The sequence below is a fragment of the Paraflavitalea sp. CAU 1676 genome, from assembly GCF_029223285.1.
Lineage (GTDB): Bacteria > Bacteroidota > Bacteroidia > Chitinophagales > Chitinophagaceae > Paraflavitalea.
Map to the genome: position 1 here is coordinate 115,344 of NZ_JARHUJ010000007.1, position 57,671 is coordinate 173,014.

The window sequence follows — 57,671 nt, forward strand, 5'->3', positions numbered from 1 at the left end:
TTACAAAATGCCACAAATGACAACAGTTTAAGGGAGGTCCTTTTCAGGGGTCCTGAAACATTCGTCCTACTTAAATCTGTGGTTATAAAGATAATATTTGAGCAGGTTCGATTCCTGGCGAAGCCACAGAGAGCCCTTTTCTTAGGGTATTGAAAAAGCGCCAGTTAGGCGCTTTTTTCTTTGCAAACCCGCTTCCAGCCTGGGTTTCAAGGCGAATTCCGGAATCAACCTGTTTCAAGTCGTTTCAAAGAAAATGAGTGTTCGAGGGGGCTTTTCGAGGGGACCTTACCTTCATTTTAAAATTAGGCCCCCTCGGAAAATGCTCGAATAGGGTGGCATTGTGAAAGAGCAAGTTTAATCACTATTAAACTTATGCGCAATGCAGGAGTATCAAGAAATGTCGGTGCTGATCTACCGAAAACTCAAAAAGATCAACAAACAGGGACGAGTTCCCCTTTATTGCCGGATAACCATCTCCGATGCAGGGAAAGATGAATTTTCAACAGGTATTCAGATTGACCCTGATAACTGGAACCAGGAATTCCAGCAGGTCAGTAAAGTCGAACCTCGGTTCAAGATCATCAACAAAAGCCTCGAACAATTTAAAACAACCCTCGACGGCCATTTTGAAAAACTTGCTGGAACACACGAATTAATTACCCCCCAACTTGTGATCGAAGCGTATAGGCGCCCGGCACCTGAATCCCCCAAGGCAAAGGCAGAACGTCTTTCCGCAGAAAAGAAAGTATACTTGCTGTTCAGTTCCGATCTCGACGACCTTCTTAAAAAATGCATCAATCTTTTACTTAGCGAAGAAAAGCTCGATAACACAACCGCCAATACAGTTGTTACCCGGCTAAAACTCGACCGACTAAGGGCAGAACTTGAAATAACTTTAGCGGAAATGGTAGAGAAGGCAAAAACTATCCTTCTGGAGCCTGCCCGCCACAAAACCCTGATGATGGCAATTGACGAATTCCTGCTTGACTTCCTTGAAAAAACAATGGCCGGGGCACTGAATGTAAACACGCTTAAGAAACGCCGCTGTGCCAAGTCGAGGGTTCTTGACTTCCTGAACCGTGAACGAGGTGTAACCGACGTACTAATTGAAACAGTGAACCACACCTTTATAGTAGATTTTGTAAAGCAGGAACAAGTATTCCACAAAAACAACCACAACACGATATGGAAGTATGTTCAGATGCTCAAAGAAATTCTGGAACGTGCTGTCACTGTCCGCGAATGGATACCCAAAAATCCATTTGAAAAATTCCAATGGGCTTATTGTGAGCCTGAAGAAAAGGAATGGTTGACAATGGAGCAAATGAGATATCTCATTGCTTTCAACATTGAGGACGAAGAGCTATCGACTATTCGGGACATTTTCGTTTACCAAAGCTTTGCAGGGCCATCCTTTTCAGAACTTTTCAAATTAAAGCTACAGCACCTAAAGGTTATCGGCGGCAAAACCTGGGTAAACCAAAACAGAAAGAAAACGAGTTCCAAAGAGACACTTCCACTTCTTCCTATATGTCTTGAGATTATCGAAAAATACAAAAATCATCCCCGTTGCCTACGCACAGGAAAATTGCTACCGGTACCTACTGACCAACATTATAACCGGTGTTTAAAAACACTAAGTGAACTCACAGGTATTGAAGTTCTCAACAACTGCCATCAGGCCCGGTATTTTTTTGCCAATGAGGTAGCCCACGCAGCCGAAAGCGATCTACTGGTTATCGGACTCATGATGGGCCAACGAAACCCCAAATCAATTCATACTTACATTAAGCCAGGTCGTAAGAAGATCGGGAAAAGTATGGAGAAAATTGAAGAGCATCTATATGGAGAAGGAGGAGCACTCGCAACCACCAAGCCAGCCGAAACTGGCGCTCGGATCATCTCGATCAACTTTTCAAAACGATCTCAAAAATCATAACTTCTCAAAATCATCCAGATGAAACCACTACAGAAAGACTATCAAACCTGGTTAGATACGCTAAAAAATAGGGTCAAAGACTCGCAAATCAAAGCAGCCATACAGGTTAACCGCGAACTATTACTGTTATACTGGGAGATTGGCCAACAAATCATTGAAAAACAACAAACTGCGGGCTGGGGAGATTCAATTATCGACCAACTATCTTTCGATCTTTTAACGGCCTTCCCCGGTATGAAAGGCTTTTCCCGCACCAACCTGTTCTATATTAAGAAATGGGTCACGTTTTATAAAGCGGCGGAAACTGCCGGCGTGCCGGCTACAAAAGTCCCACAACTTGTGGGATCAATTCCCTGGGGACACAACCGGGAGATCATTACTAAGTGCTCGACCGTACAGGAAGCAATATTTTATGTACGGGAAACCATAAGTCAAAACTGGTCCCGATCCGTATTATTGGCACAGCTCGCCGGGAAACTTCATGAACGAAAAGGTGCTGCCATCCATAATTTTCAGGAGACACTTCCATTGCCACAAGCGGATCTTGCTCATGAAACACTTAAAAATCCATACAGTTTTGATTTCCTGCAAATGAGCGCCGAATACTCCGAAAGAGAACTCGAGACTGCCCTCATAGACAAAATCCAAAAGTTTCTACTGGAGCTTGGACAGGGTTTTGCCTTTGTCGGACGGCAGTATCTTCTTAAGGCGGGTATATCTGACTTCTTCCTGGACCTGCTGTTTTATCACATAAAACTGAAATGTTATGTTGTTGTTGAACTAAAGACTAGCGATTTTCAGCCCGAATTTGCGGGAAAGCTAAACTTCTACCTGAATGTTGTCGATGACAAATTAAGAGACAAAACCGACAACCCAACAATAGGACTGCTCCTATGCAGAGCGCCGGACAAAATTGTCGTAGAGTACTCCCTGAAAAACCTGAATACACCTCTTGGTGTTGCGGAATATCTACCGACAGTACAGGCAATTCAAGATAAACTATCAAAAACATTCTCGCCGTGACTTTCTAATAATCAGAAGTTCCTGGATTCGAATCCCAAGGACAGGAGCACCTAAAACACACAATTAAAGTGCTTTTTCTTTTGGGCCTAACTTCGGCTGGTTCTCCAATTTGAATCTCGTTTTTCCTATATTATCGTTTTTAAAGGTCGCGACAACCCACGTGCGAGAAGAATTGACAATCCAATTCCCAAGTTTCCTGCCGCTGTAAATAATCAATAAATCGTGCAGCTTTCATTTTTGAAATTTGTCGCTGAATCGCAGTTGCAGTATTTGGTTAAATTGATACAAAAAGAATGGAAGGGCTTCACTCAACCAACGAGAAATACTTCAATAAACCCTGGCACTTCGTCACAACAATCCTGCTTCAATATAATGCTCACATTCAGAGAGTTACAGAGATACCCAAAATCTATTCAATAATTATATTGAATAGATTGTATCTTTGCAAAAAATTGGCAAATGAGGTTCTATATCCTGTCCCTACTTGTATTATTGTCGTATCATACTGTTGCTCAGTCATCACCTGAACCATGGCGTCCTGCTCAATTGATGCCAACGAAAACGTTGGCGGAAAGAATACAAAAGGAAGAGCTCGGAAAGACTATCATAATGTCGGTGGGTCCTGATGCGATCATCAAAGGCTCTGTAGATATTGGTCCCGGCCGCGAATATCAAAATATAGCCAAGTTGAAAAATCACCTAAGGTCTATATCAAAAGAACAGGAAGTGGTGATCTACTGTGGCTGTTGCCCGTTCAGCAAGTGCCCTAATATCAGACCTGCCTTTTCAGCTTTGGTAGAAATGGGATTCAAAAACGCTAAACTGCTGGATATACCTAAGAATATCAAAGTAGATTGGCTCGATAAAAACTATCCTACACAAGCACAACCATGAAAAGAGTACTCATCACAATAGGACTGATAACAACTGGGTTTTCGCTGGCTGCACAAGACAGCGGTTTGATTCTTAACAAGCAGGCACCGCCCATTGAGTTGCTGCAGCCTGATGGGAAATTGCTCAAACTCACCGATTATGAGGGAGGATTGGTTCTCCTAGATTTTTGGGCAACATGGTGTGAGCCATGCGTGCAGGAGCAACCGGTATTAAAAAAGATCTATGAGAAGCATCAGCAATCGGTCCGGCAGGGTAAATTCCAGGTGATCGGTGTGTCACTCGACCGCAGCAAAATGAACTGGACCACCGGAATTTCAAATCTTGCCATTACCTGGCCACAAGCCAGCGATCTGAAATATTGGAACAGTCCTGTCGCCCGGCAATACCATATTGAAGAGCTACCCTATAATGTGCTCATTGATGAGCGTGGAAAGGTTATTGCTGTCAATTTGCACGGCAGGGAGCTGGAATCATTTATAGACAGCCATCTAAATAAAGCCAGCTAATGCTTTGGCTGTATTTTCGGATATTTTTTTTACGCATGAACAAGAGAGAATTCAAAGACAAGGTATATGGAGAACTGGCAAAGGTCTCTAAAGCCATGAGTAATCCTCATCGTCTCGAAATTATCGACCTGCTTGCACAAGGTCCTTTCACCGTTGAAGATATCGCCAGCTACACGGGGTTGTCAGTGGCGAACGCTTCTCAGCACCTTCAAACCTTGAAGAGCTCAAAACTGGTAAAAATATCACGGAACGGTAATTATATTAATTATTCACTGGCCGGAGAGAATGTGTTCAATGCCTGGACAGCATTGCGCGAATTAGGATTGGTATATAATGCGGAGGTCGGGAAGACAGTAAATGAGTTTCGCGCTGGATTCGGCGACATGGATTGCATCGATGCAGATCAATTATCGAAACTTGTTGAAGAAGACAAAGTTATTTTACTGGATGTGAGACCGGAAGAAGAATACAACCGTGGCCATGTACATAGGGCCATATCAATGCCTATCGAACAGTTAGGTGCAAAACTTAAAAATCTGTCCAAAAGCAAAACCATTGTAGCATATTGTCGCGGCCCTTTTTGTGTTTACGCTGACGATGCAGTAGCCTTGCTGAAGAAACATGGGTACAAGGCACAGAGAATGAAAGAAGGTTTTCCTGATTGGGCACTGAAAGGCTATCCCGTTGATCAATGAATTGGATTAATCCACACATTTTTCATGCAGGAGGCACATTAGTGATGTGTATGTGTGTGTTTACTAACAAACACAAACCTATTCAATAAACCTATTGAATAGCTAATTTTAATTTTTTTTTCCCCTAAATGAATTGATGTATGAAAAAGCAGGAGATCAGCGTTGCTGAACTGCAGCAACTTCTCAATGAAGGAACACAAGTTCAAATACTTGATATCAGACCCCAGCAACAAAGAGACGAATGGATGATTGCCGGTAGCATTCACAAAGATGTCTACGAGGAGATTATAGCAGGCAATCAGAATGCACTCGATGATGTTACACTGTCCGCGGATGTACCGGTTGTGACAGTATGTGGAGGTGGAAGGTCAAGCCTGATCGCTGCCGATATCCTGAACCAAAAGGGCTATCACGCATATTCATTGCAAGGAGGCATGAAAGCCTGGAATTATGCATGGAGCACGGCGGAAATCAAAACACTAGATGTTACTATTATTCAGGTGAAGAGAGTAGCAAAAGGTTGCCTTTCTTATATTATAGGTTCTGGTGAACAAGCAATTGTCATTGATGCAGCACTTGACCCCGCCACCTATACTCAACTGGCAGAAAATTATGGCTGGAAGATTGTGTATATAATGGATACCCATTTACATGCGGATTATATATCACGTTCGCTGGACCTGGCTGGTGAACTAGGTGCAGAGCTTTTGTTCAATAAAAGTGCAGAGACCGATTTTCCTTTCACCGGCATACACGATGGACAAATCATTCCATTCGGTCAAAGCATATTTGAAGTAATTTTTACGCCCGGCCACACTGCCGAAAGCACATCCTTCCTGGTCAATAATCAATTCCTGTTCACAGGAGACACGCTTTTCACCAATGGTGTGGGCAGGCCCGACCTGAAAGCAAATGAAAGCAAAGCATTGTTGAAGGCAGAACAACTCTATAATTCTATACAACATATCAAGAGTTTTCCTGGTGAAACTTTTATTCTGCCTGCACACACTTCCCAATCCCTTGGATTCGATAACACAGTCATCACTTCCCGGTTATTTCAAATTGTTGCACAGGTAGATCTGTTGTCATTGTCGAAAGAAGACTTTGTAAAGCAGACATTAGAACGGATTTCGCCAACACCACCAAACTATGAACAGATTGCATTAATTAATAAAACGGGCAATCATGAAGGTATTACTCCTTCGGATTTGGAAGCAGGAGCCAATAGATGTGCTGTATCGTGATCACTTTCTTCAACTACTAATTCTCAACAGTGGAAGTTAACTTAGGCTTAAAAGATAACTGGAAACAATTCTTATTACTGGTACTGGTCAATATGTTGGTCGGTGGCATGGTGGGGTTGGAAAGAACCGTTGTGCCATTAGTCGGATCAGAAGAGTTTAAAATAGATTCCGATCTGGTGATCTTCTCCTTCATTATTGCATTTGGTATTGTGAAAGCCTTCACCAATTTAATATCTGGAGTTCTCGCCGATAAATATACTCGTAAGAAGATTCTGATATTGGGTTGGTTGATTGGCGTGCCGGTACCATTTTGCTTGGCATGGGGGCCAACCTGGAATTGGATCATCGCTGCTAATATCCTGCTCGGTATCAGTCAGGGCCTTGCATGGTCAATGACTGTCAATATGAAGATTGACCTCGTAGGACCTAAAAAAAGAGGTCTTGCCATGGGATTGAATGAAGCAGCAGGTTATGGAGCTGTTGGGTTGACCGCGCTGCTGACCGGTTATTGGGCTTCTGAGTATGGGCTTAGGCCTTATCCCTTCTACATTGGCATAATCTATACCGTTGCCGGGTTGCTGCTGTCTATCATTGTGATCACAGACACGCGCAAGCATGCACAATTGGAGGCGGCACAGCGGAAGGTGACCAGAGCAGGTGAACAAGCGCATAAACCCAGCTTCTCATGGGTTTTCCGGGAAACGACCGTAAAAAATACAAATCTATTAACCGTATCGCAGGCAGGACTCATCAACAATTTGAATGATGGGATGTCTTGGGGGGTATTCCCGCTGCTGTTTATTTCTGCAGGCGTTGGCCTGGAAGGCGTGGGATGGATCAAAGCAGTGTATCCGGTTGTGTGGGGAGTAGGTCAAATCATTACCGGACCACTGGCCGACCGGATAGGACGCAAACCGCTCATTGTTTGGGGCATGTTTGTGCAGGTGCTCGGCCATATAGTAATTGGCTTACAGATCCTGCCTCCGCTACAGTCTGGCCTCACCGGTTCCATTTTATTGGGGGCGGGTACGGCCATGGTCTATCCGGCCTTATTAGCTGCTGTTAGTGACGCCGCACATCCAACCTGGCGGGCGTCTGCTTTGGGCGTGTATCGCTTTTGGCGCGATATAGGATATGGTGTAGGAGCTATCATGGCTGGTATTATCGCCGGTTGGCTGGGAATAATGTGGGCTGTGCATGTCGCAGGAGGACTCACTTTCCTCTCAGGCGTATTTGTTTGGTGGAAGATGAAAGAATCCCTTGAGGTGAGTACCCAAAAAGATCAAGCTGGTATAAAAACGGTTTCAACAACCCGGTAACTACAAACACACTCACTATTGAAGCTAATCAATTAATGAGGTGTAGTCTTACATATTTGCTATCAAAGAATAAGCTATGATGAAATATACCTGTTATTGACTTTCCTGCTACCTTTTGTCAGCTCGGCCCAACTTTCAAAAAAAGACTGTCTTTGGCTTCCCTTTGCAGGGTTTATTGGTGTTGGGAAGGAACCGGAGATGGAGCCGACGGTGCAGACACTTACGAAAGAAGCTATCGCCAGATACTAAACAAAACTTTTATTAAAATCAAAAACAAGACGAACTACCTACCCAATGACAAGTCACAAAATTCTTACGTACGTGAACATGTGGGGTACATCAGCTAATTAGATGCAAATAGTGTAGATAATAATCACAGCAATTATTTGCCAATTAAAATCACACGTGCTTCCGTGGCCAGTCTGAATAATCCGAACATTGATTAAATCGATATTATACGGAACTCCTTTTTCCGATCCTTTTCTGAATGATTTTTCTGAAGAATTTGTTTTGGAAAGTTTCAACCTTATAACGGCAAAAGCCTAAAGGTTAAGGAAATCTTTAAGTATAATGCATTAGTTAATAAGATACTGATAGAGAAAGTTTGTATGTAAATTAACCTAACAAAAGATCATCACTAAAATTTAACCCGTGGCTATAGCAGATGTTGCAAGATTCGCCTGAATGCAAAAATGACTGAATAAATGGGGATTCAGGGGGATCTGATCTGCTAGATCATGACGCCTAAAAAAGGGACTAAAGCCGTCCTATCCACTACCGGGCAACGGCCTATTAGACAAATCCTGTAAGCAGCCCCAAGAGTTTTCTTTTAATCCATACCCTGGGGTATCATATCGTCGCAGGCAGTTACGTGAAGTGGCGAGTGTCCAAAGGAGAAGTAGTTATACTAAGCTAACTTTTCCTGTTCTTGTAGTTTTACAATTCCATTTCAGTATCTATAAAAATTTTCGCGCCTTCTGGGCCAACAATTGTAAGCCACGCTTCTGTACCGTCGCCAGCTACATCTAATTTGAAATCGAAGAAATCGCAGCACAACCTTTCCGTTTTGATAAAGGATAAAAGCTCATCCAAGGTGTTATCACTACCCTCAAATTTGTACATGTAACCGTTCGCCAATTCCTGTCTGGACAATACTTTCTTTTTGAGCGACGCCATTACCTGCTCCTTTCTTTTCCTTAATTCCAGGCTTGTGAGTTTGCAGGAGACTTCCTTTGTTTTAACCTGGGTGTCCATTTTTACTGATTTTATTAACGTCTTTTTGACGCTGCTATCTTTTGAGCAGCAATCATCGGTACATGTTACTTCTTTTGTTTGCGAAGTGCCAGCGACGGAGCATAGAAGGAAAAATACCACTACACCAATTTTGGAAACGTTCATGGATGCTTTTTTTTTAGGTGCATTACGAAATTACATAGTGGAGTATAGTCCATGGTAGCCTACGACAATAAAAAAAATTTGAAATATTGAATTTCAACCTATTTCCTCGGTGCAAAAAATATTATATATGCTCCTATCAGGCAGATTATGGTTCCGATAATATCATAGGAATCAGGCTTTATCTTATCAATTTTCCATCCCCAGATCACTGCCATGATGATAAACACACCCCCATAAGCTGCATATACCCGCCCAAAACTTGCAGGTTGCCAAGTTGCCACCACTCCATACAACACAAGGATAATGAACCCTAAAATACCCATCCATAGCGGTTTGCTTTCTCTTAACCAAAGCCATACTAAATAGCCTCCGCCAATTTCACAAAGACCAGCCAGCACGAAAATGAACAATGATTTTATGATCAGCATTGTAAATATTTTTCCTTAATTTATTGAATATTAGTTAACTAACAGCTTACTTCTGATTTTCAGGCCTACATGAGCAATCTGTACTGCAAGATCTACGATTTTTATACTTTCTAATAAAATCAATACCATAAAGTACCATCGCCAGGCTTAAAAGTAGTATTGCAATTTTCTCTATTTTTCCGAAAAAGGATATAATACCCGTTAATCCTACCCCAGCACCTATTATTGGCAAAAGGCAGCAAAGGGCACAAGCAGAAAGGCCAATGATGGCGAGTATCTTACGTTTTCGTTCCGTATTCTTAAATTGAATTTTCATTTTTTGTTAAGTTTAAGGATACAAACTTAAACCGAGGAGTATAGTCTATGGTGTAACTTTGTAGGGATATAAATTTAAGATTTATGCTTATTGGTGAATTAGCAAAAAAGAGTGGTTTAACCCGCGATACTATCCGCTTTTATGAAAAACAGGGACTGATTAAAGTAGGATGGCGGGAGAGACGGGAAAATAACTACAAAGAATACTCAGCGGGTGTTTTACGACGCCTATTGCTTTTTAAGAAGATAAAGTCCTACGGCTTTACCTTACAGGAATGTGCGGAGATCATATCGTTAATAGATGCTAACCTGGCATCTTGTGACAGGGTGAGTAAGGCGGCAGATGATAAGATCATAGCTATAGAATCGAAGATACAGGAATTACAGGCGCTAAAGAACTTGCTGAGAACGAGTGTTGATGCTTGTTTAAGCGGTTGTTGTGCAAACAAGGAGGATGATAATTGCCAGCTTTTTGATCTGGAAGATGCAGCAAAGGGTCAATAGGATTGTGTTTTAAAAGTTGCAATGCTGTATCTTCACCCTTTATTGGTTACCAGGTTAATGCTATAATATTAAAAAATCTACTAAATATGGCCATATCATACGTATTGCGGCTGTAATGCGGGCAATAGTGATTATACTATCATGTTTTTGCATTGTGGTTTCTCAATCATTCGTTAAGCCTGTAATTAAAAAGTCCTCAACTTGCTGTTCAAAGAAAAAAGGAACAAAGAAAACGCTACCTTCCTCGTGTAAGGACAAAAAAAACTGTACCCTCCTTAAATCAGGTGCTGATTATACTACAGAAATTGTATCAAAAGATCAGCCTATACATTATTTCACAAGAACAGCTAAGTTCGACTGTACTACTGCCTCATTAGCGCAGTTCTCAGGTAAGCCCTGGAAACCTCCTAAGCACAATTTTTTATTTCCCGCCTAATTGTACACAGTTGATTAATCAATAGCAATAAAGTGAAAAAGTATTTATTCGCTTTGGCTTTGCTGTGCTCTATTCACGTGTTTGGCCAGCAAGTAAGTTTGGTAACCTTAGACCAGGTTTGCCAAAGGATTCAACTTGGGAAAGATACCACCTATGTTATCAATTTTTGGGCAACATGGTGCTCACCTTGCGTTGAAGAATTGCCTTTTTTTGAAAAGTTGGCCGTGCAGTATAAAAGCCAAAAGCTAAAGGTTCTATTAATAAGCGTGGATTTTAAGTCAAAGCTGAAAACTTCCGTCGTTCCCTTTGTCAAAAAACATGGATTAAAAAACCAGATTTTTGTCTTGAATGAGCAGGATCAGCAAGAGTATATTAACCGGATTGATTCAACCTGGTCCGGTGCATTACCCGCGACGCTTATAATTAAAAATCAAACACGTAAGTTCTTTGAAAAAGAATTTACGTATTCAGAATTAGTAGAAGAATATCAAAAAGTAAAATAATTATGAAGCAATTAATAGTTGTATTATTATTGGGGTTAAGCACCATTACCAATGCTCAAACCGCCACCATTACTCCGGGAACTAAAGCTCCGGAATTTGAACTAAAAAATGTAGACGGTAAAACTGTTTCATTTAAAAAGTTTGGAAATGTAAAAGGATATATTGTAGTATTCACTTGTAATACCTGTCCCTATGCAAAAGCCTATGAGCAGCGGATTATTGAGTTGAACACAAAATATACGCCGTTAGGATTCCCGGTGATTGCCATAAATCCAAACGATCCGGAAGTATCACCTGGTGACAGTTATGAGAAGATGGCGGAGCGGGCAAAATCCAATAAATATGAATTCCCCTATTTATTCGATGAAGGGCAGAAAATTACAGCTGCCTATGGAGCCAAAAATACCCCTCATATCTTCCTTGTAAAGCATACCAAGGATGGCAACATTATCAGCTATACCGGTTCAATTGATAACGATCCTGAAAATAATAAAGCTGATAAGACTAATTATCTGGAACACGCTATTGCAGCGGTCACGAGCGGAAAAGATCCAGAACTTGCGATAACCAAAGCAATTGGATGTACTGTTCGGAGAAAAAAACAATAGTCTGAGGGATAATAAATCCCGGTTTTGCCGGGATTTATTATTTACCAGTTGCGGTATAATAATAACTCATTTGTTTTTCCTTCCTTTCATAGGGAGTCAGAATGGAACAATAACGAACAATCCGGCTAATACTTTTAGATCTTCCTAATTTCCCTTCCAGCTTTTGATAGCTAACCAAATTTACCACCCAACTTAACCTGAAAAACTATTCAGAGCGGCCTGGGCAGCCTGTTGGGAGTGAGCCGCAGAATGTCATTCATATCAAGGATAAATTCCATTTTGTCTTTCCAAAAACTTAGCGGTAACTATTGCGGAACTAATGAACAACACAAATTTGGGTAGAAGATTTCGGGAATACGGTCCGAATGGCCTGGGTAAAGCCTATGCCATCCATCCGATCAGATAAATGAGTTACAAAGGGCGGTTTTGCAAGGCTAAAATGCTCTCTGTAACCCGGTCTCGATTCTACCCGCTCCTACAGCTCAGAATTATTGATTCTTCTACGCCCAAAAGCTGTTTAGGCCATTGCAGCGGCAGAAAAGATGGCCTAGATGAGCACATATATGAGCTGACGATTTGAATACAATCCCCTGTTTTTGCGGGTATTAACATCTTAACCGTTGCAATTATTGCCGTAATTCAAGCGAGAATGGTAGCTTCCAGTATTCTTACTGAATTCAAATAACTGACAAGAGCAACAAATTTATTCATCCCTATAAGCCAATAATCTTAAACCATTGAAGACCACTACCAATGTAGAACCTTCATGAGCAATTACTGCCGGGCCGATAGTGGCCACACCTGATATAGTCAATGGAATAAGCAATACCACAACCCCAAGGCTAATAACAAGATTTTGTTTAATAATTTTTCTTGCCTTTCTGCTTAACCCAATAGCAAAGGGCAGGAGATTCAATTTATCGCCCATTAAAGCTATATCTGCCGTTTCTAATGCAACATCACTTCCTGCTGCCCCCATGGAAATACCGACAGTACTTTTTGCCATAGCCGGGGCATCATTAACCCCATCTCCCACCATAGCCACTTTATTTTCCTGTTGCGCCAGCTTTATGATGGCAGCTACCTTTTGTTCCGGCAAAAGGCCTCCCCACGCTTCTGTTATACCAGTTTGGGCGGCAATCGCTTCGGCCACTTTTTGGTTGTCACCAGTAAGCATAACCATTTTTTTTATTCCTTCCTGTTTTAGTTGTAGCAACGCCTCCTTTGCTTCCGGTCTTGGCGTGTCCATAACGGCAATCATTCCTATATATTCCTTGTTCTTTCTGATTAACATGGAGGTATTGCCTTCTTCCTCTGCCTTCCTGACTGTGTTTATTATGTCTTCTGAAGGCTTTGAGTCGTCCAGAGAATCGTATAAGGCAAGGTTACCAGCAAAAATTTCGTCACTTCCCAGAGCAGCTTTGATGCCTTTACCTAAAACTGCCTCCAAATCATGGGCCTCGGGAATAAGTTCGCCATCTAGTTTCGCTTTACCATCTCGCACAATGGCCTTAGCAAGGGGATGATCACTCAACGCTTCCACAGCAACTACGATTTTCAATAGTTGAACTTCGGTAATGCCATTTGAAAGCGGAACAACTTTGGTGAGCTTTGGTTTTCCTTCGGTCAATGTTCCAGTTTTATCGAAAGCCATTGCTGTTAGAGTACCCAAGTCTTCCAGCGGCCTGCCACCTTTTATCAATACGCCCGCCCTAGCGGCTCTTGCTACACCGCTTAAAACGGCGCTGGGAGTGGAAATCGCCAACGCACAGGGGCTGGCTGCAACCAATACAGACATTGCCCGGTAGAAGCTCTTGCTAAAAGGCTCATCAATTACAAGGAACGCAAAGCACAAGAGAACAACCAAAATCAACACAGAAGGAACAAAGTATTTTTCAAACTTATCCGTAAACTGCTGAGTGGGCGACTTTTGTGTTTGTGCTTCATTCACCATTTTTACCAGCCTGGAGAGCGTGGAATCGTTCGCCTCTTTACTTACTTTCACCTCCAGCAACTCATTTCCATTGATCGTGCCCGCAAATACTCTGTATTTAGGATCAAGTTTATCCGCTTTAGCTAGGTCAAAACTTGTATCTCCAATTGATTCTTTATCCGCCGGGATGCTCTCTCCTGTAATAGGCGCCTGATTAACGCTTCCATTACCTTTAACCACGATTCCATCTGCAGATACTTTAGTATTTGGCTTCACTACAATTACATCGCCTTGTTTCAAATCTTCGATCTTTACTTCTTTTGATATCCCTCCTGTTTTTAGCAATGCTGTTTTGGGTGCAAGCTCTGTCAACGCAGCAATAGATTTCCGGGCTTTCTCCATAGCAAAATGTTCCAGTGCGTGGCCTAAACTAAATAGAAAAAGCAGTAATGCACCTTCAGCCCATTGTCCTAAAATGGCAGCACCGATGGCCGCTACCAACATTAGGAAATCGATTTCAAAATCTCCTTTTGATATAGCTTCGATAGCTTCTTTGGTTGTAAAAAAGCCCCCAAAAAAGTATGCAGCTATATAAAATGACAGCGGAACTATGGGAGCCATATCCCGCATAAAGGAAAGACCAAATCCACCACCCAGCATTGCTCCGCAAATAAAACTAAATATCAGTTCCGTATTTTTTCCAAAGATGCCGCCATGTGTATGCTCCTGGTCATCTTCTTTTTTTCCACCATGTCCATGCTCGTTTTTCTGCACACGCTCATGACCATGAGGCTCATCTACATTCGTAAACCGCAAACCATTTTTTTTAATGTTTTTGATGACATCTTCTCCATTTGTTTTTGAAAGATCAAATTCAATCCTTATGAAACCATTTCCGGAAACAGAAATATTCTCCAGACCAGGCATGCTACTGATCTTTTTTTCTAAAAGCCTTGCATGACGTGGATGCCTTATTCCTTCCACGTTTAATAAAAGATGACTGTATTGATTTGTAATTTCTGCACCTGCTTCTTTGGCTAACTGTTCTACTCTTTCAATAGAAATTTTATCCGGGTAATAATGAAAGCAAAGCTGTACTTCGTTATTCACTTTGCCGGGGACTAAATGTGCTTTCTCAATTCCTCTCTGTCTTTCCATTGATGAGATAAGGCGTTCAACACAAGCATCCTTTTCATCTGGAATCTTTGGCAAAACGATATCAAGATCAATCTTTACCTTTTCCATAAGAATATTTTACTGTATTAAATAAATACGACTAACACGCCAGTCAGTATCAGGCCAATGCCAAGCCGTTAATTATGCTCTAATTAGCAAAATTTAAATTTATCAATCCCTTTTAAAGCGAGATAGACAAGTTGAAATATCATGCTTACAGTTACTATTATGACTATTATTGATACGCTGTAGATTCTCTGCCAGCCAAACTTCCCGGCTTTTAAGTAAGACGATTCCAATTTAATCCAGGGAGGGAAAAACATCCTGACAGCAAGAGATATAATGAATGCCGTAACAGAAGTTCTGTTCATTCTTTCTACCTGGTTATCATGGTGATGGCGATTGACCATCTTCAAATGAATGATGATATAAACTATGCCTAAGGCAATAAGCACTAAAGGAGCCACAATTTCAAAAAGTGAATGATAGCGGATGGCTACTTGCAATCCCATCCAGCCTACGATTAGACCAACAAGAATAGTGCTGGCTATGTGTGCAAAGCCTATAATCAGCGTAGACCTTAAAGTCAGCAGCTGGCTCCATTTTTCACTTTTGCCAATCGTAACTAGTAGATGCCAGTGGTTGGAGATAACAACATAACCGACGCTTAGCAAAAATGCGCTGATCAGACGTTGTATCATTTGCCTGCATTTTGAAGTTGTCAGAATTACATTATTGTTGCGACGCTCTAGCAGCAGCAATTACAAATTCTCAAAATGGCGAATGAAAAATATTAGTCACTGAAACGAGTCGCCGAATCTTTAAAACCTATTCCCTAGTACTCATATCAGTTTTACTATATTTTATAATCAATGGTGTTCACCTTCTTCCTCACTATTCTTCATTTTGCTTAATAAGGAATAAGCACCTTTGACAACAATTTTTGCTTTGTCAACTCCCTCCGGCAATATCACTTCTGCATAACCAACATCACTGTTACCGAGTTGAATAGCAATCATTTCAAAGTGATATTCCGACTCACCGCCCTCTTTTCTATTAATGGTATCAGTTTTCTCTTTTCTATCTGAAGCAACGAATATATATTTCTGGCCCTGGTAGTCAACAATTGCCTCATCAGGTAGAGCCGGAACCTGCATTTGGCCTGTTTCCACAACAGCTTTCAGGTACATACCGGGCAACAAATGTATATCTTCCTTCTCAATATGACAATGAATACGGACGGTGCGATCGGCGCCTATTTCGCGGCCAATCAGGTAAACTTTAGCAATACGCTCCGTAGTTTCATTTGCGAGTGTGAAACGGACTTTTTGCCCAATCTCTAATTTTGGAACGTCTTTTTCAAATACTGTTAATTCAGCATGCAAATGTTCTGTATCTACAATTTCAAACAGCACATCTGTTGGATTTACAAACTTGCCGATATTGGCATTTATCTCTGTAACAAAGCCGTTGATAGGAGAATAAATGTTGATGGAAGACTGGATATTGCCATTTTCTACGGCAGTCAAACTAAGTCCAGAAACTTTTATCTTTTCTTTCAATCCATTCACTTTTGCACTCAATGTTTGAAAACTGGCTTTGGACTGTTGCAGCGTTTTTTGAGCGTTGATGTTCTCTTTTCCCAGTTCCTGCTGTCGCCCGTAGTCTGCTTTAGCATATTCCAACTGGCTTTTTGCTTCCAGATAATCCTGTTGCATCCCCACATATTCAGGATTTTCAATTACTGCGATCATTTCACCTTTTCTTACCCTCTTGCCTTCCAGCAAGCTCGTCTGTTTAAGAAAGCCTCCCATTGCTACTGAAATGCTGACCTTATTTTGCGGAGGAACATCCAATACACCATTGGCTTTAAACGTTCCGCTGATTTGTTTAGATTCTATAACACCAAAACTGATGCCTGCAGTTTTGAACTGAGCCTCTGTCAGTATTACTTCTGAACCTTCTTCTTCATATTTTTCTTCTTCCTTTGATTCTATGTTGGATGGCTTGCCGCTGCTTCCACAGGAAGCAAACAATGATATTGCTGCAAACACTATGATACTAAATTTCATTCCTTGTATTGTTTTCATTTTAAAGTCCATTTAATATCTTTTTACTGATTACCGGCCAGGTATTCTAACCGGATGACACTTTGATTTAACTGGTTAATTGTTTGCAGGTAATTTTCCTTTATCTGCAGGGCATTGCGGGTAGCAAGCAAATATTCTGCATAATCGGCATCTCCTTCCTGGTACCCCCTTCTTGCCTGATACAAAATTAAATTGGCATTAGGTATAGCAGATGTTTTGTAGTACTCAACGCTGCTTTTATATTTTTGATATTCTTCTGCAGCCTGCTTCCATTCACTTTTCAACAAGCCTTGATTATAGCTTAGTTGAGTTTCTGCTACGTGCGTGTTTATTTCTGCGGCTTTGACCTTTGCCCTCAACGGTTTATTGAAAATGGAAATGGCTATACCCGCATTAAAACCCATAAAACGATCTCCTGCGGTTGCCAATTTTGTTCCACTGCCATTCAGGGGATTTCCAATTAAGCTTTGATTAAAATATCCTAATGTAAAATCTGGCAGCTTTTGTGCGGCAAATACTTCCCTTTCTTTTGAGGCTACCTGTATCTGCTGTTTCAGGTAAGCCAAAAACGGATTATTGGAAACAGAAGCTGTGTCGTTTATTATGGTTAAGCCTCTTTCCCGCAGACTATCTTTTACAATGCTTACCGGCTCATCGCTTCCTGTCAATTGCTGCAAGGAATAGTAAGATGATTGTATATCGGCCCCGTTCTGTTTCAACAAATTCCTGATTTCATTCAACTGCGTTTCAGCAGTTGTCTTTTCCAGAAGTTTTGTTTCCCCTGTTTTGAAACGTAATTCTGCAGCTTTCAGAAACTCAGTATAAATACTGTCCTGCTGTTGTAAGAGTCTTTCTTTATTGTACAGGAAAAGCAATTCATAATATACCTGCTTTACATTCCAGGTCAGTTCATTCACCATCATTATTTTCCGGGCATCAGCCGAGCCAATCAGGGCATCTCCCAACGCTCTTTGCGTGGAAAAGGTTTTTGGATTGGGAATATTCTGCGAGACAGAAAAATTATTATCGCCCCATTTATAGCTATTGTACTGACCGATCATTGCGCTGAAATCAGTTTTGCCAATATAACCCACCGCTGACTTTAACTGACGCTGGTATTGCTTTTCCAGTTCGGCAGACTGTATCAGTTTATTTTGGGCTAATGCCTGCTGAACGGCCTGCTCCAGTGTAATGGGGTGTGATTGCTGTGCTTTAGTCGTTGCAACAAAAAGCATCAATAGCAAAATAAAAAAAAGTGAAAGCTTATTCGGGTTCACTCTTTTGAATTTTGTTTTTTCAAAATAGATATATAAACAGGGTAATACTATCAGGGTAAGAAACGTGGAAGTAATCAACCCGCCAATTACAACCGTAGCCAAAGGTTTTTGAACTTCTGCACCGGCGCTTGTAGCTAGTGCCATTGGCAAAAAACCGAGCGAAGCAACCGCAGCAGTCATCAGTACGGGTCTTAACCGGATTTTGGTCCCTTTAAGAATAATTTCGTTTAAGTCAGAAATACCTTCTTGTTTCAACCTGTTAAATTCGGCGATCAACACAATCCCGTTGAGTACAGCTACGCCAAACAACGCAATAAAGCCTACTCCTGCGGAAATACTAAACGGCATTTCGCGAATCAGCAAAGCCAACACGCCACCAATGGCTGCCATGGGGATGGCGGTAAATATCAATGCAGCTTGTTTGAGCGAATTGAAGGTAAAGAATAATAGCAGGAAAATGAGTAATAAAGCAACCGGAACTGCTATTGAGAGTCTTGCATTCGCCTGCTGCAGATTCTCAAATTGGCCGCCATAAGTAGCAAAATAACCTGGCGGCATTTTTACCTGTGTGGAAATTTTCTCTTTTAGCTCTTTTACAATACTGCTTACATCCCTGCCCCTCGTGTTAAAACCGACAATGATCCTCCGTTTGGCATCTTCCCGCTGTATCTGGTTGGGGCCAACCCTGAAATTAACATCGGCAATTTGTTGCAACGGCACCTGGTTGCCGTTAGGAGTAGTTATATACAAGTTCCGTACGTCATCTAATTTTTCACGGTTTTCCCGGTTTAACCTGAGCACTAATTCAAAACGTTTTTCTCCTTCAAATATCATTCCCGCCGATTGCCCAGCAAAAGCAGCATTGATTGTTTGATTAATACTTTTAATATCTAACCCATATTTGGCTATTTCGTCCCGGTTGATATTTATGACGATTTGAGGCAGGCCAGTGACCTGTTCTACATAAATATCTCTTGCACCCTGTACACCGGAAGATATTTTACCAACCTGGTTGGCTAAATCCGCCAATATTTCCAAATCTTCCCCGTATATTTTTACGGCCACATCTTGTCGTACCCCTGTCATCAGTTCATTAAACCGCATTTGTATCGGTTGCTGAAAACCAAATGTTACTCCCGGAATAGCTTCCAATGATTCTGTCATCATCTCTGCCAGTTCTTCCCGATTATGTGCCTTTTTCCATTCTTTTTTAGGTTTTAAAATCACCATCATATCCGCTGCTTCAATGGGCATGGGATCGGTAGGAATTTCTGATGACCCTATTTTGCCTACCACTTCTATCACCTCATCCGGGTATTCTCTTAATAAAATCGCTGCGCCTTTAGTAGTAGCTTCTACCGTTTGCGATAAACTGCTTCCTGTCAACACTCTTGTTTCAACCGCAAAATCACCTTCTTCCAGTGTGGGTAAAAACTCCCCTCCCATTCTCATAAATAGGAGCAGGCTTACAACAAACATCACCACTGAAATGAATACTATCAGGAATTTTTTCTTTAAAGCTCCTTTTATTAATGGGGTGTACATTCGCTGGAAGAATTCCATCATTCTATCAGAAAAATTTCTCTTGTGCTGCATTTTCTTATTAAGGAATGTGGCACACATCATGGGTACATAGGTAAGTGATAATAAAAAGGCGCCAAGAATAGCAAAGGCAACAGTTTGCGCCATTGGCTTAAACATTTTTCCTTCTACACCGACCAATGCCAGAATGGGCAGGTAAACAATAAGAATGATGATCTCACCAAATGCCGCTGAATTCCGGATCTTAGAGGCAGATTCAAAAACTTCGGCATCCATTTGGGCCTGCGATAATTGTTGTTTGTTTTTGCGTAACCCTAAATGATGCATGGTAGCTTCAACGATAATTACCGCACCATCTACGATCAAACCAAAATCTATTGCTCCGAGGCTCATTAGGTTACCGCTTACGCCAAATACCCGCATCATAGCAACAGCAAATAGCATAGCAAGCGGGATAACCGAGGCAACAATCAAACCTGCCCTGAAATTGCCAAGAAAAAGTACCAATACAAAAATTACAATTAATGCCCCTTCAATAAGGTTGGTTTCGACTGTGCCAATGGCCCTGCCTACTAATTCACTTCTGTCAAGGAAAGCATCTATTTCCACCCCTTCTGGCAAAGTCTTTTCAATTTGCTTCATTCGTTCTTTAACCCTGTTTACTACAGCACTTGAATTTTCACCTTTCAGCATCAGTGCTATTGCACCTACTACTTCACCTTTATCATTATACGTCATAGCGCCGTAACGTGTAGCATGGCCAAATCCAATAGTCGCTACATCCCTGATTAATACCGGAATTCCCTGAGGAGTATTTTTAATAACAATTTTACCAATGTCGGCAGTGGAGCCAATTAATCCTTCGCTACGGATAAAATAAGCATTCGGCTTTTTATCAATGTAGGCGCCCCCTGTATTTTGATTGTTTTTTTCCAGCGCAGCAAATAGGTCAGCTACACCCAAGTTGTAGCTGCGCAGCCTGTCAGGATCAATAGCAATTTCATACTGCTTCAGGTAACCTCCGAAGCTGGCGACATCGGCCACCCCCCCAACGCCCAACAATTGGCGACGCACAATCCAATCCTGCATAGTACGCAGATCTGCAGGGGTATATTTATTTTCAAACCCCTTTTTAGGGCGAATGATGTATTGATATATTTCACCCAAGCCTGTAGTTACAGGTGCAAGCGATGGTGCTCCGACACCTGGCGGTATCAGTTTTTGGGCCTCATTCAATCGTTCATTCGCCTGTTGCCGCGCCCAATACACATCAATATCATCCTTAAAAACAATAGTTACAACTGACAACCCAAAACGGGAAAAACTGCGCATTTCCTCGATGCCCGGAATAGTCGCCATTGTTTGTTCCACAGGAAAAGTAACCAGCCGTTCGATATCCAAAGCAGATTGTGAAGGTGCGACAGTAATCACCTGCACCTGGTTGTTCGTAATATCCGGAACTGCATCAATGGGCAACCGTGAGGCACTCCATAAACCCCACGCAATAAGGGCGATGGTGAGAATGCCAATGATGAGTTTGTTTTTTATAGAAAATGAAATGATTCTATTCAGCATATTCCTATTTATGGTTTGATATAAGACGATAGTATTTAATCATTACTCCTGCGGTAGCCATTAACATAAAAATGCTAAGCAGAATTATTGCAATGATTCTGACAACCCGCATCCATTTGGGCTTTACAGGATTCTTAATTTTCCCGTAAACTAGCTTTTTGCGGGTGGATGACTTCTTTCTAGCCATAACCCCATTTTACATGATGTGACAATAAAATAGTAAGTGCATGATCAATGCACAGAAGAAGATGAACTTCTTAAGAAACTAATTGCGGGGGTTGCCAGATAGGGAGAGAAATCTCGAGAACCTCGGACTGAGAAAAATCTGAATAATGAAAAGAAGAGTATCCACCTGGAGTTACTGACACAGAAAATACATATATGAATGTAACACCGGCGCAACAGGCACATTGACAAAAAGGAGAACAGGCATCAGTATGAACTTTGTCGTTTTGATGTGCGGCCGATTTTGTGGTGGCTATGCCTTTGTCGGCTTTCATGGAAAGAGCATCATCTGCGCATGGCATACAGCTAAGCGACAGAACAATAATAGACAATATGAAAGCCGCAAATCGCATGGCGCAAAAATATAGAATTTTATTGCAAAAATTCGAACTTAAAATTAGGCATTATGAGAATATGTTCAAATATTGGTCATTTTCATCGAGAATGTTCAATATTTACAGTGCTTACGTCAACATAATTCTATTGGTCCAAACTTCAATAAGTAGCGGATTATCAATAGAAACCTGAAAATTTATGCCGTTAAACGTTCATCGGACATTAGATCGTTACCGACAAGCAAATGGAAATAAGAGTGGACTTATTTAAGCAATTGCTTAAATAAATATCTTTCCTATATTTGGTCAATGGAAAAAAATACCTGTGTTCGCCTTTATGCTGATCAAGTCCAGATTGAGGCTTGCAAAGGCAGGCTCAAAACTGCCCAAAAAACATTTAGCAGCCTATCTAATGTGCTCACATTGGCTGGCAATGAGGTGCGTTTGAAAATCCTTTATTTACTGGAGGAAGAAAATGAGTTGTGTCCTTGTGATCTGTCAGATATTTTAGGCATGACCATTCCTGCCATATCTCAGCATTTAAGAAAACTCAAAGACGGCGGGATTGTTCATACCAGAAAGGAGGGACAGACTATCTACTACTCACTTACCCAGGAAAACCTGAAAATAGTAAAGCCCTTCTTTAAACATATCAACAAAGAAACCGAAAAATTGGAAACGCCATGAACAAAGCAAAGACATCCGGTGCTGTTATAGGAACCGGCCTGCTTTCAGCTATTGCCGCTTCACTCTGCTGCATTACCCCGGTGATAGCCATACTTGCCGGCAGCAGCAGCCTTGCAGCCAACTTCTCATGGTTGGAGCCGGCAAGACCTTACCTGATCGGCTTGTCAATTATCGTACTTGCCTTTGCCTGGTTTCAACAGTTAAGACCTGTCAAAACCTCACCAGCGGATTGCAATTGCGAAACGACAAAAAGAACATCCTTTTCACAGTCAAAAGGATTTTTAGGGATGATCACCCTTTTTGCTATCCTGATGATGACCTTTCCTCTGTATGCCAAAGTATTTTATCCCCAACCCAAAAGGCAAGCGATGGCCATTGCAGCAGTGGAAGATAAACAACAGGCCAAATTCACCATTCAGGGCATGACTTGCAAAGGGTGCGAAGATCATGTCAATAATGAACTTTCCAAAGTAGCCGGAGTAATAACTTACATAACCTCTTACGCCGCTAAAAGCAGCCTGGTAACTTTTGATCCCTCCAAAGTTGATATAAAGGTGATCGCAGCAGCTATCAGTAGAACTGGGTACAAAGTCAAAAATTATGAACTTATGGGTTCAACAAATACGGCCGTTTCATTTTATGAAGCGCCATTGGTTTGCCACGCAGCCCCATCTATTGGTTGTGGCAGCAAAGCCAAATTCCTGTTAGTTGATTTAGAAAAAAATAAGGCGGCAGTAGAAAGTGCTTGGCTGAACAGGAAGGGAACAGTAGTGGCTCTGAAATGGGCTACCAACATTGAAGAAAAGCAAAAAACAGACCTCATCAAAGCAGTCAGTGCCAGTCATAATATTGAACTTATTGCATTGACTACTACCGAAGCGGCTGATCATGCCAGGACCTTTCCGGATAACAAAAACTGGTTTAAAGGAAAAGAGGTGGATAAACTAAGTAAAGAAGAAGCCACTATTATTGCCCAAAATACTATTAAAGGTTATAAGAAGGATGGCCTTGTACAAGCATCTTTTGAAAAACAGTTCCAGGCTGATATTGAAAAGATATACGCCGACCTATTTCTTTCGATTGCTTCCTATCAGGATCTAACCACAGAAGCGTACAACAAAGTAGAGGAACAAATTCAAAAAGCTGGTGAGAAATATGTAGGAAAAGGCAAAATGCCGAGAGTGGAGCTTTGTGTTGCTGGCGAATCCTGCGAAAAAGAAAAGTCCTGCGCTAAAGGCGGAAAATCATGTTGCGAAACAAATTAATCCTTCCAATATGGACACCAAAGTAATACCCGTTTTGCGCATTTTTGATTACGACAAAACAGTCGAGTTTTATGTTGATTGGCTTGGCTTCAACATTGATTGGAAGCATCGTTTTAGTGATGATGCACCACTTTACATGCAGGTTTCAAAAGGGCCGATCCTATTCCACCTTACAGAACATCATGGTGACTGCTGCCCTGGTGCTAAGGTGTATATAGAAACTACTGGGGTACGCGATTATCACAAAGAGCTGCTTGGAAAAAAGTATAAATACAACCGGCCAGGTATCGAGCAGGCACCTTGGAATGCCCCCTGCATGACGGTTAATGATCCGTTTGGAAATACCATTATGTTCACTGAAGAAGGCAAAAATTAAATAGAAAAATGCAAACCACATTCGTACTTGAATCAACGATCACTTGTCCGCATTGCGGCTTTCAGAAAGAAGAAACCATGCCGGTAGATGCCTGCCAATATTTTTATACCTGCACTAACTGCCAAACCCTGTTAAAGCCCAAGCAAGGAGATTGCTGTGTATTTTGTAGCTACGGAACCGTAAAATGCCCGCCGATACAGATGAACAGATCTTGTTGTGCTTAGCGTGACCTATAACGAATTCTCTCCAGCTTATTATTACATTTTTGCCAGTACCATTTTATCCATGAACTTTAAAAAATGCCAAAGCAATTACAGGTAAAAGATAAAACGGAATCTGCCGAAACCATAAAGATCGTTCCATTCAGGAAGGAGATCAGGAAAACAGTCCCTCACAAACACAACAATTATTTTGAGATCATTTATCTCTCAGCGGGCAGTGGCTATCATTCTATTGATTCCCGTAAATATCCTGTAATACCTCCAATCATATTCTTTGTCCGGAAAGAACAGGTACACAACTTTGATCTGGAAGGCGAACCCGATGGCTTCGTGGCCATTATTAAGAAGGCATTTATTGATAAGAGTTTTGATAATGTATTAAAATCACTGTTAACCAAACTTAGCAGCCACAATTGCCTGAGCATAGCAGACAATAACACCATCCATCATTTGTTTGAATTGCTATGCAAAGAAAATAAAATTCAAAATGGAGGCACCTTTCACATCATTGAAGGGTTACTAAAAGCCTTATTTGCAAAAGTCCTTGAAGTAGCAAAACCATTTATAAAACCTGACGAAATCAGATCAGACTTATACCAGTCCTTTCTTGAACTGTTGAACAACGGGCAGGTTGTTAAAAATTCCGTACAGCACTACGCAGAATTATTGAATACTACCCCACAAAATCTGAACGCCGTCTGCCGCAAGGCCGTCAATCAGTCTGCTACAGAAGTGTTGGCTGAATCCCTTATTGGAGAAGCCAGGCGGTTATTGCACTACACCAATAGTACCGTTTCTGAGATTGCTTTTACCCTTGATTTCACCGATGCCTCCCATTTTGTAAAATATTATAAAAGAATTACAGGACAAACACCGCAAGCCTACCGGAAAGACTGCGGGTAATTAGTGATCATAAACCGCTAAAACATCTTTATTTTCATATATCCCACACCCGGACCGGGCTTTTTTCAAATATACCATACTAAGGTCCGGCATAATCTCATATTTGCACCCAGCTACTAATTCTGGTGATCGATTCACATGATCATTGCTTGTCGTATATACCTATCCAACTTCTATAGTATATGTTTAAAAAACTGCTTTCAACCGACGAAGCAAAAACTACTATTTTGATCCGCCTCATGGTGGGGGCAGTCTTTCTTTCAGAAGGAATACAAAAATTCTTATTTGCCGATAAATTGGGAGCTGGCCGTTTTGCGAAAATTGGTCTGCCAAATCCCGACTTCCTCGGTCCCTTTGTAGGAACTTTTGAGATCATATGCGGTGCACTGATTTTGGCAGGCTTGCTCACCAGGCTTGCAGCCATACCACTACTTACTATCATGCTCGTAGCAATTATGGCGACCAAAACTAAATTATTAGCCGATAACGGGTTTTGGTCCATGTTGCACGATAGCCGTACAGATTGGGCCATGCTCCTGGGGTGCATTTTCCTGCTCATCACTGGCGGAGGAAGATGGTCATTGGACAAAACAATAGCGCATCCAAAATTATAATCAGCAATGGCAGCTTACAGCAGCAGAACCCATCGTTTCCCCCTGGCAATTTTTCATTTCGTATCGCTTTTTTTCTTGACAGGTCTTCAAACAATCTCAGCCCAACCTATCAGGTTGTCGATAAAAGAGACCTTACAAAAAGTACAGAACAACCTGCCCCAGCTGGAAGCCTACAGGCAGCAAATGGCCGCCTCGAAAGAGAACATACCATTAGCCAAAAACAGCCTGGTGCCTGACCTTACAGCGGGATACCAGGTCAATATGGCCACTTTCAATAACATCACCGGCATGAGCTATCCCGGTTTTCTCTTGCCCATCAGCGGTCCACCCTCCATCAGCAATGAGCTGAACTTTATTCCCGGCACAGCATTGGGGGCACTCATTAAATGGAATCCTTTCACCTTTGGTCAGCGCAATGCAGCGATTGAAAAAGCCACCGCGCAGTATAAGCAGGCTAATGCTGCCTACAACGAACAGTTGTTTCAATACCAGTACAGCGCGCTTAATCTATACCTGGAGGCCCTGTACCTCAAACAGGTTACCAGCATATCACAGGCCGTCATTGAAAGGAACCGGAAAGGTTTGGAACAATCGCTGGTATTGGCTAAAAATGGGTTAAAGCCAGGTATTGATACCGCTCAGTTCCAATCCGTGATAACACAGGCCGAAATAGACTACCTGCAAACAGAAAGAACATACCTGCAAAAACTAACAGAACTAACCAGGTTAACCGGTATAATGACAGCCGCCGACAGCATTGAACTAACCGATACCGTTTTTAGATCCTTGTTACTGCCTGCTGCTAATTCCTCCATCGAAAACCACCCCTTGTACCAATCGATCGAAGCCCAAAGAACCACCACAGCAGCAGGTTTGAAGGAAATACAAAGATCATGGGCGCCTCAGTTGGATATATGGGGCAATGTGTATGCCCGTGGTTCGGGGGTAAATGCCAGTGGCGAAGTGAACAAAGCCGATGGCTTTAGGTTGTCAAGGACCAATGCCGGTATTGGGCTACAGTTGAGTATGCCGGTATTACAATACAGTAAGATCAATATCCGGAAAAAGCAATACCAATACCTACTCAAAGCCGATGAGGCCAGATTGGCACAGGCCAGCCTGGATATTTCCAAACAAATAGAGGCCGCAGAATGGCAATACCGGCAGGATGCCAAAATAGCCGCTAAAACACCCGTGCAGTTGAAAGTAGCTACTGATGTATATGAAGGGTTAAAATTGAGTTATGAAGCTGGCCTCATTGATTATACCAGACTTTACCAATCCCAGTATGAATTAACGAAAGCAGCACTGAACCAGGCCAACGCTCAGTTACAACTGTCACGTTCATTTTTGGCCATTGCTATAGCAAAAGGAAACCTGGATATTTTTTTAGATCAATTCAACTGATTGTATGAAGCTAATTATAGCCGCTTTACGGCATCCTGTTACTATCCTGGTTTCGGTCATTGCGATCTTATTTTTTTCGTGGTTGAGCATACGCAATACGAAGATTGATGTTTTTCCGAAACTTGGCCTTCCTACTGTTTATGTAGCGCAGCCCTATGGGGGCTTGTCGCCCGAACAAATGGAAGGTTTTATTACTTCCTATTACGAATACCACTTTCTGTACATCACCGGCGTAAAATATGTAGATTCTAAATCAATACAGGGTGCTGCACTCATTAAAATAGAGTTCAACGAAGGCACAGATATGAGCCAGGCTATGGCTGAAGTGGTGGGATATGTAAACAGGTCAAGGGCATTCATGCCTCCTGGCACCGTGCCTCCTTTCATTACCCGCTTCGATGCAGGTAGCGTACCAGTGGGTCAACTGGTATTCAGCAGCGATAGCCGTTCTTTGGGCGAGATATCTGACCTTGCTTTGTTCCGGGTGCGGCCTATGTTCTCCACCTTGCCCGGTGTATCGGCACCGCCACCTTTTGGTGGCAACCAGAAAACAGTGTTGATCACAGTAGATCCCGACAAAATAAGGAATTACCACCTTACGCCTGATCAGGTGGTCCAATCATTGGTCAAAACCAATACCATTACTCCGGCTGGTAATGTACGCATAGGGGACAGTACCTATATCACCCCACAAAACGGGGTGATCGAAAGCCTGCAGGAGCTGCAAAACACGCCTTTACAAATGGGTAGCGGCCCCTCAGTTTATGTAAAAGATATTGCAACCGTGGCATTGGGTTCCGATGTAACCACCAGCTATGCGCTTATTAACGGCAAGCGTTCCGTCTATATACCTGTCACCAAACGGGCAGACGCATCTACCTGGGATGTGGTACAGCGGGTGAAAGCTGCTTTGCCCGATATGCAGGCAGCTATCCCGGAGGATATAAAAGTCTCGTATGAATTTGACCAATCCGGTTATGTGATCAATGCGCTGAAAAGTTTATTATATGAAGGTGGTCTTGGCGCTATTTTAACAGGGTTAATGGTACTCTTATTCCTGGGTGACAAAAGAGGTGCATTCATTGTTGTACTTACTATTCCGCTGGCCCTGCTTACCTCCGCAACCCTGCTATACCTTGCCGGCCAAACCATTAATATAATGACGCTCGGCGGCCTGGCTTTATCCGTTGGTATTTTGGTGGATGAGGCAACCGTGACCATTGAAAATATTCACCGGCATATGGAAATGGGCAAGAGTAAAGCCAGGGCTATTGCCGATGCCTCCAAAGAAATAGCGCTTCCCAAACTACTAATCCTGTTAAGCATCCTGGCCGTATTTGTGCCGTCACTTTTTATGAACGGCGTGCCCAAAGCCATGTTCCTGCCTTTATCGCTGGCTGTTGGATTTGCCATGATCGCTTCCTTCCTGTTGTCCCAAACCTTTGTTCCCGTACTTAGCAATTGGTTCATGAAGCATCATTTGAGTGCTAAAGAAAGAACCCCACATATTAGTTGGTTCAACCGCTTTAAGAACAGGTATGCAACCTATGGCAATCGTTTACAAAATCGCGGTGGTTTACTGACAACCGTTTTTATTGCGGCGTCCATTGGGCTGGCCGTCTTATTGTTTTCATTTATTGGAACGGAATTATTCCCCAAAACAGATACAGGACAAACCCAGGTAAGATTGCGGCTACCGGTAGGTACACGGATGGAACGTACCGAAGATGCCACCCGCAAATTATTGGGACTGGTAAATAATATTGCCGGAAAGGAGAACGTGATGATCACCTCTGCCTTCGTAGGAACACAGCCTTCAAGTTTTCCAGTAAACTATATTCACTTATGGACCGGCGGACCGCATGAATCGGTGACAAAGATCAAGCTCAAACAGGGAGCTATTGCCATTGATGATTTTAGGGAACAATTAAGATCTGCCGTTACTAAAGAGATCCCCAATGCAAAAATTTCCTTTGAACCGGGTGATCTGGCGGAGCAGGTATTAAATCTTGGTTCATCCAATCCGATAGAAATTGCTGTAGTGAATAAGAACCTTGAAGAAGGAAAGAAAACAGCCACCCAATTATACAATCAGCTCTCCCAAATACATTCTCTAAAGGATATCCAGATTGCTACCCCACTTAATTATCCGGCCATCAAAATTGATGTTGACAGGGTAAAGGCGGGGCAATTAAATCTAACAACAGACCAGGTAGTCCGTTCCACCGTAGCAGCCACCTCTTCCAGCCGGTTCACATCGCCCGCTTACTGGCTCGACAAGGCTACCGGTACTGCTTATATAATACAAGTCCAATACCCGGAATACCGGATGAATACTACCACACAATTAGAAATGATCCCGGTTTCATCCGACAAAGAAAATATACACCTCCTGAGTGAAGTGGCTTCCTGGAAACGCATCAGCGTGCCCGGCGAATACGATCGGTTAAACCAGCAACGCTATATTACCATCACCGCCAACGTACAGGGTGAAGACCTCGGGAATGCCTTTAAAAAAGTAAAGCATTTAATGAGTAACACAACCGTTCCCAAAGGCTCAAAAGTACTATTGCGCGGACAACCGGAATTATTGCAGGAAACATTAAGCAGCTTGCAGTTTGGTTTACTGGTTGCTATTGTGGTGATCTTTTTACTCATGGCTGTTTTCTTTCAGTCTTTCCGAACAGCCTTCGTTATACTGTCTGTTATTCCGGCGGTAATTGCCGGTTCATTGCTTTTCCTGTTTCTCACCGGTAAGACTATGAATATCCAATCTTACATGGGCAGTATTATGGCCATCGGCGTCGCCATAGCCAACGCTGTTTTGTTTATCACATCGGCAGAGATCCGCCGCAAGGAAGGCGATAATGGCACTGCTTACCTGGTCGCCGCTGAAAGCAGGCTGCGCCCCATCCTGATGACCAGCCTGGCTATGATCGCAGGGATGTTACCGATGGCTTTGGGATTGGGCGAAGGCGGAAGCCAGACTGCACCGCTCGGGATCGCTGTAATTGGTGGCCTGGTGTTCTCTACTTTTAGTGTCCTGTTTTTTCTCCCGCAGGTTTATCACTTCACAACCGGCAAGCGGACATATGTGTCGGCCTCCCTTGATCCGGACGATGTGCAAAGCAAAAACTTTAATGAACAATGAAACGCAATTCAGAACTTATGAGATATGTAGTTGCATCCATGATAATCCTGTTGGCCGGCTGCACAAACGATGCCCCGAAACAAACAGCTACAACGGCAGACAATGCGCTCGATACAATACCTGTATTCTTACTGCATGATACCAGCGTGACCAGGAACATAGAGTTGACAGCAGAACTATTACCGTATGAAAAGGCAGAGCTGTTTGCAAGAGTGCAGGGGTACGTGAGGGAAATGAAAGTAGATATGGGTGACAAGGTACACCGTGGTCAGACACTGGCCATTATTGAAGCGCCGGAGTTGCAGACAAAACAGGCAGAGTTCCAGGCTTCCTTGCAAGCAGCCAAAGCAAAATACATGAGCAGCGCGGATGTTTTTCAACGTTTGTACAAAGCCTCCCAAGCGAAAACACCGGGTATTGTAGCGCCGGTGGATTTAGAACGAAGCCGCAACCAGTACCTGGCAGACAGCGCATCCTATGAAGCCTCCCGTCAACTGGCCAGGTCCTATCAGGAAGTGGCCGGTTATCTTGTATTGCAGGCACCTTTTGATGGCGTGATCACTGCCCGCAATGCCGACCGGGGAACACTGGTAGGGAACAACCAGGCCATACTGACCGTCCAGCACAATAACAGGCTTCGGCTCAGGATAGCAGTACCGGAATTATATGTTGCAACCGGTACCGTTAATAAAGTGGCCAGCTTCCGCGTGGACGCTTTTCCTGAAAAATTATTCCAGGCAACCTTAACGAGAAAAAGCGAAAGCATAGATCCCCAAACCCGTACCGAATTATGGGAGTACCTGTATGACAATAAAAACAATGAGCTAAAGGCCGGTTCTTTTGCGTATGTCAAATTGGGACTGCAACGTACCGGCAATTCATTTGTCGTGCCACCTACAGCCATCGTTACTAACCAGGAACGGAGGTTTGTAATACGGGTAAAAGATAACAAAGCTGAATGGGTAGATGTAAGACAAGGTATGTCCACCGACAAAGGCATTGAGGTATTCGGTAACCTCGCTAATAGTGACACCTTGTTGGTAAGGGCCACCGATGAGAGAAAACCGGGTAGCGTTGCCTGGTGGAAAATTGCCCGATAAGTTGCGATGGTTTTCCTTTAGTAGCCGGGTGTCGATGTACTCCTCCTATGCCTCGCGTTCCCTCCGGAAGCGGGCGGTGTCAGCCCACGGAGAACTGTGCCTATAAGCCCCACGTCTCCCCGAGCCGGTGCCGATACCACCAGTGGCGCGGGCCAGTTGTAGTACGCTGAGAACAAAATGTATTTGAATAATCATCGCTTTACAAACTCCAGTATGTTTGCAGCATATATAATTCAAAAAGTCGTGAGAAAGCGACACCCATTTATTTGTTTATCCGCAGCAACTTCGCATTGATGGCCACTATGATGGTACTTAAACTCATAAGTGCCGCACCCATGGCAGGACTGAGCATGAATGTAGGATAAAGTATGCCTGCTGCCAATGGTATTGCTATTACATTGTAGCCAACAGCCCAAAACAGGTTTTGGATCATCTTTCGATAAGTAGCGCGACCAAAAGCTATCATATGTACCACATCCTTTGGATCACTGTTGACAAGAATAATATCAGCGGTCTCTGCGGCTACATCTGTTCCGGAGCCTACTGCGATCCCCACATCTGCTTGGGCCAACGCCGGCGCATCATTTACCCCGTCACCAGTCATGGCTACGATCTCTCCTTTATCCTGAAACTCTTTCACTTTGCTTTGTTTTTCATGGGGTAACACATTGGCGAGATAACCATCCATTTGCAGCTTTTGTGCTACTGCAGCGGCCACCTTTTCATTGTCGCCCGTTAACAGGAAAGACTTAATGTTCATTTGTTTTAGGGTTGCTATGGCTTCTGCGGCTGTTTCGCGGATGCTGTCTGCCAGGGTGATAATGCCAACTGGACCATCATCTATCAATACGAAGATAACCGTATCGGTAGTCTGATCTATCCCTTCAGAAATCGGTGGAACACTTGTTTTCTGTTGTTTAAAGTAGTTGGGGCCCGCAGCCACCACTTTTTTGCCGTTTACAATGCCGGTGACTCCCATGCCCTGCATGTACTGGAAGTCATTGGATTTCCATAGTTCCAGTTTTTGCTGTGTCAACCGGCGTATGATCCCATGAGCGATATGGTGCTCTGAGTTTTGTTGGATGGCTGCTGCATATTGCAAAAGCTGGTCGGGAGTAAACTGGTCATTAAGTGAAATAACCAGTTGCACCTCATGGGAACCCTTGGTCAGGGTCCCCGTCTTATCAAAAATGATGGTCGTTAGCTTTCGTGCATTTTCAAAGGCGGTACGGTTACGGATCAGCAAGCCATGAACAGCAGATAAGGTAGTGGAAATAGCTACCACCAAAGGAATGGCCACCCCGAGGGCATGGGGACAAGCCGTTACCATCACTGTCACCATTCTTTCCAGGGCAAAAGACAACTCTCTGCCTGCAGAGAGCCAGGCAATAAAAGTTATGATTCCTATGGTGATGGATACAATGGTCAACCATTTGGCGACCTTGTTAGCCAGGTTTTGGGTTTTGGATTTGGTGCCTTGTGCCGACTGCACCATGTTAATCACCTTGTTGAGATAACTATCGCTGCCCGCACCGGTTACCTCTACCTTTAAAACGCCATCCCCGTTGACGGCTCCTCCGATTACTTTGTCGTGTTTTTCTTTCTTTACCGGCACACTTTCCCCTGTCAACATACTTTCATTTACGTAAGAGCTGCCTTCCAGTATATGGCCATCGGCAGGAATTTTTTCGCCGGGCTTTACAACAACGACATTCTTATTCTCCAGTTCCTTTAATGGAATATCTGTAACCGATCCGTCCCGTTCCACATGAACAACTGCAGGTAACAAGGCTACCAGTGATTCCAAAGCCTGGGAGGCAGCCATTTGCGATTTCATTTCCAGCCAATGGCCTAATAGCATAATGTCAATCAGGGTGGCCAGTTCCCAAAAGAAATCCATTCCGGGTAAACCAAAAACAACAGCTACGCTGTACACATAAGCGGTTGTTATCGCAACAGCCACCAGTGTCATCATGCCTGGATTGCCCCATTTTAGTTCCCGAACCAGTCCAACCAGGAAGGGCCAGCCTCCATAAAAGAAGATAATACTGCTTAAACCCAACAATACATATTTATCTCCTGCAAAGGTGAACGTAAAGCCCAACCATTGCTGAATCATGTGCGATAACAGCAAAACAGGAATGGTAACAACCAGGCAAATCCAGAACCGTTTCAAAAAACCTTCCGTATGATGGCCTGCATGTTCATCGTTCATCTGAGGGTTAGTTTCCTTATGCCGTTGGTTATCGGTCTGCTGATTTTCTGCATGTGCACGACGTTCATGCGCTTGTCCGGTATTCGGGTCGGCATGATGATGGTGATGTTCATGATTCATAATCGGCTCTTTTATGGTGGATAATCGACGACCTATGCACTATCCTCTGACGGTGATGGGAAATTCAATGCGTAATTTTTCCCAGGCTACAGCAATTCTGCCGGTTCTATTCTTTCCTGGTTCTACAAAATACTGCAGTCGTTCAGTCAACGCATGCTTTACCGGTTTGACCTTAATCCGTATTACATCTTCTTGCTGGTCATATTCTGTGGCAAGGTGTTGTTGCCATTTTGTATTGATAATCACTGTCCATTCTTTTTTACCAGGAATGGTAAAAAGAGCGTACTTGCCTGCAGGGATTTCTTTTCCGCCCACAACAAAGGGGTGCCCGATTTCAAGGGTGGTCGCGTCATGAGCGCCGGTCACCCATACCTCATCGTAGGGTACCAGGCCACCCCATATTATCCTGCCTCTTACGCCCGGTGAATGATAATTGATTTTAACAGAATCCTGGCCGATCATTCCAAAAGCAGCCGATTTGATACTTCGTTTGGTTGTATCTTTCAGCAGGTTGGGGTTGTAACAAACTGCTTCTTTTTGTGCCTGTAATTCCAAGGCTCCGGCCAGTAATATAACTACCAGCGAGAGCCTGAATACGAAAGTTGATTGAAACATATTGAATGCTGTTTAGTAGTAGGACGTTTATTTAATAGTTTCTTTTACCTCGCCGCAGGTCATCATTTTTTCGCCGAAGTAAGGATTTTTTATTTCTTTGTTAGGGCTGATCCAGGATGCTCCCTTATCATTCAAAGCCATCGGGCAATAATCCACATACAGTTCACCGGAATTAAGACCTGATTTTTTTACAAGGGTGATAAAATCATTGCTCAAAGTAGCATAAGCAGTTCTTTGCACTTCAATATCGGTAGCTGCGGTAATTTTTGCAGCATTGGAGGCAACGGCTTCTGCACCTGGAACCTCTTTTGCTCCTGCTTCGATCGCATTGCTGGCAACTTTGGCTTCTGCCATATCACCATTTGTCAGAGCAGTTGTCAGGTGTACATAATGCTGATAAACGGCATTGAGTTTGTCATCTTTTAGCTTTACAGATGCTGAGGAAGTTTTGCCTTCTTCCATTTTCATCTGATCATGGTCTGTGTGGTTTGCGCTATCTTTTTTATCGGTATCTCCAACGGTATTTCCATCACCGCAAGCGGCAAAAAGGATTACAGACAATACAGGAATAGCTGATTTCAGTAACTGTTTCATGTTTTTAATTTTTAGGTAAATATTCGGGTAACGTTAATGTTGATGTGTTGCCATGGGATCAGTGCCTTTCTTCAATACATATTCGCTATACAACAAATAAGCACCGCTGATAACCACTTTATCACCTGTTTGTAGTCCTTCAGTGATTTCCACCGATTCAAAATTCTCCATGCCAGTAGTCACCTTACGTGGTTCAAATCTCCCTTTAGCTGTTTCGATCCAAACATGGGTTCCCTTTCCGTCCCTGATCACCGCATCTACAGGCAGGGTAAGGGCATCTGTTTTTGCTTTAACCGGTAAAAGGATATTCACCTGTTGCCCAGGTTGCCACTGATTGCCGGGATTGACAATGGTACCACGCACCTGTAATAGCTGGCTGCCGCCTTGCAGGGAAGGATTGATAAATTGAACGATCATGGTTTGTGGCTTGTTTTCCCAACCGGCTACAATTACCTGAACGGCCTGGTTCACACGGATAGCGGCTGCTTCGGAAGGGTATATATCCGCCTCCACCCATAATTCACCATAACCTTCAAGTTTCATAACAGCACCACCTTCTGCGGTATATTGTCCTGCTGTAATGAAGAGTTCAGCAACGGTACCGCTGCTGGGCGCATAATAAGTTACATAAGGGCTTATCTTTTGTGCCTGAAGTAACTGGTTGATTTGTGCATCTGATTGATCATACAGCACCAGTTTTTGTCTGGCGGCTTTTTCTATTTGTTGAAACCGCGCATCTTCCGGGAATTGCCGAGCCTGTGCGGCGGATAATAAGTATTCCTGTTGTAAAGTGGCGAGCTGTTCAGAGTAAATTTTATACAAGGGTTGGCCTTTATTTACTTTCACACCTGTTTCCCGCACATACAATGTTTCAATCCTGCCTGGCACTCGCGTAGATATGACAACAGTTTTTTCGGGATCTGTTGCAAGCCTGCCATTCAACTGCTTTACATTGGACAATGCACCAGCACCGATTGTCATGGTACTTACATTAGCCAGTGATACCTGGCTTTCACTAAGGGTCAGGAAAGCATCTTTATTATTCTTATCAAAGGGCACCAGGTCCATCCCACAGATTGGGCAGGTTCCCGGTTTGTTTTGGACGATCTGCGGATGCATGGGACAGGTATATGTCTGAGCCGCCTTAGCCTGCTGTTCCGTATTGTTTTTATTACCCTCTTTACATGCATCTAAAACCAGCATTGGAGCCATAGTGAAAATAGCAAGGGTCTTTATAAATCGCTTTCTTTCCATATACTACTGTTTGGCTTTGCCATTTACTTTTATGAAACTTTCGCTATCTACGAGATAAGCCGCGTTAGAAGCTACCTGCCAACCTGCTATTTCAGTAATAACTTGTATGAAACCTTCCGATTCTATCCCGGTTTGAATTTCGGTAGGGCTATATAAGCCATTGTCTTTTCTGAATACAACAGACTGAGTACCTAATCGCCAGACAGATTTTTTAGGTAGCCACCAGTTTCCGCTGTAAACGACAGGGATAATACCGGTAAGCAATTGCCCTACCTGGAAATTATTTTTATTCAGATAAACTCGTCCTATCAGGAAGTTCTGTCCGTTGCGAAACACCGGTTCTATTAATCCTATACGGGCAGATTGAATAGCGTTTTTATTTCCAGCCGGATAGAACAACAGTTTTTGTCCTTTTTTTAATTCTGTGGCCAATGACGGGAGGAAGGCAAATTCTGCCACAAGGTTAGTAGCCTGATAGATGGTAAAAATCATCTGGCCGGCATTTACATATTGACCTTCGCGTATCATAACCGGAGTGGGGGTGGTTACAGGCAGCAAAACATTGCTATTACTGGCAGGACTGCCGCCACCCATCCCCTCCATGCCACTTGCTGCCGCAGCAGGCTGTCCCATGGTTGAGGCGCCTGCCGCCGCAGGCGTAGTGGGAATAGCTGATTGTTCCAGTATATATCCATTCGCATTGCTATATACCGGAACGCGGTACGAAATTTTTCCAGTTTTTATTACCTGTTCAACCTGATTAGCAGGCAAACCCAATAATATCAACCGTTGTTTGGCGCCTGCCAACATTTCCGGGCTGTTGTTGGCTACAAAAATCAGCTCCCGCTGGGCGGCAGCCAAGTCCGGAGAATAGATCTCCATGATCAGTTGTCCTTTCATTACCGGTTGAAAATTGTATTTAACCAGTAATTTTTCGATGCGCCCGCTTACCCGGCTGGCCAGGCTGGTTTGATTGCGGGTATCATAAGTAATCCTACCACTTACTTCCACTGAACTGATACGGGTGCCGGTTTCGGCTTTGATGGCAGGAATGCTGGCGATCACCCTTTCATTGGTAGGTTTGGTAAGCAGGGCCACACTGCTGTCAACGACTAATTCCTTATTGGCATCTTTCAATACCAATTCCATTCCGCAGATGGGGCAGGTTCCTGGTTGATCCCTGATCACCTGGGGGTGCATGGGGCAGGTATATTGTTGTGCCTGCTTGTGGCCGGCATGAGTAGCCTGACTGCCTGCCTTGTCTTTGCAGGAGAACAGGCTTACCGATGCCAGCAGTATTGCTGCCAGCATTTTAACGATATAATTCTTTCTCATAATCCACAATCATTTCGTATAGTTTCAATTTCTCATCCAGCACATTCATTTGCATCATAGTTTGCGCTTCCCAGGCGTCAATGACAGCAGGCAACTGTATTTTATTTTCCTGGTACACCAGGAAAGTGGCATCGAATGTTTTTTTAAGGGCAGGAATGATCTTTTCCTCCATGGCAATGATGCGTTTTTGCATTGATTGGATTTCGTACTGCATTCCATACAGCATGCCCTGCGTTTCCTGGAGCATGGCCGCCCGTTCCTTTTCCATGCCCTGTATGTTATAGTGCATGGCTTTAACTTCATTTTTGTACATTTTGGAAGCCCAAGGCGCTATGGGTATAGATATCATGCCCATAACACTGAATGCGGTCGGCATGGCAGCATCGAGGGGATACATATGATCAAAGCGGATACGGAAATCTGGTTTTTTTTCTTTCTGCATACTCTCCACATTTAATTGCATGGAGCGGATGCTTTCATTCATTTTAAAAACATCTTTCCGGACGGCGGCTAACATAGCCGTATCATAGGATGCAGATGGTGCGAAAGTGGGCTGATATAAGGAATCAATGTCAAATTGCTCACTGCCGGGTGCATTCATCAGGCTATTAAGCCAGGCCCTTGCCTTCGCAATGGTTCCTTCCTGCATACGGATCATGTTACGGTTTTCCTCTATCCGGGCATCTGCCTTGAATACACTACCTAACTGGGACTGGTTGTAGGGATAACGTACTTCTTCAATTTTCTTCATCATTACCATGATCCGTTCATTCTCCTCCAACACCCTTATTCGCTGTTTAGCTATGAGCCAGTTGAAGTAAAGTCGTTTGGCCTGGGCTTTGAAGTCATTCAGGGTGATGTCCCGGTTGGCTCTTTCCACGTTTGCCTGAGAAGCGATGTATTTCTTCCTGGCTTTTAGCTTCGCCGTATTGGGTATATCCTGTTCGATGGCCAGCATCAGGTTTCCTTTGTCTCTGCCATCCATAATGATCTGATTGGGATAGGGTGTCATGAAAGTTCCTACACCCACCATTGGAGCCATCCAGCCGGTAGCTGCTTCTGCACTATATTTATAACTTTCTGCTTTCAGGCCATAAGACTGCAGCAATACATTGTTCCTGGCTATTCTTTGCAAAATAGTATCCAGCGGTAAAATGGATGGCTGCTGCGCCAATAATTGCAGGGGCACCAGCAGGATTACTAAAAGAATATATTTAATGCTGTGTCTCATGGATTTCAAGTTTTCCATACTTCCGTAATTCATATTCCTTTGTCATTAAAAATATCAGCGGGGTAACCAGTAATATATGGATGGAAGAAGTAAGTACACCGCCTATCATGGGTAATACAATAGGCTTCATAACATCTGTACCAACGCCACTGGCCCATAGAACAGGCACCAACCCGAATAAGGATACACATACCGTCATCAGTTTGGGACGTAGTCGTTTAGCAGCGCCATGGATCACATACTGGCGAAGATCTTCCTTGGTAATAGTCCCGCTGGAATTACCTTTTTCTGTAGCCAATTGTTTCATGGCGTCGTTTAGGTAAATAACCATCACAATACCTGTTTCCACGGCTATTCCGAATAAAGCGATAAAACCCACGGCTACCGCAACGGAAAGATTGGTGCCCCATATCCAGATCATATAAGCCCCGCCAATTAAGGCGAATGGCACAGTGATCAGGCTTAAAAAGGCTTCGCGTAATGAATGAAAGGCTAAATAGAGTGAAAAGAAAATGATCACCAGTACAATGGGTGCTATCCACAGCAGGGTTTGCTGGCCACGTATCAGGTTTTCATACTGCCCGCTCCATTCCAGGTAGTATCCCTGTGGCAATACGCCTTTGGCCTGGCTCATTTTCTGGATGGCTTCTGTTACCGTACTGCCGAGGTCCCGATCACGGACATTAAATAAGACTGCGCCTCTCAACATGGCATTTTCTGAGCTGATCATTGGTGGCCCATCCTCAAAAGCTACGTCTGCCACGGCCGACAAGGGAATTTCTCCGAATGCGGGGCTTGCCAGCGGAATGCGTTTAATGCGTTCCACACTATTGCGGTATTCCTGCGCCAGGCGAACCGCTATAGAAAAGCGCTGTCTTCCTTCAATGGTGTTACCTATGTTTGAGCCGCCCAGGGAAGTTTCCACTGTTTGGTTAACATCGTCAACGTTCAGGCCATAGCGGCTTAGGTCAGCGCGGCGAACATTAATGGAAAGGTATTTTCCCCCGGTCACCGGTTCAACATACAGGTCAGCAATGCCCTTTGTACCTTCCAGCACTTTTTTGACCCGTTCAGAAACCGACGCTATACTGTCAAGGTTCTGCCCATACACTTTTACGCCTACGTCAGTCCGGATGCCTGTAGACAGCATATTGATGCGGTTAATGATGGGTTGTGTCCACCCATTAACGACGCCCGGTATTTGTAATTTGGCGTCCAGCTCGTTAACAATATCTTTTTTGGTGAGACCAGCCCGCCATGCGGATTTCGGTTTCAGCATGATGATGGTTTCAATCATGCTGATTGGGGAATTGTCTGTGGCTGTGCTGGCCCGGCCCGCTTTACCCAATACTTTATCTACCTCGGGAACCGATTTGATAATTTTATCCTGTACCTGTAAAATGCGTTTGGCCTCAGCGTTGGATACATCAGGTAAAGTAACCGGCATAAACAAAATGCTCTGCTCATCGAGCGGTGGCATAAACTCAGTTCCCTGGCTTTTCAGCAAAGGAATAGTGACTGCCAAGGCTATGATATTGATGGCCAATGTTGTTTTTCGCCATTTTAAAACAGTTCTTATGATGGGTTCATAGATCCTTTCCAAAATCCTGTTAACCGGGTTGGCGTTATCCGGCCTGAATTTCCCTTTCATGAAAAAGGAGATCAATACAGGCGCGAGTGTGATGACCAACAAGGCATCCACGATCATAATGAATGTCTTGGTATAGGCCAACGGATGGAACAATTTGCCTTCCTGTCCTGTCAGCATGAACACTGGCAGAAAGGAGGTAATAATGATCACGGTGGCGAAGAAAACGCCCCGTGATACCTGCTTACTGGATTGTTCGATTATTTTTAACCGTTCTTCTTCCGAAATCCAGTTTGCTGTTTTTTTGTTCTTCTTTTTGAACCAATTCATAACTACTCCGATTGTTTATTTTGTTTTAACCAGGCTTCATATCGTACGGACAAGTGTTTATAGGCATTTTCACTCATGATAATGCCGTTGTCCACGATTACACCAATGGCCAGTGCAATGCCGGTAAGTGACATGATATTGGAGGAAATACCAAAGGCATTTAACAAGATAAAACTGGCAGCCAGGGTAATGGGAATTTGTATAATAATGCTCAGGGCACTGCGCCAATGGAAAAGAAAGATGATCACCACCAGAGAAACTACAATCATTTCTTCAATAAGCGTTCTTTTTACTGAATCAATGGATTCTGTAATTAGCTCGCCACGATCATAGACAATATCGAATTTTACTTTTTCAGGGAAACCTTTGGCCACTTCCTGCATTTTGGCTTTTACTTTATCAATGATGGCCGCTGCATTTTCGCCATAACGCATGACCACGATCCCACCAACACGTTCACCCTGGCCATCCTGGTCGAATATGCCCAGCCTTGTTTCGCCGGTCATTTGTACAGTAGCCACATCTGCCACCCGGATGGGAATGCTATTTTGGTTTTTGACGGCTATATTCTCAATCTCTTGCAGTGATTTCAAGTAACCGGATGTTTTAATAATATATCCTATATCACTTAACTCAAATTTTCTTCCGCCTGATTCATTGTTATTGGCCCGGATCGCATTAATGACTTCGGGAACCGAAAGTTTATAATACAGTAACTTGTTGGGGTCAAGGGTGACCTGGTATTGCTTTTGAAAGCCGCCAAAGGAAGCGATCTCGCTGACACCTTCCACATTTTGCAAAGCAAATTTGATATACCAGTCCTGTAAGGCTCTTTGTTCTCCCAAATCCATATTGGGGGCATCGAGGGTATACCAAAGAACATGGCCTACGCCCGTTCCATCAGGCCCTAATTGCGGTGTGACGCCGGTTGGTAAAGTTCTTGTAACGGTACTCAATCTTTCCAGTACTCTTTCCCTGGCCCAGTAAATATCCACATCATCATCAAAAATGACATAAATAAAGCTCATGCCGAACATGGAGGTACCCCGTACATATTTGATGCGTGGCAATCCCTGTAGGTTAGTCACCAACGGATAAGTAACCTGGTCCTCTATTAACTGCGGGCCTCTGCCCATCCATTCCGTAAAAACGATCACCTGGTTTTCGGATAAATCCGGAATGGCATCAATAGGGTTGCGCTTTACCGCAAAAAATCCCCAGACGAATAAGCCTGCCGAGAGCACGAGCACGATAAAGCGGTTTCTAAGAGACCATTCAATTATTTTATGAACCATAACTGATTTTAATAAGCTGGTTTATTCTATCCTTCTTCGATCAGATTGCGTGTTTCTTCTACCGGTGGTGGCCTGAATGATCAGTTTGTTTATCAGTTTTGCCCCTGTCATACAAGCAGCATCCGGGTAATTTGTTATATATGGAATCAGCCGCTTTTTCTTTTTCGGTGTCATGCCCAACGGCTGCAATTTTTTTCTGGATGGCAGCATTGGAGGTTTTGGCAGGATCATAAACAACTGTCATTATTTTTGTCTCAACGTTCCACTCTGCCTTTGATATCCCCTCACCAGTAGCAGACTTTTCAATCCTTTTTTTACACATCCCACAATTACCATATACTTTAAAGGTTTCTGTTTTGGAATCCTGCGCCAAAGCTGTTTGATGGGTAAATGCAGCGACAACAGCTAATATGAGAAATGCTAACTTTTTCATTGTTCAAGTATTAAGTGTTTAAGAATTATTGTTTGATTACAATTCCATTGGGCTTTTTGCCTACGGGAATATCTTTGATCTTTGAGTGTTCATTGACATTGATCACAGAAACAGAAGCGGCCATTTGATTAGTAACGTAGGCCGTATTGCCATCAGCGGTAAATCCCACTGCATGTGCCCCTGCAGCCGTATTGAAGCTACCGGCATGGTTCCACTGATTGCCAACCTGGCCCCACGACCAGTAATGGACCTTGCCATTGTCGGGGTCTGTTACCCACAGCTCTTTTTTGGCACTGTTATGAGCAGCACTGCCAGGCATAAATCCTAAGTCAATGGTCTGGACAACGGCATTAGTAGACACGTCTATAACACTGATGGTTTTTCCTTCCTCATTGTCTACATACATTTTGCCATCAAAACCAACCCATGCGCCAACCGGTTCCGCACCCACCGCAACCGTGGCTATAATTGATTTAATTGCAGGATCAATGACGGAAACTGTGTTATCGCCTCCATTGGCTACGTAGGCTTTTGATCCATCAGCAGAAAAAGTTACCTCGGCAGGTTCCATGCCTACGGCTATATTATTTTTCAAAGCGTAGGTCTGAGCATCATATACGAGCACTTTGCCGGTCATTTCCATTTGCGATACCCATATTTCCCGGCCATTGGGAGAATACATAGCGTTGTGGTTAGATACCGGCAAGTCTACCGTTTTCAATATATTGCCTTTAACAGCGTCCATTACCAGGACCTTGCCTTTCATATCATTCATGCCGCCGGAATGGCCTGCGCTCAGGTCCATGCCCGGTACTCCGATAGCGAGGCGGTGCATATCAAAAATGCCGTATAAAGACAGGTGATGGGGCCACATGACCATTTCATTGCCTGTTCCCATTAATTCCAGGGTTTCAGTGACGGAGTTTTTATCGAGGTCAATAACTGAAATAGTACTGCTTTCGCCATTGACGACATAGGCCGCCGGGTAATCAATTTGTTTATCTTCCATTGACATACCGGGTATTTTTTGTTTTCTGCAGGAAAGTATGGATGCAGCAAGCAGCATTGCTGAACAGGCCGCTGCCAATGCAGGGCGTCTGGCCATGAACATAAATGAACATTTAGATTAAAAAATAAGGCTACGTCTGAGCGGTAATGATGGCGGGCGATATAGGCTTAGGCTATGAAGTAAAAGAAGAAACAGATACGCCCGTAGCAGGGGATCAGATGCGGAAAGTACAAAGGAAAATATATGGTTGAACCTTTCCAGTTCGGGGCGGAGCATTGTTTACCGGAAACTCCTGTGTTAATGAACTTATCTGCACCTGCGGCAGTTCAATAAAATTGACGGGTGTTACGAGGGAGGTAAATGCCAGGAGCTGAAAAGCTGATTCGGTTGTTTTCTGGTCTTTGTCCAGCTTAATTAGCTTATGTTCATCTTTGCAGCACTTTTTCTTGCAGGAGCTCTTGCTCTCTTTAGTGCTGCATTTGCTGCACTTTTTGGCTTTCTTTTCATGCCATAGTCCCTGTTCAACCAGTTTACCCATGCAATAATGCATGTGAACAGTTGCCCCGGTTGAAGAGCCTATGTAAAGAATAGCTAATATGCAGACAATGAACTTTTTCATTCCATATCAAAAGTAGAGGTTATTTTGAGAAATGGTGTTATATAATTTTCCCCTGATTTATATTTTAATGCATTCTATCCCGCTATTTAGTTAAAAATCAATGCTCGTGGGCTGGCCTTCCTTCTTATTCACCGGACTTTGTAGTTCCGGATGATTGATCCTTCCTCCCTCTTTGGACGTAAATTGGACAAATACCCTCTAAAAGTTAGAGCAGAGGGTGAGAGTGAGAGAGCTGGCCGGGGCGTAAATAAAAACGGGCGGTAACCGCCCGTTTATTTATTTGACCAATTCTACAGCCTGATAGCCTGCCTTTTCTACCGCCTTTTTAATGTCAGTACTATTGGATTTATCTGTGGATACTGTCAGAACTTTATCCGGATTTTGGACATCTACTTCCCAATTGTCTTCACCAGCCACTTCATTCAAAAAAGGGGTTACGGTGGCTATACAGCCTGAACATTTGATATTTGTTTTAAATTGTACTGTTTCCATAGTTCACTTTTTATAAATTAATATTGTATTGTTTACTGTAGTAAAATTACGTCCGCTTCCTGCTTTGGTGTTACACAATACCAGGAGTGTTTTATATAATTTTCTACACATCGATTTCTATGGTCACCTCATCATTAAGCGGGTAGCTTTGGCAAAGCAGGATCATTCCGGCATCCAGCTCCTCTTTTCTTAAAACATAGTTGGAAACCATAGTGACTGCTCCTGCAGTAAGCCGTGCGGTACATTTTCCGCAGGTCCCACTGTTGCAGGAATAAGGCAGAGTGATACGATCCTCCAATGCTGATGTTAAAATACTAGTGCCAGGCCGTACTTCTAAAAGGTTTGATTGCTCATAAAAATGTAGCATCACTTCGTGCATGTCTTGTGGCAATTCAACAGGCTTGGGGTTTTCATCCGGTCTGAATCTTTCCACGAATATATTTTCCGAGGGTACAGCAAGTTCTGCCAAAGACTCTTCCTGTATTTTGATAAGCGAGGATGGGCCGCAAATAAAATAATGGGCTTCCGGAAGATGACCAGGTACATGCTTTTTTATCAGCTTTTTGACAATAATTTTATTTAACCGGCTCAAAACAAGTTCACCAGTGGGCAGTTTCATATCCTGTGCCTGCTGGGACAGTGCATGTATAATAGTTATTCTGTTTTTAAAAGTATCTATCCACTTTTCAATCATTCCATTAAAAATAATATACTCCGTTGACCTATTGGCATAAATGATGGTAAGTTGGGTGGTTGGCAGGTGATGAAGAACCGATTTTGCAATAGAAAAGCAGGGAGTAAAACCACTTCCCGCTGCCAGTAACACTATGTGTTGGCTTTTCAAGGGGCGAATAAAGGCACCATAGGGGCCATCTACCTGCCAATGTTGGACGTTTTCCGCATTGTCAACGATATAACTACTCATCAATCCGCCGGGCACTTTCTTTATGGTGACAGCCGGCTGTTCGTCAACACCTGGAGCTGAGCTCAAAGAATACGACCTGGTAACAGGAGCGCCATTTACAAGAATGGTAATGTTGATAAATTGTCCTGCTTTATAGTCAAATTTTTCCGCACCGGTATTAAATTCGATGGTTATTGTATCCGGTGTTTCCTGCACTATCCTTGCTGTTCTCCAGATATAGAGTTTGTTCATGGATGCTTCTAAGATTTTCTGTAGGGTAAATCAAATTCGGGCAGCTTTCAGTCGGAGGCTGTTGCTGACCACACTTACTGAGCTGAGAGCCATTGCCGCGCCTGCTATCATAGGATCCAATAAAAATCCATTGAATGGAAACAGAACGCCTGCTGCTATGGGAATGCCTATGATATTGTAGATGAAAGCCCAAAAAAGATTTTGCTTAATGGTACGTACTGTCTTGTGGGACAGATTTAATGCTTTGGGAATGCTGTTCAGATCGGAAGTGATCAGGGTCATTTTGGCAACATCCATAGCAATATCTGAACCTTTACCCATAGCAACGCTCACATCAGCCTGAGCCAATGCCTGGGAATCGTTAATGCCATCTCCTACCATAGCCACTACTTTTCCCTGGCTCTGCAGTTGTTTGGCAAAGTCAGCTTTGAAAGAAGGCATTACTTCAGCATGATAGGATTTGATGCCGACCTTTCTTGCCACGGCAGCAGCGGTGTGCGCATTGTCACCGGTAAGCATGTGTACCTCAATCCCCCTTCGTTGCAGGGCCTCAATGGCGGCTTTTGATGATTCCTTTATTTTGTCGGCAATAGCGATAGTTGCCAATACTTTTCCCTCACCTGCAAAGTAGATAACCGTTCTCGCATCCTCTTGCAGGGCGGCGGCTTTAGCTTCTACTTGTTGATCAATAGGTATATTGAAATCGTTCAAAAGTTTACTGTTACCTACGAGGTAGGTAATTCCTTCTGCTTCGCCTGTGATGCCTTTACCGGTGATGCTTTCAAAAAACTGAAGTCTGGGCGGATTGAGGGTGCTATTTTGGAGGTAATTAACAACTGCTTCTGCCAAAGGATGTTCCGAGTGATGTTCAAGACCCAATAAGATAGATTGATGCAAGGCTCTATTCTCACTATGAGCATTCCACACTAAGTCTGTCACTACTGGTCGTCCTTCAGTAATTGTGCCCGTTTTGTCTAAAATAATGGCATTCACCTTATGAGCCAGTTCGAGGCTTTCTGCATCTTTAATAAGGATATTGTTTTCTGCACCTTTGCCCACACCGACCATAATGGCGGTGGGCGTAGCCAGGCCCAATGCACAAGGGCAGGCTATAACCAGCACAGTCACAGAGGTGATCAATGCATGAGTAAAGGCATTGTCTCCGCCCAATATCATCCAGGCCGCAAAAGTGAGGACTGCGATGCCAATCACCACCGGAACAAAGATGCCGGCAATTTTATCTACCAACTTTTGTACAGGTGCTTTGCTGCCCTGCGCTTCCTGTACCATTTTGATAATCTGAGCAAGCAAGGTGTCAGCTCCTACTTTATCAGCCTTGAATCGGAAACTGCCCTTCTGGTTGATAGTACCTGCATATACAAGATCATTTTCTTTTTTGGCCACAGGTACAGGTTCCCCTGTGATCATGCTTTCATCCACATAAGAATCACCATATACAAGAGTCCCATCCACAGGTATTTTATCGCCGGGCTTTACCAGTATAACGTCGCCTGTTCTAACTTGAGCAATAGCTGTTTCAGTTGTATTGCCAGTAGCATCTACCAACAGCACTGTCTTGGGTTGTAAACCAATCAATTTTTTGATGGCAGAGGAGGTATTGGATTTTGCCTTTTCTTCCAGCAGTTTGCCCAGTGAAATGAAGGCAATGACTACAGCCGCTGCTTCAAAATATACATGCGCATGGAGGCCGCGCTGATGCCAGAATTGGGCATAAACTGTATTGAATGCACTGAACAGCCAGGCTATACCAGTGCTGAGTGCAACAAGGGTGTCCATATTCGCCTTCCGGTGCTTTGCCTGTTTCCAGGCATTGATGAAGAAGCTACGTCCCAAAACAAATACAACGGGCGTGGCCAGTATCATCATGATCCAATTACCATAGGGCATGTTCATAAAGAACATGCCGATGATGACAATGGGCAGGGACAGGATGGAAGCCAATATTGTCCGTTGCCTTATCAAGCGGTAATGCCTTTTTTGCGCTTCTTCCCGTACCTCTTCTTGGTTCTCTTTTTCTATTACAAGATCATAGCCTATTGAGCGAATCGTACTGCGCAAGGTGTCCGGCGAAACCATGGCTTGATCGTATTCAACCCAAGCGGTTTGATTGGCAAAGTTTACACCTGCATTCCGCACACCTTCCACTGATTTAAGCATAGATTCCACACTGACAGCGCAGGCGGCACAGGTCATTTCCAGCACGGGATAGGATTCCTTAATGATAGCAGCACTACTATTAGCGACCTTTGGCTTTTTATAGTGAGTGGAGGCGGTCGTTGACATCGTTTTTTTTCAAAGCTACCATTACATGGCTCCATACTTGTTACATAATTGATGAGCTATTTTATATAATTTTTAGAATGTTTAGTGATCACCTCAAAACACTCCTACATTTTAAGTGTGAAACAGATAACAAAGTAATGATCAATATGATTGAACAAAATAGAAAAATACATGCCCTCAAAAAGTGTCTACCTTTTTGAGGGCACATCAAGTTGGCTTTATCCTTACTTAAAACTTGCGTCTTATATGTCGTTTTACTTAGACTGCTTTATTTTCACAGCAGCAATAATAATTCCAAGCCCACCTAATATAGCTGCCCCTAAAAAGGCTGTTTTAAAACCTGCATTGAGTGCCGTTGTTTCCTCCACCCCATTTATTAATGAATTTTTCGTGACCGAAGTAGCAATAACTGCAATGATGGCCAATCCTAATGCTGATCCTACCTGATAACTCGTATTGACAATACCCGAAGCTAGTCCGGTTTCTTCCGGCTTGACGCCAGAAACAGAAATCATCGTTCCGGGTATATAAGCCAGAGACATCCCTAATGCGCCAAGTATGGATGCTGGTAAAACACTGGATAAAAATGTCCCGTTTACAGATCCCATGCTAAATACTAATAACGAAATAGTAAGAAATATAAGACCTGCCATTAAATTCGCCTTAACCCCGTATTTAACTACAAGCTTTCCCGTTACACCTACCATCGTAATCATAATCGTAATTGTCATAGGTAATAATGCCAATCCACTGTGAAATGCATTCAGCTTTAATATTTGTTGCAAATATAGATTTAGGAAAAACCATAATGGAATCCAAGCGGCTGCCAATAATGCGGTAACAATATTACCTGCTGATAAATTGGGCGCTTTTAGAATGTGAAAGGGCAATAATGGGTCTGCGGATTTTCGTTGAGTAAAAATGAATATCACAAATAAAATAACGGCAAAAGCCAATAATCCAATAGTTCGAGAAGAACCCCAACCAGCGTTTTCCGCAGACACAATGGCATACACCAAAATTATCAGGGCGGCAGTAGCCAATACAGCGCCTATCCAATCAATCTTACCGGTATTTTTCCTGCCAGCCTTCAAATATGCCTTACAAAGTGACAACACTACCAATCCCATAGGGATGTTAATATAGAATACCCACCTCCAGTTCGTCCATTCTGTGATAACGCCTCCGAGAAACACACCGGCTGAGCCCCCGGCCGCTGCCGAAGCACCCCAAAAACCAAAGGCTTTTCCCAGTTCTTTCGGGTCGGTAAAAGTGGTCATCAATAAAGTCATTGCAGCTGGTGCAATCAATGCAGATCCTAATCCTTGCAAAGCTCTGCCGGTATTTAAAGATTCAGGTGACCAGGCCGCACCCGCCAGCAGTGAGGCGGCAGTCAGAATAACAAACCCGCACATAAATATTTTCCTTGCCCCAAAAAGATCCGACAACCTGCCTCCTAACAGCAGTATACCGGCAAAAAGCACAACATAAGCATTAAATATCCACTGAAGCCCACTCTGGGCATAACCAAGATCATTTTTAATAGCAGGCAAAGCCACCCCGATTATGGACGTATCCATTATCACCATGAATTGAGCCGTGCATAAAAGGGCCAATGCTATCCATCTCTTTTCGTAATAAATATTGGAGACTAAGTTTCTTTCTTGCATAATTTATTTTTTCGAAGGCAAAAGTATTTACATCATTCTCTGTTGTTATTATACTATAACAGAAAGAATGTATAAGATTATGGCATAAACAACATCTACCTTAAAACTTGGTATGTTCGGCAGCAGTATCAAGTTGCAATATGCCCATAGCGTTTTTCAGTTGTAATGATATCAGGCTAACAGAGTATGCTGCTTGTAGGTCGTTTAACCGGGCTTTGGTTAAAGCTAGTTCTGCGTCAGTCAGCTCAAGTCGACTGCTAAGACCAAACCGATATCGCTCGTTTATCATATTGTAATTGAGCTGCGCAGCGTCAACATTTCGCCGCTGTATATGCCACTGGTCGTAAGCGTTCTTCAAATTGGCATTCAATGAAACGAGTTCGGTTTCAATACTGCTCTTCAAGTCTGCAAAGGCAATTTCGTTTTGCTTAACAGCAATTGTTGATTGAGCGGTTATATGTTTTAATCTATCGCCAGAATAAATTGGGACGCTAAGCTTTAAACCAGCAAAAGATGTGCGGGGCAGACTATTATTCCAGAACTCCAGATTATCCGATTGGTTTTGCACTTGGTACTGTGCAATAGCTGTCAACATTGGCTTAAACCCTGCTTTCACATTCTGCAACTGCACTTTGGATTTTTCAATTTGCAGCGATTGAATCTTCACATCCTTTCTATTGTCTATTGCAATGGAAAGGGCTGCACTGGTTGCACTAATCGTCTGTTCATTCAATGTGAGACTATCTGTGTATTCAAGTATCACATTGTCTTCCATTCCAATCAATTGCTTTAACTGCACGGATAATACACCAATATTATTTTCCAATGCCGAGATAGCAGCTTTGATGTTCTGCACCGATAGGTAATTGCTGAGGGTGTCTGTCTTCAAGCTTTTTCCTTGCAGGAATAATGAACGGGAATCTATCAAGGCCCTTTCGTTCCGTCGCAGGCTTTGCTCCATCACCCTCTTTTGTTCTTTGTTCATCAACGCAGTGAGGTACAAGTTGGCAATATTCAATGCCAGCCTGTCCTCGGTGTTTTCCATTTCCTGCTTACTAATTCGCTCGTTAATGCTTGCTACCCTGACATTGCTTTTGTAAACAGGATTCAGAACCGGATAGCTGGCGCTAATATTCCCGTCAAACGAATACCGTCCTCCAAACTTAACATCATTTACTTTGGGTGATCCGGTCTCATTACGAAGATAAATGACTGGCCTTTCTGCATAAATGTAATAGGAGCCATTCGCTGTTATTGCAGGCAATGAGAAGCTTTTTGCTTCCTTCACAGCTTCAGCAGATTTCTGACTTTCCAACAATTGTATTTGCAACTGGCGATTGCCTTTGACCGCTAATTGTAATGCCTCCCGCAAATTCAACGCCCTCGTTTGTGCATTGCTATTGCTTACGCACCAGAATAATACCGTCAGTAGCCATAGTTTCGAATAATATTTGTTCATAACACTTCTATTGGTTGTTAGGCAATTTGTTTTTGTGCATGTTCCATTGCCATTGCTTCATCTTCCACTTTTTGTTTCCTTTTACCGGAAGACAAATATGAGTATACAGCTGGTATAATAAACAGAGTTAGAATACCTGCAAATACTAATCCCCCGGCAATTACAATCCCAAGTGATTGACGGCTGTTATTGGTCAATGCAATCGGCAGGGCGCCGAATATCATAGCCAATGAAGTCATAAGGATAGGACGGAACCGTTGCTCTGCGGCATGAATGGCTGCTTCAAGCCTAGACATGCCCTTGTCCTTCAGGTGATTGGCAAATTCAACGATAAGAATCCCATTTTTGGTGATCAACCCAACGAGCGTAATAATGCCAACCTGGCTGAATACGTTCAAACTCTGGCCAAACCAATGCAGGCTTAGTAAAGCACCGGTAACTGCCATTGGCACAGTTAGCATAATGATCAGCGGGTCCCGCAGGCTTTCAAATTGTGCAGCCAGGATCATATAAATGAGCAGTAATGCCAGTATCAAAGTGAAATTGATATTCCCCTGACTTTCCTGGTAGTCTCTCGACTGCCCTGCCAGCGTTGCCTTGAAGTTATCACCCAATACTTCTTTTTTGATCCTTTCCATTTCCTGAATGCCTTCTGCCAAACTCACTCCGGGAGCTATTCCTGCAGATACCGTTGCAGAGGTGTACTGATCATAGCGATAGATGGCGGCCGGGCTAATACCCTCGTCTATTGCCACAAGATTATCTAAAGAGATCATTTGTCCATTGGCCGACCGGATATTAATGGAACGCAGATCACTGATATCATTTCTATTGATTCTTTCCACCTGCCCGATCACTTCGTATTGACGGTCGTTTTGCAGGTAATATCCATAGCGCTGCCCGGAGAAGGAAAGCTGTAAGGCTCTTGCTACTTCCTGGATGGATACGCCAAGCAATGCCGCTTTCTTGCGATCTATATTGATCCTTATTTCAGGTTTATTGATCTTCAAGTCTGCATCCACAAACATCAAATTCTTACTTTGCCTTGCTGCTTGCAGGAATTTTGGCAGGATGGATGAGATACTATCCAGACTAGGCGCCTGCAATACATACTGAACCGGCATACCGCCTCCATAACGGGTGCCAATTGTTGGAGGCAAATAAGGGAACAATAACAGGTTCCTGAATTTTCCGGAAGCCATACCATATTGGTTATACAATTGCTGGATATTGGTCTTCCTTTCTTGGGGATCCTTCAAATAAATGGACTGTACAGCAAAACTGGTAGGCGCCGGGGCCGGGATAAAGGAAATAGCCACCATGGAATAGGTTTGATATAAGCCTTCGGTTGAATCATTCACATACTTACCCACTTCCATCATATTTTGCTTCATCTTATCAAATGAAACCCCTTCCGGAGCAATGGCAATCAGGCTCATATTGCTCCGGTCTTCTACCGGCGCCAGTTCTGAAGGTATTTTCCTTCCAATAAAATAGATAAGGCTGGCTGTTGCAATCAGGAATACCCAGGCCAGCCAGCGATGCATCATAAATCCTTTCAACCAGGAAGCATAACCATTATTGAGTTTAACAAAGAAAGGTTCTGTTATTCTGTATAACCAATTGGGTTTGCTTTTCTTTTTTAGCAGGTAGGCGCTCAGCATGGGCGACAATGTCAATGCTACAAATGCCGATACCAATACAGATCCTGATACCACAATTGCAAACTCCTTAAATAGCTGTCCGCTAATGCCCCCCATGAATATGATGGGCATAAATACGGCGGCGAGTGTGATGGTTGTAGAAATGACGGCGAAGTAAATTTCTTTACTACCGGCAAAAGCAGCCTGTATCGGCGGCATCCCCTCCTCTACCTTCTTATAAATATTTTCCAGCACTACAATGGCATCATCTACCACCAGCCCAATAGCCAATACTAAGCCCAGCAAGGTTAATACATTAATGGAGAAGCCAGCTACATACATGATGAAAAAAGCAGATAGAATAGATACAGGAATGGCAATAACCGGGATGATGGTAGACCTCCAGTCGCGCAAAAACAGAAAGATGATGATAACCACCAAACCAAATGCAATAAACAGGGTTTCTTCCACTTCCTTAATTGATTCCCTTACCGGCTTAGTATAATCAAATCCAACAATAAGCCTGTAGTCAGATGGGATTTCTTTTTTAAGGCTTTCTAATCTTCTATAAAACTCATCTACAACCTGAATCGCATTGGCGCCACGTTGAATTTGTATGGCTACTCCCACGCCGATTGCATTTTTACCACCTGTCTCATTGATGATGGCATTCCGTTCATTCATCTCTCCCAATTCGGCATAACCAATATTCTTTAATCGAATGGTTGCATCCCCGTATTGTTTGATGATCATTTCGTTGAACTCCTCTGGCGTGGTAAGCCGTCCAAGGGTACGAACACTCAGTTCGCTGTTGTTTCCTTCGATGCGCCCGGAAGGCAAATCGATATTTTCTTTGGCTAGTGCTATACGAATATCTTCTGGCGTCAACTGGTAGGCCGCTAGTTTAACCGGATCGAAGCGCAAGCGCATCGCATATTTATGTTCTCCTACAATTGCAACGCGTTGAATGCCGGGGATGGATTGCATTCTGTCTTTAATGATCGTAGACGCTAGGTGACTTACTTCCTTAATATCTTTGGTATCGCTTTCCACTTCAAGAAAGGCCACGAGATTATCCGGTGAAGTCGCTTTCTCTACTATAGGAGGATCAACATCAGCCGGTATCTGGTTCTTAGATTTGGCAACTTTATCACGCACGTCATTCAATGCGTCGTTTAGATCAATGTCGCGATTAAATTCAATTGAAATAATGCTTACCTGCTCTCTGGATTCAGAAGAAATTGTTCTTACACCATTGGCTTCCGCAATGGATTCTTCCATCGGCTTGGTAATTTTGGATGCTATTACATCAGGACTTGCACCTGGATAAAAAGTAACAACGGAAATTACGGGAGGCTCCGTCATGGGAAATTCCCTCACACCAAGATACTTCCAGCCCACTAAACCGGCAATTACAATCAACGCCGAAAATACTGCCGCCAGCACCGGCTTTTTTATGCTTAATGATGGTAAACTCATAATAAATTATTTTTGAATGACTTAATGAGAGGTTACAACAGTTACGGGAATACCATCTGTTGCACGAAGCATGTTTGATACCATCACAGTATCTCCGCTGTTCAATCCTGAACTAATCAAGGCATCCTTTTCATTACGGCTTCTTATGGTTACCGGTGTGATGCTTGCGGTATTGTTTTTCACAACAAATACACTGTAGCCATTTCCTCCGGGTATTAGTGCTTCTGTGGGTACCGTAATGGCCTTTGCATTTTCCCGGGAAGTATTGAAATATACTTTAGCAGACATGCCTGCTTTTAATTTTCTACCGGCATTCGTTGTTATCGCCTGCACCGTAATATTCCTTGATTGCATATCGATCGATGCTTCTGTTGACACAACCTTTGCTGTTATTTTCTCCTTATTGAGCTCTGTACTGAATTGAATACTGCTGCCAGCATTGACCAGGGGTAAATATTTTTCAGAAACTGTAAACTGGATTTTTACCACATCTTGCTCCTGGAAGCTAACGAGCGACATGCCCGGACTCACCAACGTACCGACATATACTTTTGTAAATCCGGCAACTCCCGGAAAGGGCGCCCGGATAAGAGTTTTCGATAACTCTAACTGGAGAATGTCCTGTGCAGCTTCTAAAGATTGCAGTTTGGCCAGTGCAATATCATATTCTTCCTGGCGTACTGTTTCTGTTTTTAATAATTCACTCAAACGATGCTCGTCTATCTTTGCCAAGTTCAAATCAGCCCGAAGCTGGCGGATTTTTGCCTTGACATCTGCATCATCAAGCTCATACAATACCTGTCCCTGACTGACAAAGCTTCCGTCTTTAAAATAAACAGCAGTCACCTTTTTTGCCAATTCGCTCATAATTTCCACCGTTCGGTTTGGCACAACTGAGCCTGCTACAGCTTCTGTCTGCTCGATCGCTGCTTCAGTTATGATCTTTACATCGACGGGAAGAGCTGCAGGAACCGATGCTGTAGTATCTTCTGACTTACTATTTTTATTTTCTTCATTTGATGTGCAGGATGCTACGGAAATGGCAACAAAAATCGTTACCAGCAATAATCTTACTGTATTTATCTGCATAATGCTTTTGTATCGTTTAATTATAATCAAAAATAGAATGGACAGGAGAGATAACTCTTATACTATAGTTCGTGAGATTTATATTATTTTTAGATCAGTTCTACTATGTCTAATTGGGTTTTTAAAATCTGGATGTAATGGCAAATATTGTTCGTTTAGCGTTTCTGAAAAATTAAGCAATGAGGGGGACTTCGTGGTACCAATTAATTAATTACCATTAAGTGCTCTAAAACATCAATTTGATCTACCATTCATTACGAAAGTGAAAGATTAACTTGGCACGAAATGATATTGTGCCAAAATATGTTTATCTATTTTCATTCCTCTATTGGTCTTGGCGCTAAAAGTAATAACGAAAGGCAGCAATAATTATAAACGATAATGTGGCGGGTGTAGTCAGTGTGATTACGGAGAATTGAACTAAAATGAAGTCTGAACGGATTCTTATGATCGTTTGCGTGAAAAGTTTGCAAAGAAACCTGCAGTTGCTTAGGCCATTTGAGGCACCTATGGATAAAGATGTTTGGGATATTAAAGGCCATATCCAGGATAGGGCAGAAACCCTTTATAATAATAACATAGATTTATTAGCCAACTTTGTATTTTCATTGCGAGTTAAGGTAATTATTGACGTTAATTCATTTTACACAATGCTACCGTCGAATAGAAGCTTGCTGTTAATCAATAGAAAGTAGATGTTAACTAACTTTTCGGATGCTATGCTTGCTGCCCCTAAATTGAGATTTATCCTGTCTGATCTTTTTAAAGTGGGACGGGGTAAGACCTGTTTCATTTTTAAATTGGGCAGATAAATGAGCTACACTGCTGTAGCCTAATTTATAAGCTATGTCAGTAAGCGAATATGAAGAATAAACCAGCATTTCCTTGGCTTTCTCAATGCGGTAGCCAATAATGTATTTTTCGAGCGTTATGCCTTCAACAGAGCAAAAAATGCTGCTTATAGATACGTAATCTTTGTGAAAAGTAGCAGCTACTAATCCTGAAAACGAAAAACCATCTGTAAAGTCAAAAGATCCTGCATATACCTTTTCAGCCAGTGATTTCAACTCCTTTACCAATTTTGTATTTTTGTTTTCGAGTAGGGTAAATCCTAATGGCAATAACTGTTCCCCGATGGCTTTTATATCTGGTGCGGTCAATGCAGAAAGTGTAGTAACTTCTCCCAGTGTAATTTCATTTATAGGAATTTGTAACCCATCCAATTCATTGCGAATTGTAAGAATACAGCGATCGCAGACCATTCCTTTAATATAGATTTTATACCCGATTTGCATAGATCAATCGTATAGCTATGCAAGTTGCTGAATCCCCTGAAGGAATTTTTACAGAATTATCGGAAAGAGTTATATAATTATGGCTTCACCTTGTCTAAAGGTTTGCGTTTGTTTTCTTTCAGTTGTCTAAAGTGAGAAGGTGTAAGCCCGGTGACCATTTTGAATTGTTGGAAAAGGTGTTGCACACGGTTGTAGTTCAGTTTTTCGGAAATTTCGCTTAGACTTAGATCATCGTACATTAACAGCTCTTGGGCTTTTCAATTCGTTGGAGAATGACGTATTTTTCGATGGTAATGCCCTCAATCGCAGAAAAGAGACTGGGAGATACATAGTCAAGTTGCAGTTTATCTCATGCAACCAAACAGACAACTTCTTTGAAAGATCCACATCATCCGCCGCATGTACCAATTGGATAGTACTGTTTTTGTCTTTTCTATACGGGCTTCTTTCTTATCGTCCAGCATTTCAAAACCCAGGTTATGCAGTGGATCATTTAGTACCTTTAATCGGTTGCAGACGGAGACAAGGTAAGTTCAATTTCTCCAAGTTGAATGTTTTTGTAGGAAAGTCCTTGTTTTTCCAACTGCTCCCTGACCACCAGGATGCAACGGTCGCAGACTATATTTTTGTTATAAGGCTGCATATTATTATAAAGTAACAACCTGTAATTGTATTTGTTTTTCAGACTCCCAGAGGCAGGCAAAGCTGCTTGCATCTACTGATTTAAGAACCGGATACCTGCCTTTACCCAAAACTT

General features: G+C 42.9%; 46 protein-coding genes (1 of these 46 only partly in view). 19 read left to right on the plus strand and 27 right to left on the minus strand.

All coding sequences use genetic code 11. The features are described 5' to 3' along the window. The first annotated feature begins 379 nt into the window (after nt 1-379). The 7 genes from P2H89_RS22870 to P2H89_RS22900 all read left to right on the plus strand — a co-directional run bounded on the left by P2H89_RS22870 (nt 380) and on the right by P2H89_RS22900 (nt 7,620). Complete coding sequence (locus P2H89_RS22870) at nt 380-1,939, plus strand: phage integrase SAM-like domain-containing protein (protein ID WP_275831292.1); 1,560 nt, start codon at nt 380-382, stop codon at nt 1,937-1,939. Nucleotides 1,940-1,957: 18 nt separating this feature from the next. Then, the gene (locus tag P2H89_RS22875) at nt 1,958-2,962 is read left to right on the plus strand and encodes a PDDEXK nuclease domain-containing protein (RefSeq protein WP_275831295.1); all 1,005 of its coding nucleotides are present in this window, start codon (nt 1,958-1,960) and stop codon (nt 2,960-2,962) included. A 459-nt stretch (nt 2,963-3,421) separates the two neighbouring features. Then, entirely contained in the window at nt 3,422-3,856 is a 435-nt protein-coding gene (locus tag P2H89_RS22880; protein WP_275831297.1) for a rhodanese-like domain-containing protein, read from the plus strand. Continuing rightward, nucleotides 3,853-4,362 carry a TlpA disulfide reductase family protein gene (locus P2H89_RS22885; RefSeq protein WP_275831299.1) on the plus strand — a complete coding sequence of 170 codons (510 nt, stop codon included), beginning with the start codon at nt 3,853-3,855 and terminating at the stop codon, nt 4,360-4,362. The genes P2H89_RS22880 and P2H89_RS22885 overlap by 4 nt, the downstream gene beginning before the upstream one ends. Nucleotides 4,363-4,397: 35 nt before the next feature. Further along, nucleotides 4,398-5,057: a metalloregulator ArsR/SmtB family transcription factor gene (locus P2H89_RS22890; protein WP_275831301.1), complete on the plus strand. Its 660-nt coding sequence runs from the start codon at nt 4,398-4,400 to the stop codon at nt 5,055-5,057. A gap of 140 nt (nt 5,058-5,197) precedes the next feature. After that, nucleotides 5,198-6,301 carry a rhodanese-like domain-containing protein gene (locus tag P2H89_RS22895; RefSeq protein ID WP_275831303.1) on the plus strand — a complete coding sequence of 368 codons (1,104 nt, stop codon included), beginning with the start codon at nt 5,198-5,200 and terminating at the stop codon, nt 6,299-6,301. Nucleotides 6,302-6,330: 29 nt separating this feature from the next. Beyond that, the gene (locus P2H89_RS22900) at nt 6,331-7,620 is read left to right on the plus strand and encodes an MFS transporter (protein ID WP_275831304.1); all 1,290 of its coding nucleotides are present in this window, start codon (nt 6,331-6,333) and stop codon (nt 7,618-7,620) included. Nucleotides 7,621-8,556: 936 nt separating this feature from the next. On the opposite strand, the gene P2H89_RS22905 is transcribed toward P2H89_RS22900, so the two are convergent. The 3 genes from P2H89_RS22905 to P2H89_RS22915 all read right to left on the minus strand — a co-directional run bounded on the left by P2H89_RS22905 (nt 8,557) and on the right by P2H89_RS22915 (nt 9,762). Beyond that, on the minus strand, nt 8,557-9,018 hold the full coding sequence (locus tag P2H89_RS22905; RefSeq protein ID WP_275831306.1) for a hypothetical protein: 462 nt from the start codon (nt 9,016-9,018) through the stop codon (nt 8,557-8,559). Between the two features lie 98 nt (nt 9,019-9,116). Beyond that, on the minus strand, nt 9,117-9,446 hold the full coding sequence (locus tag P2H89_RS22910) for a YnfA family protein (RefSeq protein WP_345799374.1): 330 nt from the start codon (nt 9,444-9,446) through the stop codon (nt 9,117-9,119). A 46-nt stretch (nt 9,447-9,492) separates the two neighbouring features. Then, entirely contained in the window at nt 9,493-9,762 is a 270-nt protein-coding gene (locus P2H89_RS22915; protein ID WP_275831309.1) for a hypothetical protein, read from the minus strand. Nucleotides 9,763-9,845: 83 nt separating this feature from the next. Between P2H89_RS22915 and P2H89_RS22920 the strand changes: the two genes are divergently transcribed. The 3 genes from P2H89_RS22920 to P2H89_RS22930 all read left to right on the plus strand — a co-directional run bounded on the left by P2H89_RS22920 (nt 9,846) and on the right by P2H89_RS22930 (nt 11,812). Further along, on the plus strand, nt 9,846-10,265 hold the full coding sequence (locus P2H89_RS22920; RefSeq protein WP_275831311.1) for a MerR family transcriptional regulator: 420 nt from the start codon (nt 9,846-9,848) through the stop codon (nt 10,263-10,265). A gap of 468 nt (nt 10,266-10,733) precedes the next feature. Next, entirely contained in the window at nt 10,734-11,204 is a 471-nt protein-coding gene (locus P2H89_RS22925) for a TlpA disulfide reductase family protein (RefSeq protein WP_275831313.1), read from the plus strand. 2 nt (nt 11,205-11,206) lie between these two features. Next, nucleotides 11,207-11,812: a thioredoxin family protein gene (locus tag P2H89_RS22930; RefSeq protein ID WP_275831315.1), complete on the plus strand. Its 606-nt coding sequence runs from the start codon at nt 11,207-11,209 to the stop codon at nt 11,810-11,812. A gap of 703 nt (nt 11,813-12,515) precedes the next feature. Here the strand turns inward: P2H89_RS22930 and P2H89_RS22935 are convergent. From P2H89_RS22935 to P2H89_RS22950, 4 genes are all read right to left on the minus strand, one after another. Beyond that, entirely contained in the window at nt 12,516-14,990 is a 2,475-nt protein-coding gene (locus P2H89_RS22935; protein WP_275831318.1) for a heavy metal translocating P-type ATPase, read from the minus strand. 83 nt (nt 14,991-15,073) lie between these two features. Continuing rightward, nucleotides 15,074-15,622, minus strand: a complete 549-nt coding sequence (locus P2H89_RS22940; RefSeq protein ID WP_275831320.1) for a hypothetical protein — start codon at nt 15,620-15,622, stop codon at nt 15,074-15,076. A gap of 168 nt (nt 15,623-15,790) precedes the next feature. Continuing rightward, nucleotides 15,791-17,011 (minus strand): efflux RND transporter periplasmic adaptor subunit, encoded by a 1,221-nt coding sequence (locus P2H89_RS22945; protein ID WP_275831323.1) that lies wholly within the window; start codon nt 17,009-17,011, stop codon nt 15,791-15,793. Nucleotides 17,012-17,034: 23 nt separating this feature from the next. Continuing rightward, nucleotides 17,035-21,405 carry a CusA/CzcA family heavy metal efflux RND transporter gene (locus tag P2H89_RS22950; RefSeq protein WP_275831325.1) on the minus strand — a complete coding sequence of 1,457 codons (4,371 nt, stop codon included), beginning with the start codon at nt 21,403-21,405 and terminating at the stop codon, nt 17,035-17,037. Nucleotides 21,406-22,274: 869 nt separating this feature from the next. On the opposite strand from P2H89_RS22950, the gene P2H89_RS22955 reads away from it, so the two are divergent. The 9 genes from P2H89_RS22955 to P2H89_RS22995 all read left to right on the plus strand — a co-directional run bounded on the left by P2H89_RS22955 (nt 22,275) and on the right by P2H89_RS22995 (nt 31,689). Continuing rightward, nucleotides 22,275-22,652: a metalloregulator ArsR/SmtB family transcription factor gene (locus tag P2H89_RS22955; RefSeq protein ID WP_275831327.1), complete on the plus strand. Its 378-nt coding sequence runs from the start codon at nt 22,275-22,277 to the stop codon at nt 22,650-22,652. Beyond that, the gene (merTP, locus tag P2H89_RS22960; RefSeq protein ID WP_275831329.1) at nt 22,649-23,917 is read left to right on the plus strand and encodes a mercuric transport protein MerTP; all 1,269 of its coding nucleotides are present in this window, start codon (nt 22,649-22,651) and stop codon (nt 23,915-23,917) included. Before P2H89_RS22955 ends, merTP begins: the two co-directional genes overlap by 4 nt. A 10-nt stretch (nt 23,918-23,927) precedes the next feature. Then, nucleotides 23,928-24,293, plus strand: coding sequence for a glyoxalase superfamily protein (locus P2H89_RS22965; protein WP_275831331.1), 366 nt, complete (start codon nt 23,928-23,930; stop codon nt 24,291-24,293). 8 nt (nt 24,294-24,301) lie between these two features. Beyond that, nucleotides 24,302-24,517, plus strand: a complete 216-nt coding sequence (locus P2H89_RS22970; RefSeq protein ID WP_275831333.1) for a GDCCVxC domain-containing (seleno)protein — start codon at nt 24,302-24,304, stop codon at nt 24,515-24,517. Nucleotides 24,518-24,592: 75 nt separating this feature from the next. Next, nucleotides 24,593-25,417 (plus strand): helix-turn-helix transcriptional regulator, encoded by an 825-nt coding sequence (locus P2H89_RS22975; protein WP_275831335.1) that lies wholly within the window; start codon nt 24,593-24,595, stop codon nt 25,415-25,417. Between the two features lie 182 nt (nt 25,418-25,599). Continuing rightward, nucleotides 25,600-26,031 (plus strand): DoxX family protein, encoded by a 432-nt coding sequence (locus P2H89_RS22980; protein WP_275831337.1) that lies wholly within the window; start codon nt 25,600-25,602, stop codon nt 26,029-26,031. Between the two features lie 114 nt (nt 26,032-26,145). Next, nucleotides 26,146-27,438 carry a TolC family protein gene (locus tag P2H89_RS22985; protein ID WP_275831339.1) on the plus strand — a complete coding sequence of 431 codons (1,293 nt, stop codon included), beginning with the start codon at nt 26,146-26,148 and terminating at the stop codon, nt 27,436-27,438. A gap of 4 nt (nt 27,439-27,442) precedes the next feature. Further along, nucleotides 27,443-30,589, plus strand: coding sequence for an efflux RND transporter permease subunit (locus P2H89_RS22990; RefSeq protein ID WP_275831341.1), 3,147 nt, complete (start codon nt 27,443-27,445; stop codon nt 30,587-30,589). A 17-nt stretch (nt 30,590-30,606) separates the two neighbouring features. Continuing rightward, a complete protein-coding gene (locus tag P2H89_RS22995; RefSeq protein ID WP_275831343.1) occupies nt 30,607-31,689 on the plus strand; it encodes an efflux RND transporter periplasmic adaptor subunit in 1,083 nt (360 codons plus the stop codon). A gap of 262 nt (nt 31,690-31,951) precedes the next feature. Here the strand turns inward: P2H89_RS22995 and P2H89_RS23000 are convergent, their stop codons facing one another. The 20 genes from P2H89_RS23000 to P2H89_RS23090 all read right to left on the minus strand — a co-directional run. Next, nucleotides 31,952-34,024: a copper-translocating P-type ATPase gene (locus tag P2H89_RS23000; protein WP_275831346.1), complete on the minus strand. Its 2,073-nt coding sequence runs from the start codon at nt 34,022-34,024 to the stop codon at nt 31,952-31,954. Between the two features lie 39 nt (nt 34,025-34,063). After that, entirely contained in the window at nt 34,064-34,579 is a 516-nt protein-coding gene (locus P2H89_RS23005; RefSeq protein ID WP_275831348.1) for a DUF2911 domain-containing protein, read from the minus strand. An 87-nt stretch (nt 34,580-34,666) separates the two neighbouring features. Further along, a complete protein-coding gene (locus P2H89_RS23010) occupies nt 34,667-35,233 on the minus strand; it encodes a DUF3347 domain-containing protein (protein WP_275831350.1) in 567 nt (188 codons plus the stop codon). A gap of 33 nt (nt 35,234-35,266) precedes the next feature. Further along, nucleotides 35,267-36,487, minus strand: a complete 1,221-nt coding sequence (locus P2H89_RS23015; RefSeq protein WP_275831351.1) for an efflux RND transporter periplasmic adaptor subunit — start codon at nt 36,485-36,487, stop codon at nt 35,267-35,269. A 3-nt stretch (nt 36,488-36,490) separates the two neighbouring features. Further along, nucleotides 36,491-37,822, minus strand: a complete 1,332-nt coding sequence (locus tag P2H89_RS23020) for an efflux RND transporter periplasmic adaptor subunit (protein ID WP_275831353.1) — start codon at nt 37,820-37,822, stop codon at nt 36,491-36,493. Beyond that, nucleotides 37,800-39,053, minus strand: a complete 1,254-nt coding sequence (locus P2H89_RS23025; protein WP_275831355.1) for a TolC family protein — start codon at nt 39,051-39,053, stop codon at nt 37,800-37,802. The genes P2H89_RS23020 and P2H89_RS23025 overlap by 23 nt, the downstream gene beginning before the upstream one ends. After that, a complete protein-coding gene (locus P2H89_RS23030; RefSeq protein ID WP_275831357.1) occupies nt 39,037-40,971 on the minus strand; it encodes an efflux RND transporter permease subunit in 1,935 nt (644 codons plus the stop codon). The genes P2H89_RS23025 and P2H89_RS23030 overlap by 17 nt, the downstream gene beginning before the upstream one ends. Before the next feature lie 2 nt (nt 40,972-40,973). After that, nucleotides 40,974-42,266, minus strand: a complete 1,293-nt coding sequence (locus tag P2H89_RS23035; RefSeq protein ID WP_275831360.1) for an efflux RND transporter permease subunit — start codon at nt 42,264-42,266, stop codon at nt 40,974-40,976. Nucleotides 42,267-42,324: 58 nt separating this feature from the next. After that, entirely contained in the window at nt 42,325-42,699 is a 375-nt protein-coding gene (locus P2H89_RS23040; RefSeq protein ID WP_275831362.1) for a heavy-metal-associated domain-containing protein, read from the minus strand. Nucleotides 42,700-42,724: 25 nt separating this feature from the next. After that, a complete protein-coding gene (locus P2H89_RS23045) occupies nt 42,725-43,714 on the minus strand; it encodes a hypothetical protein (protein WP_275831364.1) in 990 nt (329 codons plus the stop codon). An 889-nt stretch (nt 43,715-44,603) separates the two neighbouring features. Continuing rightward, nucleotides 44,604-44,819 (minus strand): heavy-metal-associated domain-containing protein, encoded by a 216-nt coding sequence (locus tag P2H89_RS23050; RefSeq protein WP_275831365.1) that lies wholly within the window; start codon nt 44,817-44,819, stop codon nt 44,604-44,606. A gap of 103 nt (nt 44,820-44,922) precedes the next feature. Then, nucleotides 44,923-45,975, minus strand: a complete 1,053-nt coding sequence (locus P2H89_RS23055; RefSeq protein ID WP_275831367.1) for an iron-sulfur cluster-binding domain-containing protein — start codon at nt 45,973-45,975, stop codon at nt 44,923-44,925. Between the two features lie 30 nt (nt 45,976-46,005). Further along, complete coding sequence (locus tag P2H89_RS23060; protein WP_275831369.1) at nt 46,006-48,279, minus strand: heavy metal translocating P-type ATPase; 2,274 nt, start codon at nt 48,277-48,279, stop codon at nt 46,006-46,008. A 254-nt stretch (nt 48,280-48,533) separates the two neighbouring features. Next, nucleotides 48,534-49,949 (minus strand): MFS transporter, encoded by a 1,416-nt coding sequence (locus P2H89_RS23065; protein ID WP_275831371.1) that lies wholly within the window; start codon nt 49,947-49,949, stop codon nt 48,534-48,536. Nucleotides 49,950-50,049: 100 nt separating this feature from the next. After that, nucleotides 50,050-51,408: a TolC family protein gene (locus P2H89_RS23070; protein ID WP_275831373.1), complete on the minus strand. Its 1,359-nt coding sequence runs from the start codon at nt 51,406-51,408 to the stop codon at nt 50,050-50,052. Between the two features lie 17 nt (nt 51,409-51,425). Next, on the minus strand, nt 51,426-54,530 hold the full coding sequence (locus P2H89_RS23075) for an efflux RND transporter permease subunit (protein WP_275831375.1): 3,105 nt from the start codon (nt 54,528-54,530) through the stop codon (nt 51,426-51,428). Nucleotides 54,531-54,551: 21 nt separating this feature from the next. After that, on the minus strand, nt 54,552-55,619 hold the full coding sequence (locus P2H89_RS23080; protein WP_275831377.1) for an efflux RND transporter periplasmic adaptor subunit: 1,068 nt from the start codon (nt 55,617-55,619) through the stop codon (nt 54,552-54,554). 698 nt (nt 55,620-56,317) lie between these two features. Further along, nucleotides 56,318-56,914, minus strand: a complete 597-nt coding sequence (locus P2H89_RS23085; protein WP_275831379.1) for an AraC family transcriptional regulator — start codon at nt 56,912-56,914, stop codon at nt 56,318-56,320. 77 nt (nt 56,915-56,991) lie between these two features. Further along, nucleotides 56,992-57,153, minus strand: a complete 162-nt coding sequence (locus P2H89_RS35435) for a hypothetical protein (RefSeq protein ID WP_345799375.1) — start codon at nt 57,151-57,153, stop codon at nt 56,992-56,994. A 408-nt stretch (nt 57,154-57,561) separates the two neighbouring features. Then, nucleotides 57,562-57,671 carry the 3' portion of a sialidase family protein gene (locus P2H89_RS23090; protein WP_275831381.1) on the minus strand. Its footprint extends 940 nt past the window's final position, so the window shows 110 of its 1,050 coding nt (coding positions 941-1,050); its start codon lies beyond the right edge, outside the window — the gene reads right to left on this strand; it ends in the stop codon at nt 57,562-57,564.

Bases quoted from the DNA above. Each gene is read 5' to 3' on its own strand.
- P2H89_RS22870 (WP_275831292.1), top strand. From the start codon at position 380: ATGCAGGAGTATCAAGAAATGTCGGTGCTGATCTACCGAAAACTCAAA.
- P2H89_RS22875 (WP_275831295.1), top strand. From the start codon at position 1,958: ATGAAACCACTACAGAAAGACTATCAAACCTGGTTAGATACGCTAAAA.
- P2H89_RS22880 (WP_275831297.1), top strand. From the start codon at position 3,422: ATGAGGTTCTATATCCTGTCCCTACTTGTATTATTGTCGTATCATACT.
- P2H89_RS22885 (WP_275831299.1), top strand. From the start codon at position 3,853: ATGAAAAGAGTACTCATCACAATAGGACTGATAACAACTGGGTTTTCG.
- P2H89_RS22890 (WP_275831301.1), top strand. From the start codon at position 4,398: ATGAACAAGAGAGAATTCAAAGACAAGGTATATGGAGAACTGGCAAAG.
- P2H89_RS22895 (WP_275831303.1), top strand. From the start codon at position 5,198: ATGAAAAAGCAGGAGATCAGCGTTGCTGAACTGCAGCAACTTCTCAAT.
- P2H89_RS22905 (WP_275831306.1), bottom strand. From the start codon at position 9,018: ATGAACGTTTCCAAAATTGGTGTAGTGGTATTTTTCCTTCTATGCTCC.
- P2H89_RS22910 (WP_345799374.1), bottom strand. From the start codon at position 9,446: ATGCTGATCATAAAATCATTGTTCATTTTCGTGCTGGCTGGTCTTTGT.
- P2H89_RS22915 (WP_275831309.1), bottom strand. From the start codon at position 9,762: ATGAAAATTCAATTTAAGAATACGGAACGAAAACGTAAGATACTCGCC.
- P2H89_RS22920 (WP_275831311.1), top strand. From the start codon at position 9,846: ATGCTTATTGGTGAATTAGCAAAAAAGAGTGGTTTAACCCGCGATACT.
- P2H89_RS22930 (WP_275831315.1), top strand. From the start codon at position 11,207: ATGAAGCAATTAATAGTTGTATTATTATTGGGGTTAAGCACCATTACC.
- P2H89_RS22935 (WP_275831318.1), bottom strand. From the start codon at position 14,990: ATGGAAAAGGTAAAGATTGATCTTGATATCGTTTTGCCAAAGATTCCA.
- P2H89_RS22940 (WP_275831320.1), bottom strand. From the start codon at position 15,622: ATGATACAACGTCTGATCAGCGCATTTTTGCTAAGCGTCGGTTATGTT.
- P2H89_RS22945 (WP_275831323.1), bottom strand. From the start codon at position 17,011: ATGAAAACAATACAAGGAATGAAATTTAGTATCATAGTGTTTGCAGCA.
- P2H89_RS22950 (WP_275831325.1), bottom strand. From the start codon at position 21,405: ATGCTGAATAGAATCATTTCATTTTCTATAAAAAACAAACTCATCATT.
- P2H89_RS22955 (WP_275831327.1), top strand. From the start codon at position 22,275: ATGGAAAAAAATACCTGTGTTCGCCTTTATGCTGATCAAGTCCAGATT.
- merTP (WP_275831329.1), top strand. From the start codon at position 22,649: ATGAACAAAGCAAAGACATCCGGTGCTGTTATAGGAACCGGCCTGCTT.
- P2H89_RS22965 (WP_275831331.1), top strand. From the start codon at position 23,928: ATGGACACCAAAGTAATACCCGTTTTGCGCATTTTTGATTACGACAAA.
- P2H89_RS22970 (WP_275831333.1), top strand. From the start codon at position 24,302: ATGCAAACCACATTCGTACTTGAATCAACGATCACTTGTCCGCATTGC.
- P2H89_RS22975 (WP_275831335.1), top strand. From the start codon at position 24,593: ATGCCAAAGCAATTACAGGTAAAAGATAAAACGGAATCTGCCGAAACC.
- P2H89_RS22980 (WP_275831337.1), top strand. From the start codon at position 25,600: ATGTTTAAAAAACTGCTTTCAACCGACGAAGCAAAAACTACTATTTTG.
- P2H89_RS22990 (WP_275831341.1), top strand. From the start codon at position 27,443: ATGAAGCTAATTATAGCCGCTTTACGGCATCCTGTTACTATCCTGGTT.
- P2H89_RS22995 (WP_275831343.1), top strand. From the start codon at position 30,607: ATGAGATATGTAGTTGCATCCATGATAATCCTGTTGGCCGGCTGCACA.
- P2H89_RS23000 (WP_275831346.1), bottom strand. From the start codon at position 34,024: ATGAATCATGAACATCACCATCATCATGCCGACCCGAATACCGGACAA.
- P2H89_RS23010 (WP_275831350.1), bottom strand. From the start codon at position 35,233: ATGAAACAGTTACTGAAATCAGCTATTCCTGTATTGTCTGTAATCCTT.
- P2H89_RS23015 (WP_275831351.1), bottom strand. From the start codon at position 36,487: ATGGAAAGAAAGCGATTTATAAAGACCCTTGCTATTTTCACTATGGCT.
- P2H89_RS23020 (WP_275831353.1), bottom strand. From the start codon at position 37,822: ATGAGAAAGAATTATATCGTTAAAATGCTGGCAGCAATACTGCTGGCA.
- P2H89_RS23025 (WP_275831355.1), bottom strand. From the start codon at position 39,053: ATGAGACACAGCATTAAATATATTCTTTTAGTAATCCTGCTGGTGCCC.
- P2H89_RS23030 (WP_275831357.1), bottom strand. From the start codon at position 40,971: ATGAATTGGTTCAAAAAGAAGAACAAAAAAACAGCAAACTGGATTTCG.
- P2H89_RS23035 (WP_275831360.1), bottom strand. From the start codon at position 42,266: ATGGTTCATAAAATAATTGAATGGTCTCTTAGAAACCGCTTTATCGTG.
- P2H89_RS23040 (WP_275831362.1), bottom strand. From the start codon at position 42,699: ATGAAAAAGTTAGCATTTCTCATATTAGCTGTTGTCGCTGCATTTACC.
- P2H89_RS23045 (WP_275831364.1), bottom strand. From the start codon at position 43,714: ATGTCAATGGAAGATAAACAAATTGATTACCCGGCGGCCTATGTCGTC.
- P2H89_RS23050 (WP_275831365.1), bottom strand. From the start codon at position 44,819: ATGGAAACAGTACAATTTAAAACAAATATCAAATGTTCAGGCTGTATA.
- P2H89_RS23055 (WP_275831367.1), bottom strand. From the start codon at position 45,975: ATGAACAAACTCTATATCTGGAGAACAGCAAGGATAGTGCAGGAAACA.
- P2H89_RS23060 (WP_275831369.1), bottom strand. From the start codon at position 48,279: ATGTCAACGACCGCCTCCACTCACTATAAAAAGCCAAAGGTCGCTAAT.
- P2H89_RS23065 (WP_275831371.1), bottom strand. From the start codon at position 49,949: ATGCAAGAAAGAAACTTAGTCTCCAATATTTATTACGAAAAGAGATGG.
- P2H89_RS23070 (WP_275831373.1), bottom strand. From the start codon at position 51,408: ATGAACAAATATTATTCGAAACTATGGCTACTGACGGTATTATTCTGG.
- P2H89_RS23075 (WP_275831375.1), bottom strand. From the start codon at position 54,530: ATGAGTTTACCATCATTAAGCATAAAAAAGCCGGTGCTGGCGGCAGTA.
- P2H89_RS23080 (WP_275831377.1), bottom strand. From the start codon at position 55,619: ATGCAGATAAATACAGTAAGATTATTGCTGGTAACGATTTTTGTTGCC.
- P2H89_RS23085 (WP_275831379.1), bottom strand. From the start codon at position 56,914: ATGCAAATCGGGTATAAAATCTATATTAAAGGAATGGTCTGCGATCGC.
- P2H89_RS35435 (WP_345799375.1), bottom strand. From the start codon at position 57,153: ATGTACGATGATCTAAGTCTAAGCGAAATTTCCGAAAAACTGAACTAC.